Below are 57,671 nucleotides of genomic sequence, written 5' to 3' on the forward strand. Positions count from 1 at the left end.
AGTGGGCGCCCTGCATTCGCAGGTGGCCCCCGGCGACATCCGCAAGAGCGCACCAGAAGGGGCGCCCGCCAGCCTGGGCGCCGTGTTCGCGCGCGTGGCCGATGGCTACCGCATCGCGCACATTTACCAGAGCGAACCGGAGCTGCCATCGGAGCGCGGTCCCCTGTCGCACCCGGACATTGACATCAAGGAGGGCGACATCATCACCGCCGTCAACGGCAAGAGTGCCGCCGCTGCCCGCGACATGGCCGACCTGCTGCTCAATACCGCCGGCAAGCAGGTATTGCTGCAGGTGCGCACAGCGGGCGGCGCCGGGCGTTCGGTGATCGTCACGCCGGTGCCGATGGCGCAGCACGCCGCGCTGCGCTACGCCGACTGGGAGCAAAGCCGCGCACGGGCCGTGGAGCAGGCGTCGAAAGGACGGATCGGCTACTTGCACCTGCGCGCCATGGGCGGGCGCGACATCGCCGCCTTTGCCCGCGAATTCTATGCCAACGTGCAGCGCGAAGGCCTGATCATCGACGTGCGCCGCAACACTGGCGGCAATATCGACAGCTGGATCGTGGAAAAGCTGCTGCGCAAGTCGTGGGCCTTCTGGGCTTCCAACGGCAGCCTGCCGGCATCGAACATGCAGGGCACCTTCCGCGGCCACCTGGTGGTGCTCACCGACGAACTGACCTACTCCGATGGCGAGACATTTGCCGCCGCCGTGAAAGCACTGCGACTGGGACCGGTGGTGGGCAAGCGCACGGCCGGGGCCGGGGTCTGGCTGTCGGACCAGAACCAGCTGGCCGACAACGGCATGGCGCGCGTGGCCGAGTTCGGGCAGTTTGCCGAAGATGGCCAGTGGCTCATTGAAGGGATAGGCGTGACGCCCGATGTGGAGGTGGACAACCTGCCGCATGCCACGTTCAAGGGCCAGGACCGGCAGCTGGAAGTGGCCCTGGCACTGCTTGAAAAGAAAATGAAGGAACAGCCTTATAAGCCGTACAAGCCGAATCAGATCCCGGCCCTGAACAACTAGCCGGGACCAGCCGATAGCTTAATAGGTGATCTTGCCGTCCAGGCTCAGGGTGCCGGAGCCGGTAATCATGTTGGAGCCGCCATTGAGCGTACCGCCGCCGGTCGCCTTGAAGTAGCGGCCGCTGCCGCCGGTGATGCGGAAGGTGGCGCCGTTGAAGACATAATTGGCGCCTTCACCGGTGGGCACGAACTGGCCGCCGTAGCTGGCATAAATCTGCTCGCCGGTCATGGTGACGATGACGAAGCGGCCTTCGCTGAAGACGAACATGGAACCGGACGGGGTGATGCAGTCGCTGCCCACGTAGGCGATGCGGCCGAGCTGGGCGCTGTCGCCGAAGCCGCCGATGTTGCCGCCAAACTTGGATGCGCAGCGCAGTGAGGGGCCAACTTGTTCCTGGAAGACGCCGCTGACGGTCAGGGGACGCGTGCTGGCAGGCGTAGCCAGAGCGAAATTGGCAGCCAGCGACAAAGTGGCGGCGGTGGCAAAACGCAGATAATTATTGAGCATGACGAGTCCAGGTAATGGTTGTTGGTTTCACAATCATATACAAACCATCAATTGATTGCATGCATGCTAACGTGCGGCAATGAGCATGTTCAAAATGCATCAAAGACTGCGTGAATTGCTTGCCGCGCGGGGCACGGCGCCACCTGTCTTTACGATATTCGATCGGCGATTTCATCGTTTTCCCCTCGCCCGGTGCGCGCCCACGTGGCAATTTTTCCACATTATTTTTTGTGCACTGAGCCGCTTGCATTGCACGAAGCGTGGTGATAAGCAGACGGTGCATAGGCCAGGATGCCCGACGTCACAAGGCAGTTACGCTCCACAATTTTTGCTTGGCGCGGCCCATGTGCGCATATATCTGCGACGAAATATTATTTTTTGACGGCTTGGAGTCCTACACGCGTTCGATTACCCCTCCGACAGGTCGACCCTCCTCCCTCAGTACCATCGTGTTATTGCAACAATAACCTGACAAGGAGGATCCCATGCTCGCAATGGATTACCGCGGACCGTACCGCGTACGCGCCACCCAGAAACCCGATCCGGTCATTGAACATCCAGGTGACGCCATTGTCCGTGTGACGAGCGCCTGCATCTGCGGCTCCGATCTCCATCTCTACCATGGCCTGGTGCCCGACACCCGGGTAGGCACCACCTTCGGCCACGAGTTCGTCGGCGTGGTCGAGGAAGTCGGCTCGCAAGTGCACAAGCTGAAAGTGGGCGACCGCGTGCTGGTCCCCTTCAACGTCTTTTGCGGCTCCTGCTTCTACTGCGACCGCGAAATGTACGGCAACTGCGACAACACCAATGCCGAAGCCTCGGCCGTGGGCGGCATTTACGGCTACTCCCATACGGCGGGCGGCTACGAAGGTGGCCAGGCCGAGCTGGTGCGGGTACCCATGGCCGATGTCGGCCCCACCATCATCCCCGCTGACATCCACGAAGACGACGCCGTCCTCCTGACGGACGCGCTGCCAACCGGCTACCAGGCTGCGGAAATGGGCGACATCCAGGAAGGCGACACGGTCGTGGTCTTCGGCGCCGGCCCGGTGGGCATCTTTGCCGCCAAGTCCGCGTGGCTGCACGGCGCCGGCCGCGTGATCGTGGTCGACCATGTCGAATACCGGCTTGAATTCGTGAAAAATTATGCCAACTGCGAAATCGTCAACTTCAAGGAAGTCGATGACATGGCCCTGCACATCAAGAAGATGACGGACTGGATGGGCGCCGATGTCTGCATCGATGCGGTCGGCTGCGAAGCGGCCGGCAATGCCGTGCAAACCCTGACCGGGCGCTACATGAAGATGCAGGCCGGCTCCGCCACAGCCCTGCACTGGTGCATCAACTCTGTGCGCAAGGGCGGCAATGTGTCGATCGTGGGCGTGTATGGGCCGACCTTCAACGCCGTTCCAATCGGTAATGCCCTCAACAAGGGACTGACCCTGCGCATGAACCAGGCCAGCGTCAAGCGCCACGTACCGCGCCTGATCGAGCATATCCGCGCCGGCCACATCGATCCCAAGCAGATCATCACGCACCGGGTGCCGCTCGAAGAAGTCGCTGACGCCTACCACATCTTTTCCAGCAAGCTCGACGACTGCATCAAGACCATTCTGGTGCCGCCCAATGCGCACCAGGTGCGCGCCGTCGAAGCCAGCGTAACCAAACACTGAGGTGACCATGCAAACGCACATCCCAAAAACCGGCCAGGATGCCGCCAAATCCACCAGCCTCATCAACCGCCCCGACATCCCCGGCTGGGGCAGTGACATCGACCGGGGCAAGCGCCCGGCCTTTTCCATGGAAGTCGAGCCCCGTGACCACGATCATGACCATGGCGAACCCCAGCAGCAGCGGCGCGACATGGAAGTACTGGTGTCCAACGAGCGCCCCAAGATCACGCCCCTGTTCGGCACCGGGCCGGCCCCCTCGGGCCTGAGCGGAGCCATCCGCCGCTTCGCCTTCAAGTTCACGGAAAACGACGTGCGCCACTTCATGCTGCTGTTACTGGCCGACCGCGTCAACGTGGTCGAAGGCATTGGCCAAGACCTCAGCAAGGGCCATGTTCCCAATGTGCTGGCCGAAATGGGCATCAAGGCTGAATGGGAACACAACCGCGCCGGCCTGGTGCGCAAAGTGGCCATTGCGGGCGCGGTCACCGGCCTGGCCCTGTACCTGATGAACCGCCGCAGCCGCGACTAGCGTCAGTGCCGGTCCTGGCGTAGCAGGAAGCGCTGTTCCGGCAGGCCCCGAACGCCTGCCTGGACGGCGCGGAACACGCCGCCATTGGATGGTTCGCGCGCCAGCAGTGCCGCCTCCAGCCCTACCCGGGCCGAGGTGACATACACCGTGTCAAACCCGGCGCCGCCCAGTGCCACGCAGCTCGGCTGGGTGGCGGGCGTGGCCAGTTCGCGCTCCACCCTGCCGTCCGGCGCATAGCGCACCACCTTGTTTGCGCCCCACAGGGCATTCCACAGATAGCCATCGGCGTCGACCGTGGAGCCGTCCGGCTCACCCTCAGCGCCGCGCAGGTCGGCAAAGATGCGCCCCTCGCCAAGCGTGCCGCCGGGACCGCCATACTGGCAGCTGCGGATCAGTTTTTCCATCGAATCACAGTAGTACATGGTGCCCCCGTCCGGGCTGAAGCAGATGCTGTTGGCAATGGCCACTTTCTGCAGCGCCAGCCGTTCCAGCGTGAGGTCGGCATTAAGCCGGTAGAAGCTGCCGATGGCTGTTTTGGGCTGGGCCTGGTTAAAGGTGCCGAACACAAACCGTCCCTGGCGGTCGCAGCGGCCGTCGTTGATGCGGGTGTCCGCGAGATGTTCTTCCACCCGGCAGATCGTGGTAATGCCGCCGCTGGAGAAATCAAAAAAGGCGAGCCGCGTTGCCAGCCCCAGCAGCAGGCGGTCATCGCTGTCGGTCAGCGCAAAGCATGCCAGCCGTTCCGGCATGGGCCAGGTGCGGGTGTGTCCCGTGGCGGGATCATGTGCGTGCAAAACTGCACCTTCGATATCGGTCCACAGCACGCGCGCCGTGCGCTCGCACCACAGCACCCCTTCGCCAAGCGTGTTGCGGGCATCGACCATCAGTTCCATCATTATTTTCCTCGCCAAAATCAGACAGGCGCCACCTTGGCATACTCGGCGGTGACAAGCAAGACAGGGACCCGGGCTGCAAGCGGCAGGTGCAAGCCCGCATGCCCCTGGCGATACCATTGCCGGCATCGATTGCCTAAAAAATATGATCGCAACATTGTCATTTATATGATTAACTCGTGCGCTTCGTCCTGACAAAAGAGCCGCCATGTTCCTCCAGTTCGCTTTGCGCCCGTCGATCGGCCTGACCCTGCTTGCCACCCTCGCCGCCTGCGGTGGCGCGACGGACAGCAGCGCCCCTGCCGCCCAGCCCAGCCGGCAGCTGGCCATGACCACGGCCGCTACCGGCTTTGGCGTGACTGCTTCCAGCGGCTACCTGACCGTGGACAGTGGCGCGGGACTGGTCTTCAAGGTACGCCAGGCAGGCGGCGACATCACGTCCATCCGGTTTAAGGGCGGGCCCGAGCTGCAGGTGCCAAACAGGTTTTCGCATATCAGTTCCGGCATTGGCGCCACCACGGCGTACGCGGTGTCGGGCGGCGTGATCAAGATCACCCTGACCACGTCGAGCGTGAAGCACTACCTCCTGGTGCGCCAGAACGAGAACAACATCTACATGGCCACCCATATCACGGCTGAGCCGACCGTTGGCGAGCTGCGCTGGATCACGCGGCTCGATGCCAGTGTGCTCAACAACGTCCCGCTGGAATCGAATACCAGAGGCAATACCGGCGCGATTGAAAGCGCGGATGTGGTGGGCATGGCCAATGGCCACACCCGCTCCAAGTACTACGGCAACCAGCGCGCGATCGACCTGTCGGTGCGCGGCGTGACCGGCGCCGGCGTCGGCGTGTTCATGGCATACGGCAATCGTGAGAGCAGTTCAGGTGGCCCGTTCTTCCGCGATATCCAGAACCAGAGCGGCGCCAATACCGAACTGTACAACTACATGAACTCGGGCCACGCCCAGACCGAGGACAACCGCATGGGCCTGCACGGCCCGTATGCCCTGCTGTTCAATGATGGCAGCGCCACGCCCCCGGTGCCGGACATGGCCTGGATGGGCGCCCACGGCCTGACCGGCTGGGTGGGCAGCGCGGGCCGCGGCAAGGTGATCGTCAATGGTCTTGCCGGCCGCGACCCGGCCTACAGCTACACCGTCGGCTTTGCCAATGGCACTGCCCAATACTGGGTCCGCCCCACCCTGTCGAACGGCGCCTTCGGGTCGTACAACATGAAAGCCGGCCCCTACAAGATGACGGTGTATAAGGGCGAGCTGGAGGTCTACACTGAAACGGTGAACGTGCCGGCCGGCGGCTACACCACGCTCAACACGCGCACCATTGACGACGATCCGGCGGCGGACCCGGCACTGTGGCGCATCGGCCGCTGGGACGGCACGCCCAACGAATTCAGGAATGGCCAGACCTTCGTCCTGCGCCATCCGTCGGACAGCCGCAACCTGGGCTGGGGTCCCGTGAGCTGGGCCATGGGCAGCGCCACCAACGCATTCCCGGCGGCCCAGTGGAAGAGCGGCGTGAACAATCCAACGCGCGTGACCTTCAACCTCATGGCCGACCAGGTACGCAACCGCACCATCCGGATCGGCATCACGACGGCGTTTGCCGGCGGGCGCCCGGCCATCCAGGTCAACAACTGGTCGTCGCCGCTGCCACCGCCGTCGATCCAGCCGAATTCGCGTGGCCTGACCATTGGCACCTATCGCGGCAACAACGCGCGCTTTACGTTTGCCGTGCCGGCCAGCGCGTTACGGGCAGGCAGCAATACCATGACCATCAACGTGGTGTCGGGCTCCAGTGGCACCACCTTTCTGAGTCCGGGGTTCAGCTATGATGCGGTGGACATGCTCTGAGGGATAGGGCTTGCGTGAGATATCGAAGATAGTATCAATGACGCGAAAAAAGTGATCGCAGCCGGGCGATTTTTCGCTGCGCGGATTCCGTACACTTATGCCTTTTCATCAATATAGGCAAAAAAGACATGCGCATCCATCCCCTTCTGCTGGCCACCCTTGCCCTGGCGGCGCCCGGCGTCCACGCTGCCGACTGGCCGGCCGGTTACTCCAAATGTGCGGACGAGGGCGAAAGCTGCAAGGCGGGCGCTGTCGCGCGTAGCGTGTCGTTCGGCATCAAGGATCGCTGGGTGGTCAAGACGCTGAGCGGCACCATCGCCTGCACCAGGGCCACCTTCGGCAGCGATCCTTATCCCGGCGTGGTCAAGAAATGTGCTGTTGGCCCCCTGAGCGGGACCACGCCGACGCCCACGCCCACGCCCACGCCAACCCCAACCCCAACGCCAACGCCAACTCCGACACCGACACCGACGCCGACACCGACACCGACGCCGACGCCTGTCGATCCGCTCGTGCAGGCGGCGCCGAACACCGGCTGGGCCAGTTATGCGGGCGGCACCCGCGGTGGCGCGGCGGCGGCCACGCGCGCCGTGTACCTGGTCAGCTCACCGTCGCAGCTGCTCGCGGCCTTCAAGAGCCAGCCCGGGGTGCCTACCATCGTCAAGGTCAATGGCATGATCGACATGACGGCGCCTGACAATGGGGGACCGTTCACCAGCGTGTCTGACCAGGGCCGGCGCAGCCTGGTGTCGCTGCCATCGAATACCACCTTGATTGGCGTGGGCAGCAATGCAGGCCTGGTCAACGCCCAGGTCATGGTGAAACGGGTGGACAACGTCGTGATCCGCAACCTCAAGATCATTGCTCCGTGCGATATCGCGCCGGAGTGGGACCCGGACGACGGCAGCGGCAACTGGAACGCCCGCTACGATGGCGTCAGCATCGATGGTGCCACCCATGTCTGGGTGGACCACAACACCTTTACCGATGCGCCCCTCACCGACGACAAGCTGGCCATCGAGAACGGCAAGCGCAAGCAGTGCCACGACGGCACGCTCGACATCAAGAATGGCGCGAATTACGTGACGGTGTCGGACAACGTATTCCAGCTGCACGACAAGAACATTCTGGTGGGCGCCTCCGACACTGCCACCGGCGATGATGGCCGTCTGAAGGTCACCTTCCACGGCAACCACTACCAGAACGTGTCGTCACGCTCGCCGCGCGTACGCTTCGGCCAGGTGCACGTGTATAACAATTATTTTGAAGGACAGCGCGACAGCGGCGTGTACCGCCACCAGTTCAGCATCGGCGTGGGTTTCAAGGCAAAGATCATCTCGCAGAACAACGTGTTTGATATTGGCGGCGCGGGCGACTGCGGCGCCGTGGTGCGCAATCCCGGCAGCGCCAGCCGCATTGGCGCCATGCGCGACAGCGGCTCCCTGCTCAACGGGCGGGCGCTGGGCTTGAATGGCCCCAGCTGCAGGTTCAGCGAGAACGTCGGCTGGAGCGTACCCTACGCGCCGCAGGTGCTCACCAGCGACAAGGTGCGCGAAGCAGTACTGCGCAGTGCCGGCGCGGGCAAGCTGACCGTTCGCTGACAGAGCGCCTATTGACCCGGCGCGCCGAAGTCCGGCGTGCCGTCCGCCCGCCATGTCACCGCGCGGGCGCGCGTGTGGCGGTTGGGGTCAAGCAGCGCCTCACCCTTGATGTCGCGGTAGTTGCGTGCGTGGTACAGCATGATGTCCGTCTTGCCGTCCGGCGTAGTGGTAAAGGCATTGTGGCCCGGGCCAAACTTGCTGGCCGCTGGATTGGATTTGAATACCGGCAGCGGCGACTTTTTCCATACAGCGGCATCGAGCAAGTTGGCGCCGGCCGGTGCGCTCAGCAGCCCCAGACAGTAATTGGCATCGGTGGCACTTGCCGAATAGGTCATGAACACACGGCCATGACGGATGATGACTGCCGGCGCTTCGTTGACTTTGTGTCCCGTCGTTTCCCATTTGTATTCGGGGCGCGACAGCAAGGTCGCCTTGCCGTCCAGCTTTAGCGGGCCGGCCATTTTCGCGATGTAGATGTTGGTAGCGTGCTCCTTGCTGCCGGCGGCGCGCTGGGTCCAGGCCAGGTAACGTACACCCGCATGGGTGAAAGTGGTGGCGTCCAGCGCAAAAATTTCCCAGCCAGTCTTGAGCTGGCCGCGCTCGATCCACTTGCCGGTCAATGGATTGGCTGCGCTGTTTTCAAGCACGTAAAGCCGCACGTCGAAAGGGGCATCCGAACGGCCGGCGGTGAAGTAGATATACCATTTCCCATCAATATGATGAAGCTCGGGCGCCCAGATGTTGCGGCTCATCTCGCCGCGGGCATGCGCGCGCCAGATGACCTGTGCGTTCGCCTTCGACAGCGTATCGATGGTTTTCGCGCGCCGCAGTTCGATGCGGTCGTACTCCGGGACCGTGGCCACAAAGTAGTAGTAGCCGTCGCTGTGCAGCGTCGCGTGGGGATCGGCACGCTGGCTCAGCACGGCCGTGTCGGAAAAGGGTGGCGCCGCCTGGGCCATGGGAGTGAGCAGTGCCAGCAATGCAGGCAAGGCAAAACGCAGTGAAGGATTCATCGTGAAAGTCGTCACCGACCGGTAGCTTGACATGCTCCGAGTATAGGCAGTCCCATCACCTTGAACTAATCAATAAGAATGAGGAAGTGATATCGCTTTTGGCATCAGGCCAGCGCCCCGAGCTATCCGTGCGACAATTGATTTAAGTATTTGCTATCTTATATTTTGAACAGCAAGCCGCCCGGCCAGCGCCTCAATCGTCAAGGAACAGGACCAGCAATGCCCCTCAAGCGAAAAATGGAGATGCGTACCGATGCGATCACGGCCCGCCACATCGCCCAGGCCTTGAAAACGCAAGCCGAGTTCGGTTACGAACATGCCCGCGTGCAACTCGAAGCGCTCGGCGTCGATACCCAGCTGGCCATGGCCCTGCTGGCGCACCAGCGCGACCGCCGCGCGCCGGGGTCCGGGTCGTCGTCGGCCTCGTCGTCCGCCTCGTCGTCCGCTTCCTCGTCCGCTTCCTCGTCCGGATCCTGACCCCGTCCCGGGCACGGCGCAAGTGCCGTGCCTTTGCGTGTGCCCCTGCCTTTGCGCTTGCCCATGCCTTTGTGTTGCCTTAGTGCGGTCGCCACACGCAGCTCTGGCGCCCGAAAGTGCCGTAGCTGTGGCGGTACAAGCCGTCCGCATCCTTGTCGCGCGCCGCCTGGCATTCTTCGCTGAGGGCAAAGCCCTCTTCCGGCGGCAGGAATTCGACCAGCGTATCGTTGGGCCAGGACAGGTCGCCAAACGGTGGCTCCCAGCGCGTGCGCTGCGCCACGTAGCGGCTCTTTTCGCCTTCGCTGGCCAGCATTTCCCGGCGTTGGCCTGCCACCAGCCGCACCCGCATGCCCGGCTGCGGGAGCGCCAGCGTGATGAAGGCGCTGGCATCGCAATTGCCGCGCGCCATGGTCGTCAGCTTGGTCATGACCGAGGCTGCTGCCTTTTCCAGCGCCCACTGCATGCGGCAGAACAGGCGCAGGTCGCCCAGGCGCAAGGTGCCCTCCGGCAGGCCCGGACTGCGCACCACGGGCAGCCAGTAGATTTGTCCACGCCGCATGTCGCTGGTCACCAGGGCCTTGTCGCGCAGGGCTTCTTCGCTGTGGGGCAAGGAAAATCGCCCCTCTTCATCGTAGGGCACGGCAATGGTGGTGTTGTCGCCCTCGATGCGCACCCGCATCCCATCGAGCTTGCCCGAGCGCGTTTTGATCTGGAACAGCAGGGGCGCCTCGGGCGCCAGGTCGCGGTATTGCTCATGGACCTTGCGTGCTTCCACAAAGCTGGCATAGGGCATGGTTTCGGGATGCCGGAGATGGCGGATGACGACCGTGTTGGGCGCGTCGGCCGCTGCTGCCTGGAAAGGCTTGGCCGCCACCGGCGCGTGCATGCCGAGCGCGGCAAGGAGAGAGAAAAAAATGATCTTCATGAAAGTGAATTTTTCGCTGCAATTACATTAAAATCAATCGCTTTTACGCACCGCCGCCAACTACACCTGGCGGCGCCGCAATCATGGGCGCCAGCGCGGCCGCCATCCTGGAGTTGCGTCAATGAATGAAGTGTCACTGTTTCGCCTGTATGCGCTGCGCCTGGTTTACCTGCTCGTCGCCATTGGCCTTGCCTCCAAGCTCGTGCCCGAGCTGACCCAGCGTGACCAGCCCTGGGAACTGATGCAGGGCGTGGTGACCTGCATGCTGACCGCCTTCGGCCTGCTGTGCGTGGCCGGCGTACGCTATCCCCTGGCCATGCTGCCCGTGCTGCTGTGGGAAGTACTGTGGAAAACACTCTGGATGCTGCTGGTGCCGCTGCCGCAGTACCTGGCGGGGAAAGTCGATCCCACTGTCTACCCCACCCTGTTTGCCTGTTCCCTGGTCATCTTCATCTATGCTGCCATCCCCTGGCCTTACGTCTACCGCAAGTACCTCAGGGGCAGCGGCGAACGCTGGCGCTGAGGGCGTTCAGGCCGCGCGTTCCATCGGGTCCCGCGCCAGGGCCGATGCGCCGGCCAGGCGGCGCCCCGTCTCCAGTACCGCGCGCAGCACAATGTCGATATCCTGCTCGCTGGTGCGGTGATTGACAAAGGCGCAGCGGATCGCAATGTGGCCATTGACGCGCGTGGTGGAAGGCACGGCCACGCCCGACTCCTGCAGCGCCACCACGATATCGGTATTGAGCCGGTCCATGTGCTCGCGCGCCAGGAAGCGGAAGCAGACGATGTTGAGCGACACCGGGCTCAGAAGTTCCAGCTCCGCTTCCCCCACCACCCGCGCTGCCAGTTGCTGGGCCAGCGCGCAGCAATGGTCCACCACCCGGCCCAGGTGGTCGGCGCCATAGGTCTTGAGCGACATCCACACTTTCAGGGCGCGGAAGCCGCGCGACAGGTCGGGGCCGAAATCGGTCGGCCACGGGTGTCCGGCGGCCAGGCCGCGCGTTTCGCGCGCCAGGTAATTGGGATTGCTGGCAAAGGTGGCGCGGTGCAGCTCGGCGTCGCGCACCAGCACGCAGCCCACGTCGTAGGGCACCTGGGCCCATTTGTGGAAGTCGAAAGCCACCGAATCGGCTTCGCTGATACCGTGCAGTTTATGGCGCTGGCGCTGCGACAGCATGGCCGTCGCTCCCAGCGCCGCATCGACATGGAACCACAGTTTCTGGGCGCGGCACAGGGCGGCAATGCCTGCCAGGTCGTCAATGGCGCCCGTATCGACCGTGCCTGCGGTGCCAATGACCATGAAGGGCACGCCGCCGTCGGCGCGGTCGCGCTCGATGGTCTCGGCCAGCAGGGCCAGGTCCATGCCGTGCCGTTCGTCGGTGGGAATCAGGCGCAGTGCATCGGTGCCCAGCCCGGCCATGTCGATGGCGCGCGCAATGCAGTTGTGGGCGGCCGGCGAGGTGTAGGCCAGCAGGCGGCGCCCGCCAAGGCCTTCACGCCGCACTTCGGCGCCCAGCATGCCGGTGCGTGCCACCAGCACCCCGATCATATTGGCCATCGAGGCGCCCGTCACCAGCAAGCCGCCGCTGTCTTCGGGAAAGCCCATCATTTGCGTGGCCCAGCGGATCACCTGGCGCTCGACTTCGATCGGGGCCTGGTCGCGCCCGCCCAGGTTGCCGTTGAGCGTAGCCGCCAGCATTTCGGCCAGCATGCCCACCGGCGTGCCGCCGCCCTGCACCCAGCCCAGGAAGCGTGGGTGGATATTGCCTGCAATGTAGGGCTGCACCAGCTGCTGGAATTCTTCATACACGCTCGCCAGCGAATTCGGTTCCAGCGGCAGCGGCCCCTTGAGCCTGGCGCGGGCCTCATCCGGCATTTGCTGCCACACTGGGCGAGACCGGACCCCGGCCATGAAATCGATCATGTCGTCGAGCATGCCATGGGCGCTCTGGCGGAACTGGTCCCAGTCCTGCGGGTCCAGCGTGGAGGGAGTGAGGGGTTCGATGGCTTCGCTCATGACAGTTCCAGACGGGTGAAGGGTAAAAGGGGCGCATGCCGCGCCGTCAACAGACGGCCATGAGCCGGTCGAAATTGGCGGTGTCGCGCCCATATGGCGTGAGGATTGTATGACAAGTCGACGCCGAGCCCGGCGCCAGCAGATATTTCAGGAACACGGCCAGCGTGCCGGCCGGCCCCACGTCCAGGTAGCGGTAGTGGCCCGCGCGTTCCAGCGCGGCGATCGCGTCGGGAAAGCGGATAGGCTGGCGCGTCACGTCCCAGAAGTAGCCGGGAGGCAGTTCCGTCAGCAGACGTGCCTGCTCGCAGCACATGATCGGCAACCTGGCACGCCCGGCCCGGATGCCCTCGGTGCGCACCTCGAAGCTGGCGCGTGCGTTGTCGATCCCGTCGGAATGAAATGCAAACGATACCGGGATGCGCTGGTGGGCGATATCGCGCGCGCGCAATTCAGCCTCGATCTGCAGGCACTGGGCGGCCGGCGCGCTGACCACGAAATGCGATGCAAAATTGACACCGCCGCAGCTGGCATGCAGGCGCAGGAAGTCTTCCTGCATCAGCTGCGGATCGTCAAGGATGGCGATCATGCCGCCCGGCGCGCTGCACTGCTCGAGCGAGCGGGCATGGGCCACCGCCAGGGCCAGCGCTTCACTTACCGGCAGCGCGCCTGCCACCGCCGCTGCCGTGTACGAACCCAGGCTCGCGCCGAGCACCACGTCCGGCTCGATCCCCGCCTCGATCAGGGTCCGCGCCAGCGCATATTCCACCATGATGATGGCCGGGTGCGACAGCAGGGTGCGGTCAAAGGCGCTGCCCATCTGGTTGCCGGGCGCGTACAGCGTAGCCAGCACCGAATGCCCGCACAGGGCGTGCACGCAGGTGTCGAGCTGCTCCATGTGGCGCCGGAACACGGGCTGCTGATCAAACAGTGCCTTGCCCATCTGATAATATTGCGACCCCTGGCCGGAAAACATGAATACGGTCTTCATTGCGCTCACGATAGCACGACTCTCCGGACAGGTTCAGGCAGTTGGCGCCCGCTCATGGGGCCGCAGCCAGTTCGGCGCCTGCCGCCAGCGCCACCAGCAGCTCGCCCACACTGTCCGCGGGACGGGTCCACAGCGCATCCATGGCGTGCCACAGCGACTGGCCAAGACGCGACACCTGGGCGCCGTTGAACTGCGCCGTGTTGTAGGCCACCGTCAGCTGCGCCACGCCGTCCACCACCCGCACCGTCAGCTCCAGCGCGCACAGGTCCGCCTCGTGTTCGAGCTGCAGCGGAATCGGCAGCACTTGCGTGCCTTCAAACTGCCAGCAGCATTCGTTGGGCAGGTCAATATAGTTCAGCCCCACCATGGGCCGCATGGGCATGAGGCCGGGATCCTGCATCAGGGCCGTGAGGGCCGAGACGTCGCTGTGGCGGCGCGCCTGCGCCACCTTGGCGTCGACCTGCTGCAGAAATGCGTCCAGGCGCTGTCCGGACCCGGCCTGGGCCAGGATCGCGGTCAGGTTGGTGTACATGCCCACCGACTCTTCCAGCTCGGGCCGGGTGCGGCTGGCCACCGGCGTCCATACCAGCTGCTGTTCCAGGCCCGAATAGGCGGCCAGCGCCAGCTGCATCGCGGCCAGGTAGATGACGTAGGGCGTGCAGCCGTGGCGCGCACCCAGCCCTGCCAGCGCCGCCTGCGCTTGCGGCGGCGGCGTCCACTGGCGAAAGCGCATGGCGCAGCCCTCGTCTTCGGCGGCCGCCACCGGTGCCGGGTAGGCGCCGCCGGCGCTGCGCAGCTGGGCGAATTCGCCTGCCCAGTAAGCCAGGTGCTGGCCAAATTGCGCCGTCGTGTGCAGCTTGCCCTGCCAGCTGGCATAGTCGCCAAAGCGGATCGGCAGGAACGCCGGTTCCGGCAGCGACGGGTCGAGCGCGGCCCGGTACAGCGCCGCCAGGTCGCTCTTGATGATGTTGGCGGACCATTCGTCGGTCACCACGTGGTGCACCGACAGCACGAACACATGGCGCTCGGGCGCTACGCGCAGCAGCAGCGCGCGAATCGGCAAGCCTTGCTGCAGGTCGAAAGGCTGGTTCCATTCTGCTTCCACGGCAGCCCGCACGGCGCCGGCGCCGCCTTCAAGAACGCGCACGGCGAGGATGTCGGCAGCCTCAGGATCGATCAGCATGCGCGCGCCGCCCTCGCCCATCACGAAACGGCTGCGCAGCGCATCGTGGCGCGCCAGCAGCGCGCGCAGGCTGCCACGCAGGGCATTTTCATCGAGCGGGCCGTCAATATGCATTGCGTGGCACAGGTTGAAACTGGTCTTGTGCGCATCCATCAGCATGGCCAGCTGCGGATAGGTGGGGCTCACGCCCTGGGCCAGGTCCACCCGTTCCAGGGGCGGCAGCGCCGCGCCGGTGGCGGCGCGGGCGTGCGCCGCCAGGGCCGCCACGGTGCGGTGCTCAAACACGATCTGCGCCGGCAGCTCGCTGCCGAAGGCCCGGTTCAGACGCGCCACCATGCGCACGGCCAGCAGCGAATTGCCGCCCAGGTCAAAGAAATCATCGTCCCGGCCCACCCGTTCGCAGGCCAGGATCGGTTTCCAGATGGCCGCCAGCGTGCGTTCGTCGTCCGACATGAAAGCGGGCGGCGTGGCCACCGCCTGCGGGTCGAAATCGATGGCGGCCAGCGCGTGGCGGTCCACCTTGCCGTTGTCATTGAGCGGCAGCTTGTCGAACAGGACAAAGTAGGACGGCACCATGAAGGCCGGCAGGCGCTCGCGCGCTTCCTGCTCCACTTCGGCCTGCAGGGCTGCATCACTGCGGCTGCCGGGCGCCATGGCGCTGTGGCTGATGTAGGTCACCAGTACGTCGCCCGTCTTGTGACGCTTGACCAGCACGCGGGCATCGGTCACGCCGGGAATCTGGCCGATCGCATGCACCACGTCGCCCAGGTCAATGCGAAAGCCGCGCAGCTTGACCTGGTCATCGCGCCGGCCCACAAAGTGGAGCTGGCCGTCCGCGCGCAGGCGCACGAAGTCGCCCGTGCGGTATTGCATGGCCGGCCGGCCGGCGTAATCGGTGGCGGCGGTAAACCGCGCCGCCGTCGCTTCCGGCTTGAACAGGTAGCCCTTGGCCACACCAGCGCCGCCAATGAGCAGGTCGCCCACGGCGCCCACCGGCACCTGCATGCCGTGCCCGTCCACCACGCGCCCGTATTCGTGCACGATGGGCGCACCGATCGGTGGATCTTCCTCGCGCGGGCCGGTCATCTTGAAAAAGGTGGAGTACGCCGTGTCTTCGGTGGGGCCGTAGGTGTTATAAAACACCACGTCCGGATAGTGGTGGAACAGGTCATTGACCAGCTGCGCGTCCAGCGGCTCGCCGCACACATTGACGGCCTTGACGGTCCGCGGCAGCGCCAGCTCGTCGACGATCAGGCGCAGGGCCGTCGGCACCGTATTGACCAGCGTCAGGCCGGGCACGTCCTGCTGCACCAGCGAGGCAGGATTGTCGACCAGGACCACGGTGCCGCCCACCGTCAGTGGGCCCCACAGTTCAAACACGGTCAGGTCGAAGCACAGCGACGAGCAGCACAGCACCACGTCCAGCTCTTCCCGGCTGTAGGTGGCGTAGATCCACTCCAGGAAGGCCAGTACATTGCGGTGGCGCGCCATCACGCCCTTGGGCGTGCCGGTGGAGCCGGAGGTGAAGATCACGTGGCACAGCGTTTCCTCATCCACCGGCGCCGTGCCGAAGGTGGGCGCGGCGTCTGCAATCTCGGCCAGGACCACGGCGCGCACGCCGGCGCCGAACAGGCCGCGCCCGCGCTCGTCGCACACCACCAACTTGAGCCTGGCTTCGTCGGCAATGGCGGCCAAGCGCAGCGCCGGGTACTTGGTATCCATCGGCACGTAAGCCGCGCCGAGCTTGAGTACGCCAATCACGGCCGCCACCATGTCGGTGGTGCGGGCCGTGCAGATGCCCACCAGTTCGCCCGCTGCCACGCCCTGCAGGTGCAGGTACTGGGCAATGGCGTTGGCGCGTGCGTCGAGCTGCGCGTAGGTGAGCGATGCGCTCCCGCAGCGCAGGGCGATGGCCTCGGGCGTGGCCGCTGCCTGCTGCTCGAAGCCTGCATGCACGCTGGAAAAGCGCGGCACGAAGGCAGCCGTACTGCGGTCCAGGCTGGCGGCAATGAAGGCTTTTTCGTCCGCGTGCAGCAAATCGAGCTCGCCAACGGCGCCGCCAGGGGTGGCGCACGCCGCATCGAGCAGCGTGACGAGGTTGGCGGCCCAGCGCGCGGCGCTGTCGGGCGCGAACAGGGCGCTGCTGTAGCGCAGTTCGGCCGCCAGGGCGGTGCCGTCGTCGGTGACGGTGAACATGGTGTCGAACAGGCCGATGGCATCGGCGCCCTGCCCTGCTACCTGGGCAAACGAATACAGGTGCTGGAACACTGGCGCGTGGCTGGCCGCCGCATCGGGCGCCGTCAGCTCCGGCGGCGGCGCACCGTAGCTGTGCGCCTGTTCCAGCGCGCGCACATTGTGCGCGGCCAGTTCCAGGAATGGCAAGGTTGCGTCAAGCTGCTGGCGCAGCGGTACCGGCTCGCCGCTCCAGGCCTGGCGTAGGCCCACCACGATGTCCGTCTGGCCCGCGTAACGCTGCAGGAAGACCTGGTACAGGGCCAGGAACAGCTGCTCGGTGCTGATGCCATGCGCGGCGCACAGCCCACGCACGCGCGCCGCATGGGCCGGCTCCAGCGGCAGCAACACGCCGGCGCTGCGCCCGTCGATCCGGGCCGGACGCGCAAAATCGGTGGGAAACGCGAGCAGGGGCAGCGCGTCGGCCAGGGTGGCGCGCCAGTACTGGCGCCCCTCGGCCTGGCTCACCTCGCGGCCGCTGCCGCAATCAATGGTTGGGTTCATGCAGGGCCTCGTGTGAGTGGTGGCGATTGGCGTGGCGGGCGCTTAGAAGTGGCCGGCGCCGACTGCGGCCAGCAGCGGCCGCGTGTCTTCCACCACCTTGCCGTCGCGCAGGGTGACCTTGCGGCCAGCCTGCTCGGCCGAGCGCGGATCGTGCGTGACCATGACGATCGTGCTGCCCTGCTTGTGCAGGGTGGACAGCAGTTCCATCACCATCTCGGCATTTTGCGAGTCGAGGTTACCGGTCGGCTCGTCGGCCAGCAAGACCTTCGGATTGCACACCAGCGCGCGGGCGATGGCCACCCGCTGCTGCTGGCCGCCCGAGAGCTGGCTTGGCAGATGCTTGAGGCGGTGCGCCATGCCCACCTTTTCCAGCGCCGCCGTGGCCATCTGCTGGCGCTCTTTGCCGCTCAGGCCACCGCGGAAGGTCAGTGGCAGGGACACGTTGTCGATCACGCTCATGTCGCCGATCAGGTTGAACGACTGGAAAATGAAGCCGATCTCGGCATTGCGCACGCGGGCCTGCTCGGCCGCGCCCAGGCCCGCCACTTCGGCCCCGTCGATCAGGTAGCGTCCCTCGTTGGCCGAGGTCAGCAGCCCCATCACCGACAGCAGGGTCGACTTGCCGCAGCCGGAAGGACCGCTGATGGCAACGAACTCGCCCTCATCGATGGTCAGGTTGATGTTGTCCAGTGCCCATGTCTCGACCTCTTCGGTCTGAAAGACTTTTTTGACCGACTGCAGTTCCAGCAAATGTTTCTTAGTCATGATGGTATTCCCAAGGTGAGACAAAGGTTAGTCGTGGCGCAGGGCGTCGGCCGGATCCATGGCCAGGGCGCGCCGCGTGGGCAGGTAGGTGGCCGTGAAGATCACGGTCGCCAGCAGCATGAACACGGCTGGCGTGACCCAGGCCGCGTTGGACAGGATATTGGGCAGCGAGCCGCTCAGGACATTGGCAATGAGCAGGCCCAGGCCGCCGCCGACCACGCCCACCGCCAGGTACACGGCGCCCTGGCGCAGGAACAGCCACACAATGCGTGCCGGCGAACTGCCGAGCGCCCGGCGCACCCCGATTTCCTGGGTGCGGCGCGCCACGAAGCGGCTGATCAGGCCAAACAGGCCGCTGGCTGCGAGGATCACGGTGATGGCCGAAATGATGCCAAAGGCCGGCACCAGTGCCGTGTAGGTCATGTCGAGTGCGCTCAGGTAGTCGTCCAGGTACTGCAGATTGTGCAGCGACACGTCCTGGTCATTGGCATAGGCCGCTTCCAGCAGCGCCGCGCGGTTGCCGGGGGCGGCGTCGCGCAGCTTGGCCAGCAGCAGGAAGCTGCCGGGATCGGCCTGGCGCAGCGGACGGTAGATGCTGCCCGGATCATCGTTGTACGGCTCGTGCTTGACGCCCGAGACCACGCCCACCACCGTCAGCCATGGCCCTTTTTCATTGGGATCGACCTGGATGCGCTTGCCCACCGCATCCTGGTTGGGCCAGTAGCGCTTGGCCGTGACTTCATCGACGATGGCGGTGTTGAGCGAGGTGGCGGTGTCGCTGGTATCGAACAGGCGCCCGCTGCGCAGGGCAATGCCGAGCATGCCGAAGTAATTGTCCGACACGGCCGTCAGCGGCAGCTTGAGTACGCCCTGGTCGGCAGCGCGCGTCTGTCCTTCGATGGCCACCGGCGACAGCGGCGCGCGGGTCGGCACGGCGGCGGCATACGCCACTTCGGTGCCGGGCAGCTTGTCCTTGACCCGCGCGGCCAGGCTGTCCATGAACTGCAGGCGCGCGGCCGCGTCCGGGTAGCGATCGCCCAGCACGGTCGGATAGGTCGACAGCATCAGGTTGGCCGTCTCGATGCCGGTCGGCTTGCCGGTTTCATCGCGCACCGCCACCATCAGATTCATGCACACCACCAGCACCAGCGACGACACCAGCACCTGCAGGCCGACGATGGCGCCGGCCGACTTGGCGCCGCCCGCCTTGGCCGTGCCCTTGCCGCTGCCGCCCAGAGCCAGCGACGGGTCTTGCCGCGACAGGCGCCAGGACGGTATCAGTGTGCTCAGCAGCCAGAGGACGGCGGCAATGATCACGGCCGTCAGCAGGTCGCCCGGGCGCACCATCAGCGGGTTGCCGTCGCGGCCATTGGCCAGGTACTGGGTCATGTAGTCGCTGATGAAGCGGGTGCCGCGCACGCCCAGGATGGTCAGCATCACGCCCAGGATCAGGCCGGGGATCATGACCAGTGCCGATTCGAGCAGGCACTGGCGCAGCATGCGCCAGCGGGTCGAGCCGAGCGCCATGCGCAGCGCCAGTTCGCGGCTGCGTTCGAGCAGGCGGGCAAAGAACACGAGGCTGATATTGACGCAGCCCAGCAGCAGCACGGCCACCGCGATCAGGCTGATCATGGTCGCAACGGGAATGAAGCCGCTGGTGAACATGCGGTGCGCCGGCACCAGTTCCACATGGCGGCCGGCGTCGAACTTGGCCGGGTAGTTCTTGTTGACTTCGGCAATGGCAGGCGCCATCTCGGCCAGCAGGGCTTCCGGCTGCTGGCCATCCTTGAGCAGGATGAAGGAGACGATATTGCCGTCGGCAGCCTCGGGCGCCGTCACCGGCGCCAGGCGCAGCGGGGTCCAGATCTCGAAGTCGTCAAAGGCAAAGAAGCTCTCGGGCATGACACCCACGATCTGCACCGAGCGCCCATCGATGCGGGCCGGTTTGCCGACAATGGCGGGGTCGCCCGCGAAATGGGTCTTCCAGGTCAGGTAGCTGATGATGGCGGTGGGCGCGGCGTCCACGGCGCTGTCGCGCTCGTCGAACAGGCGCCCGGCCATCGGCACCACGCCTGTCGTGGCCAACAGGCGCGGGCTCATGGCAGCGGCGCGCAGGCGGGTGCTGGCATTGCCGTTGCTGAGCATGAGGGCGCCCACGGTGTAGCTGCCCAGGTGGTCGGCGGCGGTGCTGCGGCGCGCGATCTCCTGGTAGGTGAAACGGTCGATGTCGGGGACCGAGCCGGCGGTGGCGGTGCGCGCCACCTGGATGTTCATCCAGCGCTCGCTGCCGGGGAAGGGCAGCGGCTTCATGGTCAGGGTATAGGCCAGCACGCTGGCCCACAGCGCCAGGCCGACGCTGAGCGCGACCACCGTCACGCACACCAGGAAGTAGCCGGGCGCCTTGGTCCACAGGCGAGCGGCATACTTCAAGTCAAACAAGAAATTCGTCAACATCGGTCAAGCTCCTATTACTTGATACGGATACGGTCTTTGTTTTGCCAGTCGCCTGACTCGGAAGTGATGATGCTCTCGCCGGCCTTGAGGCCATCGAGTACCTGCATCAGCGTCAGGGACAGCTTGCCCGACCTGATGACGACCTTGTCGGCGTAGTCGCCGGAAGAGTCGAGCTTGAACACGGACACGGGCGAGCCGGCCTGCGCATAAGAAGGCTTCCTGACGAACAGCGCGTTGGGCAGGCGCGCCAGGTAGATGTCGCCGTCAATGGCCAGTTGCGGACGGGCCCCGCTCGGCAGCGGTCCCTTGAGGGCGGCATCGACCACCACGGTGCCGTTGGCAATGGCCGGATCAACCCGGGTGACCTGGGCGCGCACGGTGCCGTTGTGGGTATCGACCAGCACTTCCTGGCCCACCTGCACTTCGGCCGCGTCGCGCGCCGGCACGCGCAGTTCGGCATACAGCGAGTTGGGCTGGGCGATCTGGCCGATCGGCTGGCCGGCCGTCAGTTCCTGGCCAATGTCGGCGCGCAGGACCTGCACAATGCCGTCAATGCCGGCCACGATCTTGAGGTTGTTGACATCATTGCGGGCCCGCTCCAGGGCGCGCGCCAGTTCGGTCACGCGCGCCTGGCTCACCGCCACTTTCATCTTGATGTTGGCGCGGATGGCGTTGACCCGGTCCTGGCCAATTTCCAGCGCACGCTTGAGCTGCGCCACATTGAGCTGGGTGCGCTTGTAGTCCACGCCCGAGACCAGGTTGGCCGCCTTCAGTTCGGTTTCCGCTTCCAGCTGCAGCTGCGCGCTTTGCAGGTTGAAGCGCGCCTGGGTGAGCGCGATTTCCTGGTTCAGCAAATCGGTCTTGAGTTCGGACTCGGTCGCGCCCAGATCGGTCAGCGCGCCCTGCCAGGCCGACTGCGCCTCGTCGGCGCGCGCCACCGCCTGCGGATTGGACAATTCCAGCACCAGCTGGCCGGCCTTGACCACGTCGCCCGGCTGCACATGCTTTTTCAGCACGCGCCCGTTGACCTGGGCGCCGATGGACTCGATGGTGCGCGGCAGCAGCTGGCCGCTGCCCCTGACCTTGATCTCCAGCGTGCCCCGCTCCACCGCCGAAATGGCGAGCTTGCTGCGCTCCACGCGGACCGTATTGAAGTCAACGAAAAACAGGGAAATGGCGATGCCGGCAACGGCGACACCTGGGATCACATAGCGCAGAACGCGCGATCTGGAACGACGTATCGATTCGGGCCTGGCGCGATCCATGGAACTCCGTTCGTTGTTATTCATATAGGTTTTCAATCTAATTAAGTGTAACACTATCGCAATTTATTGCGAGAAAAAATGGTGGACTTTTAGCAGCTGTCGCGTGGCTGCATCATTGCCATGTATCGCTTCTTTTCATCGCTTATTTCTGGTACTTGTCGACCAGCTCCAGGAACTTTTTGTAGCGTGGGTTATCCCACTCAAAACCATTCAATCGCTCGTCGATGGCAATGGAATTCATGATCGATTCGGGCGGAAAGTCGAGCCAGTTCTTCCTGCCCCCGCCCTCCCCTGCGCCGGTCATGCGCAGCCCGATGCCATACGGTTCGAGCCGACCGAAATGATGGGTCGAATGCTGGGCCACGTCGTGAAACTGGCGCGGCAGCTGCGGGTAAATCCCGGGAATGTACTGGTGCATGCGGATGTCCTGCAGCACTTCCACCGTGTGCAGCAGGAAGGCAATCGGCGGGCTGTACAGCGAGGTCGGATTGCCGCCCAGGCTGCGCAAAAAGCCTTCCAGCAAGCCGTTGCCGGACACGCCGATCAGGCCGCACGGAATGGCGTCGTGATGGGTGCCGTGCAGGTAGACAAAATCAAGCGGGGCGTTATGGGCCAGCCAGTGGTCGCGGTAGTACCAGTCACTATAGGTTCGCAGGTGAAAAGCGTGAATGAGCACGCACACAACGCTCGTCACGGCCACGCTGATAACCGAAAAACGGGCGTGCGTAATTACCAGGAACCAGGGCGCGAGCAGGATCAGGTGCGTCAGCAGTCCCGTGACATAGGCATGCACGATATGCAGCACCACATTGGGCTGACGTTCGAGCGCGCTTTTCCACACGGTCTGCTGCAGGATTTCGCGCACCAGCGCGCGGCGCTGCAGGTGCGCCGCCAGGATCACGGTGCGGTACAGCGACAGCAGTGCCAGGTGAACCAGGAACAGGCCAAGCGCGATGTTCCCCATCAGCGCGCTGTGATGAGGCCAGCCGGGCGTGGCGCGGATGAACAGCTGGTCGGCCGCCAGCAGCAGCGCCGCGACCCAGAACATGGGCTTGATGTTCTGCACCTTGTACAGCAGCGAGTACAGGGCCGCCACCGGCTGGCGAAACAGTTCCGGCATGGCCAGCGTGGCGCCATGACGCAGCGGGAAACTCACCGCCATCAAGGCGCACAGCACCAGGCCGGCGCCCATCAGCCATGGCGAAGCCTGGTACGACACGCCCAGCACCAGGGCGCTGATGGCCAGCATCAGCAGGTAGTCCGCGTAATCGGACTTGCGGTAGGCAATGCGCCGCCCCGCCGCGCCGTACAGGCGATGCAGGCCGTGATCGTTGACGTCATCCATGGTCAGATCTTGATCTGCTTCCAGCGGCCGTCGCGCCAGATGGCGACGATCAGCGTGGTGGCCAGCGCGCCATAGGCAAGCTGCACATACATGATGGCGTTCAGGCCGCCCTGCATCATCACCCCCACGATCCACACGCCCGGCAGGAACAGCACCCACTGGGTGGCGAACGACACGATCATGACGCGCTTGCCTTCACCCAGGCTGATGAGCACCGTGGCAAAGATGTAGATCAGGCTGGCAATGCCGAGGAAGGCGCCCGTCAAACGCGCCGGCAGGATCGCCATCGACAGCGTGGCCGGGTCGGTCAGGAAGATCGACAGGCACCATTCCGGCACCAGCACCAGCGGCGCGCCCAGCAGGGTGATCCAGACCACGCCGATCTTGGCCACGTCCCAGCCCCAGCGCTCGGCTTCTTCGGCGTCGCCCTCGCCCAGCGTGCGCGACACCAGGGTGATGGCAGCCATGCCCAAGGCGCTGGCAAACAGGTCCATGAGAATGGAGATGCGGGTCAGGACATTCATCGCCGCCAGTTCGGCCGTGCCCATGCGACCGACGATCCAGTAGAACACCAGGAAGCCCATGGCAAAGAAACCTGCTTCAAAGACGGCCGGAATCCCGATCTGCAGCATGCGCTGGATCAGTTCCTTGCTCGGTTTATAGGTCAGCAAGCCCTCGCCGCGATAGCTGACATAGGTCATGATGGCGTAGATCAGCGCGCTGACCACAAGCGAAATGCTGGTGGCCATGCCGGCGCCGGCCGCGCCCATCGGCTCGAAACCGAGGTGGCCGAAGATCAGCACGAAGCCCAGGCCCGCATTGAGCAGGTTGACGAACAGGATATTGAGCATGTAGACCCGGGTCCTGGCCACCCCGGCCCAGAAGCCATGGAAGGCATTGGCCAGGCCCGCGAACGGCATGCCCAGCACCAGCGCCTGCAGGTAGGGCGTGCCCACGCGCGCCACTTCCGGATCGGAGGAAATGGACGAGAAATACCAGTCGATCAGCCCGTAGCAGATGAAGGCCAGCGGAATGCCTGCCAGCAGCGCCATCATGAGGCCGGCGTTCAGCGGAGCGCACTTGGGCTCCGTCGATTTTTCGCCCATGCGGCGCGACACGATACTTTGCACGGCCGGCGTGACGCCGGTGAGCAGGGCCGAGATCAGGGCGTGGCTGAAGCCGGCGACACCGACTGCCGCCACTGCCGCCGTGCCCAGCCGGCCCACCATCGCCAGGTCGACAATGGCCATGATGAAGGAGGAACTCAGTCCCACCGTCACCGGCAATGCCAGGTCCATGATGGCCTTGACACGTTGTTTGCTTATCATCCAAAAATCTCCTTAGGTCCTGCTATCGAAAAAAGTGAGCCGGCGCAGGCACGCGCCGGCATTGGCCTAGGCCGCCAGATCATCATTGACAACGGTGCCGCCCTGGGGCAGCGCCAGGCACGCCTGCAACTGCGCGGCCAGCTGGAGTGCATGGTCCGGTCCGAGCATCGACATATGGTCGCCCTCGGCCAGGAACACGCGCGGCGGCTGGCCCAGTACCTCGCCCCAGCCGTAATCGTCGGGCACGGGGACAGCCCTGCCAGCCAACGCCCGCGCCAGGACGACCGGCAGCACTGCGGCCGGTGGCGCCGGGCGATAAGCGCGGTAGCTGGCCGCATGGGTGTCAAACAGCGCCAGGAAACGGGCCAGCTGTTCGCTGTCCACCGCCATGCCCTGGTCCGCCATGGCCGCCCCCACCAGGACTGCGCGCCCGGCGCTGTCGGCGCCGCGCAGGGCAGCGTTGTCCAGCACCAGCTCCCGGTCCGGATACTGGCGGCGCACCAGGGCGGCCAGTTCGCCAATCAGTTCCAGCGTGTCATCGGCCTGCTCGATCTGTGCCAGGGAAGCCGGCGCCAGCGCGTCAAGCAGCACCAGCGAGGCTACCTGCTGCCCCTGTTCGAGCAGCAGGCGCGCCGTTTCATAGGCGACGGCGCCGCCATAGGAGTGCCCCAGCAGGTAGTAAGGGCCCTGCGGCTGGCGCGCCCGCACCGCCTGCAGCGCCAGCGCGGCAGCCTGCTCCACGCTGCGCGCTGGCGCGCCGCCATCGAGGCCGGGGTCATGCAGTGCATAGATGGGCTGGGGAGCCTGGCCCGCCTCGCGCGCAAGCTGCTCCAGGCCGCGCGCCAGGGCCGCGAACGACAGGACATTGCCGCCCGCGCCGGGCAGCGCGAACAGCGGTGTGCCCTGCCCTGCCGGCTGGAGCGACACCAGCACCTCGCTTTTCGCGGCCGGCCCTGCCAGCGCGGCAGCCATGGCGCCCAAAGTCGGATACTGGAACAGCGCAGCCAGCGGCAGCGGGCGGCCGAAATCATCCTTGATGCGGGCGATCAGCTGCACCGCCAGCAGCGAGTGGCCGCCCAGGTCAAAGAAACTGTCGTCCACGCCGGCCGTGGCGGGGGCCAGTTCCAGCAGTGCTTCCCACAGGGCGGCCAGGCGCATCTCGGCCGCGCTGGCCGGGGCCACGTAGCGGCGCGCCGACTGCAGCTGCACCTGGCGCTGCGCCAGCGCGCGGCGGTCCACCTTGCCGTTGGGTGTGAGGGGAATCTGCTCCAGGGCGATAAAGGCGACTGGCACCATAAAGGCCGGCAGCAGCGCCTGCAGGTAGTCGCGCAGTGCGTCCGGCCCGACACCGGGTTGGCGCGGCACAAAGTAGGCCACCAGGCGCTGGGCCCCAGCCTCGCCGCTGGCCACCACCACGCTGGATGCCACCGCGGGATGGCCGTCGAGCTGGGCCTCGATCTCGCCCGGCTCGATGCGGTAGCCGCGAATCTTGACCTGGGCGTCTATCCGGCCCAGGTACTCGATGCTGCCATCGTCCAGCCAGCGCGCCAGGTCGCCGGTGCGGTACATGCGTTCGCCAGGCCGGAACGGATCGGCCACGAACTGCTCGGCGCTGCGCTGCGGCAGGTTCAGGTAGCCGCGCGCCAGGCCAGCGCCGGCGATCACCAGTTCACCGGGCACGCCCACCGGCTGCGGCGCGCCATGCGCGTCGAGAATGTAGATGCGGGTGTTGTCAAGCGGCTGGCCGATCGGCACTGCGGCGTGGCTGGCCAGCAGCTGCGGCGTCACCTCGGTCATGGTGCAGATGATGGTCGCTTCGGTCGGGCCGTAGGTGTTGATCAGCTTGATGTGCGGATGGCGCGCGCAGAATGCGGCAGCCCTGGCATGCTCCAGCTTTTCGCCGCCCACCACCACGGTACGCACGGTGGCGGGATCGACCCCGCTGGCGGCGAGTTGATGAAACAGCGCGGTCGGCACATTCAGGATCGTGACGCCATGGGCCGCAATGGCCCGTCCCAGTTCGTCGGCAGCGAGCAGCTTGTCCTTGTGCTCGAGCACCAGGCAGGCGCCGGAGAGCAGGATGGCGAAGACTTCCTCGGCAAACAGGTCAAAGCTGGGGCTGGCCACCTGGATCTGCACGTCGTCCTGGCCAACCCCGTAACGGCGGCGCACGCACTGGTTATGGTTGACCAGGCCGCGGTGCTCCACCATCACGCCCTTGGGTTTGCCGGTCGAGCCGGAGGTGTAGATGACATACGCCAGGCTGTCGGGCCGCGCCAGCGTGCGCAGCACGGCCCCGGATGTGCGTGCCTGCTGCGCCATCTCCGCGCGTTCGCCGTCAATGGCAATCAGGCGCGTGCCAGCCGGCGCCATGCTGCGCAGCCGTGCCAGCAGGTGCGACTGGGTCAGCACGATGGCCGCCCCCGTATCCTGCAGCATGTAGGCCAGGCGCTCGTGCGGATAATCCGGGTCGAGCGGCACATAGGCGCCGCCCGCGATCAAAATGCCCATCGCGCCAATGATCAGCTCATGGGAGCGCTCGGCATACAGGCCCACCAGGCTGTCCGCGCCCACGCCCAGCGTCTGCAGGTGCAGGGCCAGGTCGGCGCACTGCGCGTGCAGCTGGCCGTAAGTCAGGGCACTGTCCTGGTACACGGTGGCGCGGCGGCCGGGCGCGGCCAGGGCCTGGCGGGTGAACAGCGCGCCGATGGTGGCATCGCGCTCGAACGGTACGGCACTGGCGTTGAAGGTCTCCAGCACGCGGGTGCGCTCGTCTGGGCCCAGGTAGCACAGGCGGTCCACGGCGCAATCGGGCGCGGCCACGATGGCGCGGCACAGCGCGCTGAACTGCCGGCACAGGCGGGCGATGGTCTCCGGCTTGTACAGCAAGGTGCTGTATTCGGCCGTGCACTCCAGGCCCGCCGCGCTCTCGGCACACTCCAGGCTGAGATCAAACTTGCTGGTGGCGCTGTCAAGCCGGTACTGGCTCACCTGCTCGGCGCCGGCTGCCGGCGCGGTATTTTGCAGCACCAGCATGGCCTGGAACAAGGCGCTGGCACCCGTGCTGCGCTGCGGGCGCAGCGCGTCCACCACTTTTTCAAATGGCGTGTCCTGATGCTCGTACGCCTCCAGGCAGGTCTGACGCACGGCAGCGAGCAAGGCGGAAAACGGGGCGCCAGGATCGATCTGGGTACGCAGGGCCAGGGTATTGACGAACATGCCGATCAAGCCTTCGGTCTCGGCGTGGCGGCGGTTGGCAATTGGGGTGCCGATGCACAGGTCGTCCTGGCCGCTGGCGCGGTACAAGAGGGTCTTGAAGGCGGCCAGCAGCACCATGAACAGGGTGCCGTCCTGCTGCTCGGCGAGCGTCTTGAGCTGGCCGGCAAGCGCGGCGTCAAGCGTGAAGCGGTGCGTGCTGCCGGCATTGTTCCATAGCGCCGGGCGCGGATAATCGGTGGCCAGTTCCAGCTGCGAGGGCGACCCGGCCAGCTTGCCGCGCCAGTAATCGAGCTGCGCGTCGAGCACCGGGCCGGCGCTCTGGCTGCGCTGCCACACCGCGTAGTCGGCATACTGGATTGGCAGCGGCGCCAGCGCCACCTGCTCACCGCGCGCGATGGCGTCGATGCACCGGCCCAGTTCATCGATCAGCACACTGATCGACCAGCCGTCGCTGATGATGTGATGCATATTGAGCATCAGGATGCGTTCATCGTCGGCCAGCGTGATCACCCGGGCGCGCAGCAGCGGGCCGCGGGCCAGGTCAAACGGGGTGGCCGCTTCCTGCATGCACAGGCGGTGTGCCTCGGCGCGCCGGTCGGCGCGTTCGCGCAGGTCAATCCGTTCCAGCGTGATGCACAGCTGATCCAGGATCAGCTGGCGTGCCCTTCCATCCTGGCTCGGGAACACGGTGCGCAGTGTTTCGTGGCGCGCGATGATGGCATTGAAGGCCTGCTCCAGCACATCGCTGTCGAACTGGCCGTGCAAGGTCACGGCGCCGGGGCAGTTGTAGCCGGCCGTGCCGGGTTCGAGCTGGTCGAGGAACCATAGCCGCTCCTGGGCAAAGCTCAGTGGCAGCGGTGCCGTGGCGCTGCGCTCCACCGGCACGATACCTGCGTCCGGCAGTGCCGGCCGCGCGGCCGCGTCCACCCGGCGCGCCATCTGGGCCAGGGTGGAACGGTCGAACAGCGACTTGAGGGTGAACTCCACGCTGAACGCCTTGCGCATGCGCGAGAGCAGCTGGGTCGCCAGCAGCGAGTGGCCGCCCAGCTCAAAGAAATTGTCTGCCGCCCCTACCTGCCCCGGCTGCAGGCCAAGCAGTGTTTCCCAGATGGCCGCCAGGGCACGCTCGGTGCCTTCCCGGGGCGCCACGCGTGCCTTGGTGGGCTGCACGCCCAGGTCGCGCTGCTCGAGCTGGCGCCGGTCCACCTTGCCGTTGGGAGTGAGCGGAATCTGGTCCACTTCGATAAACAGCGACGGCACCATATGCACCGCCAGCGTGGCGCCCAGGTGATCACGCAATGCCTGCGCCTGCGGCGCCTGGCCGCGCGCCACAAAGTAGGCCACCAGCCGCTGCTCGCCGGCCTGTCCCGCCGCCACCACCACGCTGTCCTCGATCTGTGGATGGGTGTTCAACTGGTACTCGATTTCGCCCAGTTCAATGCGAAAGCCACGGATCTTGACCTGGGTGTCGATGCGCCCCAGGTACTGGATGGTGCCGTCTTCCAGCCAGCGCGCCAGGTCGCCGGTGCGGTACATGCGTTCGCCCGGCCGGTAAGGATTGGCGACAAAACGCTCGGAAGTGAGCTGCGGCAGATTCAGGTAGCCGCGTGCCAGGCCCACGCCGGCAATGAGCAATTCACCTTCAGCGCCCAGCGCGACCGGCTGCAGGTTCTGGTCCGTGACATACAGCGCGATATTGTCGATCGGCGCGCCAATGGGCACAAAGGCGTCCGGCAGCACGGCGCAGTCGTGGTAGGTGACGTCGATGGCCGCCTCGGTGGGACCATACAGGTTGTGCAGGGCCGCGTTGGGAAAGCGCGCGCGGTACTGCCCGGCCGAGCGGCGGTCGAGCGCTTCGCCGCTGCAGAAAATCTGGCGCACGCCCGGGCACTGGCCATCGGCGTTTTCCAGGAAGGCGCGCAGCATGGAAGGCACGTAATGCAGCGTGGTGACGCCCGCGCTGTCGATCAGGCGGCGCAGGTACAGCACGTCCATGTGCCCACCCGGCTCGGCAAACACCACGCTGGCGCCGGCCATCAGCGGCCACACGAACTCCCACACCGACACGTCAAAACTGTACGGCGTCTTTTGCAGCACAACGTCGCACTGGTCGAGCAGGTACTTGTTCTGCATCCAGTGGATGCGGTTCATCAGGGCGCGGTGTTCGAGCATCACGCCTTTTGGGCGGCCGGTGGACCCGGAAGTGTAGATCACGTAGGCCAGGCTGTCGGGCCGGGCCAGCCGGCGCAGGCTGCCGCCGGCAGCGCGCGTGGCCTGGGCCGAGGCGGCTACTTCGGCCCAGCCGCTGTCAAGCGCGATCAGGACCGTGCCGGGCGCGGCCAGCGTGCGCAGCCTGTCGAGCAGGCGCGCCTGGGTCAGCACGATCCCGGCACTGGTATCGGCCAGCATGTAGCCTAAGCGGTCGGCCGGGTAATCCGGGTCCAGCGGCACGTAGGCGCCACCGGCCACGAGGGTCCCCATCAGGCCCACCATCAGTTCCAGCGAGCGCTCCATGTACAGGCCTACCAGGCTGTCGGCGCCCACGCCCAGGCCCTGCAGGTGCAGCGCCAGGTCGGCGCAGCGCGCATGCAGCTGGCCGTAGGTGAGACTGGTGCCGGCAAAGGCCGCTGCCCGCAGATCGGGCGAACCGGCGGCCAGCTCCTGGAAAAACTCGTGCACGCAGCGCTCTTCCGGGAACGGCACGGCCGTGTCGTTGAACAGTTCCTGCAGCTCGCGTTCCCCCGTTGCCGGGCATGGCAGGCCATCGAGCGGACTGTCGGGTGCTGCCACAATGGCTGCGCACAGGTCGCGCAGCTGGCGGGCCAGTCGTGCAATGGTCAGCGGCTTGAAAAGGGCCGTGCGGTATTCGATCACGCAGGCCATGCCGTGCGCTGCTTCCGTAAATTCCAGGCTCAGGTCAAATTTGCTGATGCCGGCGTCCAGCGGATAAGGCTCGGCGTGGCCGTTACCTGCAGCGGCAGCGGCGGCTGTATTCTGCAAGATCAGCATGGCCTGGAACAGGGGGCTGCGGCCCATGTCGGGACGGATCTTGAGCGCCTGGACGATTTTCTCGAAAGGAGTGTCCTGGTGCTCGTAAGCTTCCAGGCAGGTCTGCCGCACCTGACCGAGCAGCGTGGCAAAGGATGCGGCGCCGTCGACCCGGCTGCGCAGCGCCAGGGTGTTGACAAACATGCCGATCAGGCCCTCGGTTTCAGCCTGCTGGCGGTTGGCCACCGGGCTGCCGATGCACAGGTCGGCCTGGCCACTGACGCGGTACAGCAGTGCCTTGAAGGCGCCCAGCAGCGCCATGAACAGGGTTGCCCCCTGCCGCTCTGCCAGCGCCTTCAGGGCCGTGGTCAGGGATGGATCAAAATGCAGGCGGTGGGTGGCGCCGGCCAGGTCGGTCTGGGCCGGCCGCGCAAAGTCGGTGGCCAGTGCCAGGCGGTCCGGCACCCCATCGAGCTTGCCGCGCCAGTAGTCGAGCTGGCGTTGGAGCACGCCCTGCTGCTCGAAGCGCTCGCGCTGCCAGATACTGTAGTCCGCATACTGGACCGGCAAGGCGGGCAGCTGCACCGGGATACCTTGCGCGGCGCCTTCAAGCAGCGCGCCCAGCTCGGCGATCAGGACACCGAGCGACCAGCCGTCACTGATGATGTGGTGCATATTGAGCATGAGGATGCGTTCCTCTGGCCCGAGCTCGATCAGCTTGCCACGGATCAGGGGACCGGTGCCCAGGTCAAACCGGGTGGCCGCTTCCTGCAGGCACAGGCGGCGCGCGGTGTGGTGGCGGCCGGCGGTGGCGCTCAGGTCAATGCGTTCCAGCCGCAGGCGCAGCTCGTCGAGGATCACCTGGCATGCCTGCCCGTCTTCACTGGGGAAGATGGTGCGCAGCGTTTCATGGCGCGCGATGATGGTGTTAAAGGCGCGTTCAAGTGCATCGCCATCAAAGGCGCCGCGCAGCGTGACCGCGCCGGGGCAGTTGTAGCCGGCGGCGCCAGGTTCAAGCTGATCGAGGAACCACAGGCGCTCCTGCGCGTAGCTAAGGGGCAGTGTCGCAAACCGGCTGCGGTCGGCCCGCGCGATCGCAGCCTGCGCGGCGCCGGCCGCAGGCGCCATGGCATCGACCACGGCGGCCAGGGCGCGCAGCGTGGTGTGGTCGAACATGGCGCGCAGCGGCACGTCCACACCCAGCTCGCGCCGCACGCGCGAGCGCAGCTGGGTCGCGAGCAGCGAGTGCCCGCCCAGCTCGAAAAAGTCGTCGTCGGCGCCAGCCTGACCGGCTTCCAGTCCCAGCAGCTGTTCCCACAGCGCTGCCAGGGCCCGCTCGCTGGCACTGTGCGGCGCCACATGGCTGCGCGCCGTCTGGGCGCTTACTTCCCGCTGTTCCAGCCGGCGGCGGTCCACCTTGCCGTTGGGCGTGAGGGGAATGGCGTCAATGCCCACAAAGGCCGACGGCACCATGTGCGCCGCCAGCGATGCCTGCAGGTGCAGGCGCAGTTCATGCTGCCCTGGCGCCTCGCCATGGTCATCCCCGCGCGCCACGTAGTAAGCCACCAGCCGCTGTTCGCCTGCGAACCCGGCGGCCACCACCACGCTGTCTTCCACCAGCGGGTGTTGGTTGAGCTGATGTTCGATCTCGCCCAGTTCAATGCGAAAGCCACGGATCTTGACCTGGGTGTCGATGCGCCCCAGGTACTGGATGGTACCGTCTTCCAGCCAGCGCGCCAGGTCGCCGGTGCGGTACATGCGTTCACCCGGCCGGTAGGGATTGGCGACAAAACGTTCGGACGTGAGCTGCGGCAGGTTCAGGTAGCCACGCGCCAGGCCCACCCCGGCAATCTGCAATTCGCCGGCCACGCCCAGCGGCTGCAGGCGCAGGTTCTGGTCCGTGACATACAGCGCGATATTGTCGATCGGCGCGCCAATGGGCACAAAGGCGTCCGGCAGCACGGCGCAGTCGTGGTAGGTGACGTCGATGGCCGCCTCGGTGGGACCATACAGGTTGTGCAGGGCCGCGTTGGGAAAGCGCGCGCGGTACTGCCCGGCCGAGCGGCGGTCAAGCGCTTCGCCGCTGCAGAAAATCTGGCGCACGCCCGGGCACTGGCCATCGGCGTTTTCCAGGAAGGCGCGCAGCATGGAAGGCACGTAATGCAGCGTGGTGACGCCCGCGCTGTCGATCAGGCGGCGCAGGTACAGCACGTCCATGTGCCCACCCGGCTCGGCAAACACCACGCTGGCGCCGGCCATGAGCGGCCACACGAACTCCCACACCGACACGTCAAAACTGTACGGCGTCTTTTGCAGCACCACGTCGCACTGGTCGAGCCGGTACTTGTTCTGCATCCAGTGGATGCGGTTCATCAGGGCGCGGTGTTCGAGCATCACGCCTTTTGGGCGGCCGGTGGACCCGGAAGTGTAGATCACGTAGGCCAGGCTGTCGGGCCGGGCCAGCTGGCGCAGGCTGCCGCCGGCAGCGCGCGTGGCCTGGGCCGAGGCGGCTACTTCGGCCCAGCCGCTGTCAAGCGCGATCAGGACCGTGCCCGGTGCGGCCAGCGTGCGCAGCCTGTCGAGCAGGCGCGCCTGGGTCAGCACGATCCCGGCATTGGTATCGGCCAGCATGTAGCCTAAGCGGTCGGCCGGGTAATCCGGGTCCAGCGGCACGTAGGCGCCACCGGCCACGAGGGTCCCCATCAGGCCCACCATCAGTTCCAGCGAGCGCTCCATGTACAGGCCTACCAAGCTGTCGGCGCCCACGCCCAGGCCCTGCAGGTGCAGCGCCAGGTCGGCGCAGCGCGCATGCAGCTGGCCGTAGGTGAGACTGGTGCCGGCAAAGGCGGCTGCCCGCAGATCGGGCGAACCGGCGGCCAGCTCCTGGAAGAACTCGTGCACGCAGCGCTCCTCCGGGAACGGCACGGCCGTGTCGTTAAAGGTTTCCAGCAGCAGGTGGCGCTCCCCGGCATCGACCAGATCAAGCTGGTCCAGGCTGCAGCTGGTGTCGCCCACTGCCGCCTCGAGCAGCGTGCGCAGCTGGCCGAGCATGCCGATGGCCATGCGTGCACTCAGTACGCGCTGCGCGTATTTCAGGTGCAGGGCATAGACGCCCTTGTCTTCGTAGATTTCCAGCCCCAGGTCGCCGTCGAGCGGCTGGCTGATGTCGCCTACCAGCTCCACGTCGAATGCGCCGCCGTCTGGCAGCTTGATATCCTGCAGCTTGAAGACGTTTTGAAACGCATACGAGATGCGGAAGTCGGCGTGCCCGCCTGCCTGCTTCTGGTCGTTGGCAATGCGCGGGAATGGATACGGCGAGTGGTACAGCGCATCGATCATGCCGCGCCCCGCGTCCTGCAGCCAGGACTGCAGGTCAGTGGCGCCGCAATAGCGGCTGCGCAGCGCAATCATGTTGACGAAATAACCCACATCGGCACCGAAACGCCCACCTGCCCGTCCCATCACCGGCATGGTGACCACCAGGTCTTCCTGGCCCGTGTAACGGTGCAGCAGCAGCTGGAAGGCGGCCAGGAAAATGGCCGATGGCTGCACGGCGCAGCGGCGCGACAGCGCCATGACTGCATTCGATAATGCTGCCGTCAGGGGCTCCATCACCATGGCATCGGCGCCGGGTGCGCCGCCGCTGGCTGATACTGGCGCGAACTCGGCCGGGGGCGGGGCGCCGTCCAGCACCGTGCGCCAGTAGTCGGCGTGGGCCTGGCCTTCCGGCGATGCCAGCATGGCCTGCTCCCAATCCACGAACTGGCGGTAGCCGTCCGATACCGGCCCGGCGGGGGCGCTGCGCCCCGCTGCCAGGGCCAGGTAATGCATGAACATGCGCGAGAGCAGGATGACCGAGGAGACGCCGTCCACCACGATATGATGGATGGTGATCAGCAGCGTGGTGCCGCCCTGGGCGTTGACGAACATTTCGGCCCGCGTGAGGGGCCCTTGTTCAAGGTCGAACGGCCGCTGGACGCGCTCGCGCAGGAAGGCGAGCATGGCCTGTTCGCCGGCGATGTCAATCTGTTCGGTCGACAGAGCCGTGCGGCAGGCGTCGTCGATGACGTGCGACAGGCGCCCGTCTTCGTCCACGATGCGCGACTGCAGGATGGGAAACTGGTCCTGCACCAGCTCCCAGGCCCGCGCCACGTGGGCGGCGTCGATACCGCGCCGGCTGCGCAGGCACAGCGGGACGTTGTAGGCGCAGGAAGCCGGGTCCACCTGCTGGCGCACGAACAGCCCGGCCGCACCGGCGGCCAGCGGAAAGCGGCGCGGCAGCGCGCTGCCGGGACGCTGCCGCGCCCTTTCTTCCAGCATGGCGATGATATGGGACCGCATCTGCACGATGCTGGCGCGGGTGGCCTCGTCCAGTGCGCCAGGCGGCGCGTAGCAGTCCAGGGTGCCATTCGAGAGCGACAGCTTGATCCCCTTGGCCCCGAGCGAGGCCAGAAACTCCATAACAGCTTGCACGTGTTTGCCCCTATCCGTTAATCAGAACGACAGCTTTTCGTAGCCGGCCAGGTCGCCGTCATTGGCGTTGAGCGCCAGCTGCTCAAAAATGGCACTGTCCGCGCCGTTGACGTGCGCCGCCGCAGGTGCCGCCAAGGGCGCCGGCACGGCTACCGCTTCCATGCCCGCGATTTCCGCGCCATGGGTCTGGGCCAGGCGTGCGGCCAGGATGCGGATGGTCGGATATTCGAACACCATGCTAGGCGGAAGGTCGGCCGCCAGCGCCCCGTTGACCTGGCGGATCAGGCTTGCCACGCCGAGCGAGGTGAAGCCCAGTTCAAAGAAACTGAGCTCGGGATCGACCGCCGCCGCTGCCACGCGCAGCTCCTGTGAGGCGGCAGCGCGCAGGAAGTGCTCGATCTTCTCCTCCGGCGAGGCAGGGGCCGATCCGCGGTGCACAGTCGGCGCCGCGGCAGCAGGCGCACCGGCCTGCGCGGGCGAGGCCGGTGCCAGGGTCAGGCCGCGCATGGCGGCGCACACGGTACCGTCAGCATCGATCAGGTCCAGGTCCAGCCGCGCGCCACCGGCATGGCGAATCCACGCGAACATCTCGCTGCTGCAGGGCTTTTCATGCCGCAGCCCGTCCAGCGCGGCCGGCGCCTGCAGGCCTTGTGCGGCGGCGCCCGGCAGCAGGCCCAGCGCCACGCCAAAGACAGCTTCCGACAGCGCCGGATGCAGGCCGTACTGGTGCGCGTCAGCGGCAAACACGGCCGGGATGCGCAGGTGGGCCAGCAGTTCGCCTTCACCGCGCAGCACCGAGATGACGGCGCGTTCCTGTTCTTTCTTAGGCAGGCCACGGGCGGCCAGCGCCATGTAGACACTGTCGCCGTCCGCCAGTCCCCCATGCATCTGGTTTTGCAGGCGCGCGATGTCGTGCGCGGCGGCAGCCTGGATAGACCTGGCATGCAGCGCCCGGCCCTGGCAGTAGACAAGGTCCGGCGCGTCGGCGTCGGCCACGGTGAACCCGAGCGCACCGTCAGCCAGTGCCACCAGTTCCACCGCGACCGCTGCGCCGCCGGCCAGCACGGCCGGGGCGCGCCACTGCACCTGCTGCAGTTCCAGCGCATCCGGCGCCGTCCCGCCCATGGCCCGCGCCACGGCAGCCTGCACCATGTCGAGCTGGACCCCGGCCGGCAGCAGCCATGTGGAGGCACCTTCCTGGCCGGCCAGGAAGAATTCGCTGCCGTCAAAACTGGAGCGGAAGGAGACCTTGCCCAAGGTTGACGTATTCTCGTGCAGCAGCGGGTGCAGCAATGCGGCGCGCTGCTGGCGTGCCTCGAACCAGTGGCGCTCGCGGGCAAACGGGTAGGTCGGCAAAGCGATCCGGCAGGCGGTGCCCGGCGCGATCAGCGCGGCGTAATCGAGCGCATAGCCCTGGGCGAAGAGGTCTGCCAGCGTGGCCAGGTAATCCAAAGCTTCCTCGGCGTGCGCAGTGGCGAACTGGCTGATGCAGAAGGCGCCGTACTTTTTCAGCGCATGGCGTTCGCGCGCAGCTTCCTCGCCCGGCGCCGTCACAAATACACCTTCAGCGGCGCCCTGCGCCAGCCACGTGGCCAACATTTGTGCCAGCTGCGCCGCGTTCGCTGCCACACAGGCCAGGCGCACCGGGTGATGGGTGCGGCCCACCAGCAGCGTGTAGCTCAGGTCCTGCATGGCCACGTCCGGTGCGCACTGCAGGTAGGCGTGCAGCTGGCGCACCTGTTCCTGCACCTGCTCGGGGGCGCGGGCCGACAGCACCACCAGGTAGCCCGGGGCGGCAGCGGCGGCAGCGCGCGGTGCTGCGGGCGCCTCCTCGATGATGAGGTGGGCATTGGTGCCACTGAAGCCGAACGAACTGATGGCCGCGCGGCGCACACTCCCTGGCCCCGGCTCCCAGGCCTGCAGGTCGCGGTTGACGTAGAACGGACTGCCCGCCATGTCGATGGCCGGGCTCGGGGTATCGAAGTGCTTGCTCGGCGGGAGCTGGCGGTGCTTGAGCGACACCAGCAGCTTGAGTACGCCCGCAACGCCGGCAGCGGTGGCCGCATGGCCGATATTGGCCTTGACCGTGCCGATCGCGCAGAACTGCGTCTTGGGCGTGAACTTGCGGAAGGCCCGGGTGAGCGCCCCGAATTCGATCGAGTCGCCCATCAGGGTGCCGGTGCCGTGCGCTTCGACAAACTGGATCGATTCCGGGTCAATCCCAAAGCGCTCGTAGACTTCGCACTCCAGCCTTTCCTGCGCCGCCGCATTGGGGGCGATGATGCCGTTGGAGCTGCCATCCTGATTGACGCCGCTGGCGCGGATCACGCCGTGGATATGGTCACCGTCGCGCAGCGCGTCGGACAGGCGCTTGAGCACCACGGCGCCCACGCCCTCGCCCGGCACAAAGCCGTTGGCGCGCGCTTCAAAGGCAGCCAGGCGGCCGGTGGGCGACAGCATGCCGGCCCGGTTGGCCACCTGGTGAAAGCCCGCGGTAGGCTCCAGGAAGACGCCGCCGGCCAGCGCCATCTCGGTCTCGCCCGAGCGCAGGCTCTGGCAGGCCAGATGGATCGTCACGAGCGAGCTGGAACATGCGGTATTGACGGCAATGGCGGGGCCTTGCAGGTCAAGGTAGTAGGCGATGCGGGCCGGGATCACCGATTCCGCATTGCCCCAGAAGGCGTGGGCCGGGGTATCGCTGCCGATCAGGGCATCGTACTTGGAGCTGCCGCAGCCCACATACACGCCGCACCGCTTTTCACGGCCGCTCTTGCTGCCATAGCCGGCGTCTTCCAGCGCCTTCCATGCCTCTTCCAGGAACAGGCGCTGCTGCGGATCCATGTGCGCCGCTTCCAGCGCGGGAATGCGGAAGAAGCCGGCGTCAAAGCGGTCGATCGAGTCGATGAAGCTGCCGTGGCGGCAGTATGTGCCCTCGGCGGCCGGTCCCACGATGCTGTCCTCGGGCTTCCAGCGCGTCACCTCCTGGATCAGTTCTGCGCCGTCGCGCAGGTTGCACCAGAATTGGTCGAGCGTGTCGGACTGCGCAAAGCGCCCGCTCATGCCGATGATCGCAATCGGCTCGTTTTCGATCCCGCGCGCCGCCGCCACCGGGGCTGCGCTGTCGGCCACTGGCGCGGCGCCAAAGCGGCTGGCCAGCGCCGGAGGGGCGGCAAGGACAGGCGCAACCGGTGGAACAGGTGAAACAGGTAAAACAGATGCAACGGGCGCCGCGGCCACGGCAGGCGTGTCGGCCTGGTTCAGCTGCTCGCCCCAGGTAGCGTGAATATAGTCACCAAGGTCGTTGACGGTGCTGTACTCGAACAGGCTGGTGGTCTCCAGGCTGATGTGCAGCGACTCGCTGATGGTGCGCACCAGGTTCACGCCCACGATCGAATCGACACCATACTCGGCAAACGGTTCATCGCGCCCGATTCGCGACAGGTCGAGCTGCAGCGCTTCCGACAGCTTCTGGGCAACCAGGGTCCTGATGTGATCACGTCCCATATGCGGTTTTACCTCCCTTGGTGCGGCACGCTGCGGTGCCTGCGGTGGTGTGATGGCCTGTGCCTGGGCATGCTCTGGCGGTGCTGCCTGAACTGCGGCGCGCGGCGCTTCCTGGGCAGGCTTCGGTGCGGCCTTGCCTGCGGACGCCTGCAAAGGACGGCCCTGGCGGACCACGCCGTCACTGCCGGCCGCGATGATCTGCTGACCGAACGCATGCGCATGGAGCGCCGGGAAGGACACGCTGTCAAAGCCCTCCTCGCCCAGCAGGCGGGCCCACGTCGCAGGTGCCAGGCCTGGACTGTCCGGCAGGCGCAGGGCGTTGTCCTGCACCGCCCACCAGCCTTCGAGCAGGCCAAAAGTCAGGTGGCTGAACATCGACCAGGTACTGATTTCATTGAGTAGCAATACGCCGTGATGCGTGAGCGCCGCCTTGGCGTTGCGCAGCGTGGCGCGCATGCTGGGCGTGGCGTGCAGCACATTGGCCGCGACCACGATGTCATAAACGCCGGGCGTGATGGCCTGTCCTGCCAGCGGCTTGCAGACGTCAAAGATGGCCGTGGTCATGGCCGCGCAATGGGGCTGGTGATGCTTGGCCGCGTGCATCAGGAAGGCTTTGGAGACGTCGGTGTAGCAGTACTCGGCCAGGGCGTCGCCAAACCGTGCCAGGACCGGCAGCAGCGTGGCGGTGGTGCCGCCGGTACCGGCGCCGATCTCCAGGATGCGGAATTTGCGCGCCGGGTCCTGGCGCAGGCCCTGCTCGATGCAGGCCGCCAGCGTGCTGCCGAGCACACTGTTGAAATGGTCGGCCAGCGGGTTGCCCTTGTAGACGCCTTCCACCAGGTGCATGGAAGCGCGCGGGAACAGGACCTCGGTCGCCAGGCGCTGACCGGCCAGGATCTCCGGCAGCGCGCGCAGGCAGCTTTCAATGAGCACCGTCTGCGCTTCGTGGTGCGGGCGCGCGCTGATCCAGCCGGTGCGCAGCGCCGACCATTGCTGCCACAGCGCGTCCAGCTGGCCAATCGGCCTGACCGGCGCAGCGGCGGCGTCGAGCCAGCCGCCCTTTTGCAGATAGCGCACGCTGCCTTCGCGCCAGAGCGCGTGGTGGCGCGACAATGCCGGGGCGCCGCCTGCCAGGTGGCCGCCATCGCGCAGGGTCGCTGCCAGGATCTCATCCACCAGCGTCACCTGCTCGGCCGACGGCAGCTCGCCTTCGAGCTGGGCCAGCAGGGCCGGGTCGGCCGGTGCGACAGCGATTTCGGCTACCGGCGCCGCGCGGGGCGTCTGCCAGCGGACCCTGTCGAGCGTGGCCACGGTGGCCAGGGCCCGGGTGCCGACGGTCTTGAGCAGTGCCATCTGCTCCAGCGGCGACGCCACCAGCATGGCCAGTTCCTGCATCGCTTCGTCCGGTTCGATGGAACCGATGCCCATCTGGGCCATCGTTTCCAGGTACGACTTGTCGGCCACCACGCCCACGTTGCCCCAGTAACCCCAGTGCATGGTCTTTACCGGATAGGGACGCTGGCGGCTCAGGTAGCGGCCGAATGCATCCTGGAAGGCGCAGCCGGCGGCGTAATTGGACTGGCCGGGCGAGCTGTTGAAGGTGAGGATGGACGAGAAATACAGCATGAAGTCCAGGTCCATGGCGCCGAATACGGCGTCGGCATGGACACTGGTATCGACCTTGGCCGCCAGGCTCGCGCGCAGGGACTGCACATCCATCAGCGCCACGCTCTGGTCGCGCAGCACCAGGGCCGAATGCACCACGCCATGGATGGCGGAGTAGCGCTGCAAAATCGTGTCGCGCGCGCGGGCCAGGGCCTGGGCGTCGGTGGCGTCGGCAGACACATACAGCGGCGCGTTGCCGATTGCTGCCAGTGCGTCGATCCTGGCCTGGATCTGCGCATCGCAGGCACGGCGCCCGATCCAGACGATGTTGGCCTGGTAGGTCTCGATCATGTGGCGGCTCCATGCTTCGCCAATGCCGCCGGCGCCGCCAATGACCACGTAGGTGCCGCCCTGGCGATAGGCCGGGGTGGCCACCGGCAGATTCTCGGCCAGTGCCAGCTCCTGCACAAACCATTCGCCACGGCGCCAGGCCAGCGCCTTGCCGTTGCTGCCGGCCAGCTGCTCCAGGCAGGCAGCTGCGTCAAGCGCGTCCAGCGTGTCCACGTCCAGCAGTCGCAGCTGCCAGTGCGGGTACTCGCGCGCCAGGCAGCCAAAGTAGCCAAATACCGAAGCGTTGGCCGGCGCCGTGTCATCGTCCGGATGCACGGTGCGGGTGCGCGCCGTGATCATGGTCCATTGCAGGTCGCGGGCGGCGAAGCCGGCGCCCAGCAGGGCCTTGGTCAGGTTGAACACCGCGATCACGCCCTGTTCCTGGGCGGCGATCAGATCGTGCGGCATGTCGCCACCAGCGTCGGGCGCCATCCACACCAATTGGTCAAAAGCGGCGTCACGCAGCTGCGCAGCCAGGGCTTCCGGTGCGGCGCCGAGATCGAGCGCCTGCGACTGCGGGAAGCTGGCCCGCAGCCACATGAGCTGGACGTCACTGGCGCCGGCCACCAGCAGCCGGGTAGCGGGCGGCAGCGCGCTGCGCTCGCCCTTGTCGGCGGCCATGCTCTGCCACACCGGCAGCAGACGGTGCAATTCTGCCTGCTGCCCGTTACCGGCCACCACGGCCTGGCCGCGCTGCAGGGGACGCGAAGCAAACTGGGTGATCCGTACCAATACCTTGCCATCCTGGTCGAGGAACAGGAAATTGACCTTCCAGTGGCTTGGGTCAGCCTGGCGGTCTTGCGCTGACCACGTGGCGTGGCTGTAGCACACGTCGCGCATGTTGCCGAATATTTCCACCTCCGCCACCGCAAACGGCAGCGACAGGGGCGGCTCGATATCGCCTTTCTTCATCAGGCCAATGGCGGTATGCAGCGCGCCATCCATCAGCGCAGGATTGAGCATGAATGCACCGGCGGCGGGCCCCTGCTCCGGCAGCACCAGCTGGGCCAGCGATTCCTCGGCATTGGACCAGATGCGCTCGACGATCTGGAACGTCTTGCCCAGCTTCAGGCCATTATTCTCGAAATAGCGGTACAGCGCCGCGCGGTCCATGACCTGCTCCGGGCAGCGCGCCCGCAGCGCAGCCAGGTCTACCTGCTCGGCAGTGCCGGCGCCAAACGCCAGCTGGCCGGTGCAGTGGGTCACCGTGCGTCCGTCCACGGTACTGCGCACCGAGAATTCCAGTTCAGCGCCCTTGGGCACCAGCGCAATCTCGGCCTGGCCACCCTCCTCGCCCACGATCAGGGGGCTGAGCCAGACCAGGCTGCGGATGCTGCGCACCGGCTGGCCGGCCGCCAGTTCGCCGGCGGCGCGCGCCATTTCCATGTAGGCCACGCCCGGCAGCACGCGCTGCGACTGCACCACGTGGTCTGACAGGAAGAACTCGCGGCCCGAGAAGCGGCTGATGAATTTCTGTTCCTGCAGGTTGGAGGTATTGACCTGCACCAGCGGATGCAGCATGGATGCTACCGCGCCTGCCTCGACGGCCACGGGAGCGGCGCCCGCTTCCGGCAGCGGCAGCCAGTGGCGCTCGCGGGCGAAAGGATAGGTTGGAATCGGCGTGCGGCGCGGCAGGCCATTCGGATACAGCAGCGTCCAGTCCACGTCCGCACCGCCTGCCCACAGTTCGGCCAGCGCCTCGAGGTCGCCGCGCGCTGCCAGGTCACGAGCAGCGTCGTCCGCGCCGCTGGCCGCTTCTCCCCCCTTGGCGGGACGCACGTGGTGAATGAACACGCCCGCCTCGGCCTTGCCGGCAGCAGCTGCAGCCAGCTTTGTGCGCAGGGTCGGCAGGTCTGACGCCACAAAGGCCAGGCGTACGGCAAACACGTCACGTCCCACCTGCAGCGTATAGGCCAGGCGTTCCAGATCGGCCGCGCCGCTGTCCACAAAGGCCAGCAGACGGGCGGCATAGGCCTGCAGCCGGTCCATATTACGGGCCGAGACCACGAACACGCGCGGCTGCAGCGCCTGGGCGGCACTGGCCGCCGGGGTCACATACTCTTCCAGCACCACGTGCGCATTGGCGCCGCCAAACCCGAACGAGCTTACGCCGGCGCGGCGTGGCAGCGGGTTGCCGGCACTGTCGCGCGGCGCTTCCCAGTCGCGCGTCTGCTGCGGAATGTAGAACGGCGTGCCTTTCAGGCTGATGTAGGGATTGAGTTCCTCGAAGTGGACGTTGGCGGGAATCTGCTTGTGTTTGATGGCCAGCAGCGCCTTGACGATGCCGGCGATGCCGGCGGCCGTCTCGAGGTGGCCGATGTTGGTCTTGACCGAACTTAAGGCGCAGTGCGGCTCGGTGGCGGCATCCTTGCCATTCTTTTTGTACAACTCGGCAAACGCGCGGCCCAGGGCCTGCACTTCGATCGGGTCGCCCAGGCTGGTGCCGGTGCCGTGGCACTCAATGTAGCCAACCGTGGTCGGGTCCATGGCCGCCTTGGTGTAGGCTTCCACCAGCAGCGCCGTCTGAGCGGTCGCGTTGGGGGCAGTCAGGGTGGTGACGCGGCCACCGTGGTTCTCGGCCGTGGCGCGCACCACGGCGTAAATATGGTCGCCGTCCGCTTCCGCCTTGTCCAGCGGTTTGATCAGGATGGCGCCGGTGCCTTCGCCGCGCACGTAGCCGTTGGCACGCTTGTCAAAGGTCTTGCACTTGCCGTCATCACTGAGCATGCCGGCCATGCTGAAGGACACGTGTGCCGCCGGCGTGAGCATGATCTGCACGCCGCCCACAATGGCCATGTCGCTGCTGCCCGTGTGGATCGATTCGATCGCGCGGTGCAGCGCGATGAGCGAGCTCGAACAGGCGGTGTCGATCGGCGCGCTCGGGCCGCGCAGGTTGAGCAGGAACGAGACGCGGTTGGCCAGCACCGAGTGCGAATTGCCCGACGCCGTGTAGGCATTGATGGGCACATTCAGGCGGTTGACCAGGTTGACGTAGTCGTTGGTGGCCACGCCCACGAACAGGCCGGTCTTGGTGCCGGCGAGGTCGGAGACCTTGTGGCCGGCGTCTTCGATGGCCTCCCACACGCTTTGCAGGAAGATGCGCTGCTGGGGGTCCATCATTTGCGCTTCACGCGGCGAAATGCCGAAGAACAGCGGGTCGAACTTGTCGACATCGCTCATGAAGCCGCCCCACTTGGAGTTGGTCTTGCCCTGCTCCTTGAGCGGGTCGCCGAAATGCTCTTCCCAGCTCCAGCGATCGCCCGGAATGAGCGACACCATGTTTTTACCCTGGCGCAGGTTGTTCCAGAACGCCTCCGTGTTCTCGGATTCCGGCATCACCGCGCTCATGCCCACGATGGCAATCGGCTGGTGGGCAAAGCGCTGCTCGCTGTAGACCGGTGCCGCCGGACCGCTGGACGCGGGCGCGGCGTCCGGCTGCCAGTTCTTGGCGGCGAACATGGGCGCAGCCGGCGCCTCCGCGGTGGCGCTGGCAACCGGGGCGGCCGCAGTGGCCGCAGCAGGCGCCGCACCACCTTGCACAAAGCTGCGCAGGTCGTCGGCCCGCTCGCTGGCCAGGTTCCTGGCGATTTCGTCAATCGAGGGATAATCAAAGAACAGGATCGGCGTGATATCGAGGGCGAACTTTTCGTTGACCAGGTTGGCAAACGTGGCCAGGCCCACCGAATCGAAGCCCAGGTCGAGCAGGATCTTGTCGCCCTGGATGTCTTCTGCCTCCAGCTTGAGAAAGTCCATGGCGATCTGGGTGAGCTCGCGCCGCAACATGGCCGCAATGGCGTCGCTGCCCGCTGCGCCAGCCGGGGCGGCGGCAGCTGCGGCAGGCACCGCTGGCGCGGCCGGCTTGCGCAGCCCCCATGCCGTTTCCAGCATGTCGCGCTCGCCGTCCACCACCACCATTTGCGGCTCGGCTGCCGCCAGGCCATCGACAAAGGCGGCGATGCCCATCGCGCTTGCCAGCGGACGGATCCCGGTGGCTTTGCGGAACAGGCGCTCGGACTGCTCATCGAGCTTCATGCCGCCATCCTGCCACAGGGCCCAGTTGATGCTCAGCGTCTTGCCCTGGCGTTCGCCGGCAGCGCGTTGCGCCTCGCGCCGGATGGCCAGGGTATCCATGTAGTGGTTGGCGTAGCAGTAGTCGCACTGGCCGATGTTGCCGCCAATGGCGGACATGGACGAAAACATGGCGAAGAAGTCGAGCGCATCGCCGCGTGTGAGTTCATCGAGATGTTCGCTGCCCATGACCTTGGGGGCCAGCACGGCCTGCATCTCGGCGCGCGTCTTGTTGCGGATGTAGGAGTCGCGCACCACGCCGGCGCTGTGAATCACGCCATGGATGGCGCCAAAGCGCTCGCGCCCCTCGGCCAGCGCTGCCGCCAGCTGTTCGCGGTCGGCCACGTCGGCGCGCACATGGCACACCTGCGCGCCCAGCTTTTCCATGGCGTCCAGCCTCGCCTGCTGCGCCGTGCCGAGCGCCGAACGGCCGGTAAGCACCAGGCGCGCCTTGTACTGGCGCGCAAGGTATTCGGCAAACAGCAGGCCAAGGCCGCCGGCACCACCTGTTATGACGTACACACCACCTTCGCGCAGCACGGTTTGCTCTGCGGCCGCTGGCGCCAATGCCTGCAGACGGCGCACCGAACGCTGTGCGCCGTCGTAGCGCACAGCGTGGGTGGTGTCGGCAGCCGGTGTACTCTCGGCCAGGGCTATGGCCGCTGTCGCGGCGGCATCCGCATCCCGCAGCTCGACGCACTTGAACAGCACCTTCGGATGCTCCAGGCGCAGCGCCCCGGCAAAGCCGTTCATGGCTTCGTGTGCGGGCGACGCTTCGCCGCTCGTGGCGAACAGGTAAGTAAGGCGCACCTTGTCCTGCAGCTTGCGCCCTGCCAGTGCCTGGCACAGGGCCAGCGCGCGGTAAGGTCCGTGCTCGAGCGCCTGATCCAGCGACTGCTCCGGGCCCGTTTCCTGAACGGTGGCCGCAGGGGCAAACAGGATATGCGCGACGCGCTGGCCGTGGCCCTCGACCGCGTCCAGCAAGCGGGTAAAGGCCGCGGCATCGGCGCCATCGACTTCGTAGCTGCCGTTGCCGCACTGGGCAAACTGGGGCCCGGCCTGCACGTCGATGACGCGCTCGGGCGCACCGGACGCGGCGCGCAGCTGCTCCAGCAAAGGTGCCTGCGCACCCAGTACCAGCATGATGCCGTCGGGTGACTGCGCCGGCGTGTCCAGTGGTGACCGATTCCATTGCCAGCTGTAGCGCAGTGCAGGCGCGGCCTGTTCGGCGGCGGCATCCTTGTGGACCTCGGTCAGCGGTACGCCCACGGTGTCGCGCAGGCGCACCAGCACCTTGCCCTGCTCGTCGACAATCAGCACGTTGGCGCGCGACACGCGCGAACCGGCATGCTTGGCGTCATTGGCGACCTGCACATAGCTCCAGCATTCAGCCTGCAGCGGATGCAGGATTTCGACTTCGCCAATCGAGTACGGCACGGCCATCTGGGCGGTCGCGTCGTCAAGCTTGGAGGCGGCGCCCACTTGCAGCGAGCCGTCCACCAGCGCGGGATGCAGCAGCAGCTGCTGCAGATCCGGCTGGCGCTCTGCCGACAGGCGCAGGCGGCCCAGCGTCTCGCCACTGTTCTTGTGAATCTCGCGCAGCACCTGGAAGCTCGGCCCCAGGCCCAGGCCAAGTGACTGGAACTGCGGATACGCATCCCGGCCGTCAATGACCTTGTCGCAGCGTGCCTGGATGGCCGCCAGGTCGATCTGGTCGGCTTGAGCGGCATCGGGCGAACCGGTGTAGAGCAGCTGGCCCTGGGCGTGCAGCATGCGCTTGTCGCCCTCTCCCAGGCTGTAGACCTCGAAGTGGACAACATCGCCCTTGGGTTTGAGTTCAATCATCACTTCCTGGGCGTCGGCGCCGTGCACCACGATGGGGCTAAGCCACAGGATGTTCTTGATGCGCCGCACGGGACGGCCGGCCGCCATCTCGCCGGCCTTGCGTGCCAGCTCCAGGTAGGCCACGCCCGGCAGGGTCGGGATCTGCGACACCAGGTGGTCGTAGATAAAGAAGTCGCGGTTGTGGAACTGCTTCTTGAAAACCTGGCGCTCGAACGTCGATTCGTTCGCGTCCAGCATCGGGTGCAGGGCCGCCTGCGGACCCGCCAGCGCCGGGGCCAGCTTGACGCCACGGCCAGCCCAGTGGCGGCGGTCGGCAAATGGATAGGTGGGCAAATGGGCGCGCATGCCCGGTTCATAAGCCGCGGTAGAACGCCAGTCGGTGAACATGCCATCGACCCACAGCTGCGCCAGGCGGCGCAGGTCGCCGCCCGTGGTCAGCATGGTCGAAAATGCATCCTGCTCGCGGCGTGTGAGCAGCTTGTTGATGGTGGCGGCATTGGCCGCGCTGCCCACCAGCAGCTGCTCGCTGCGCGAACCGGCAATGAATTGCCCCAGCCGTTCGATGAGCTCTTCGCGCGTGCTGGCCAGCACGGCGCTGCGGAATTCAAAATGGCGGCGTCCGGCCTGCAGGGTGCGCGCCACGCTGTCCAGCGCCGGCAGGCTGGCGCCGCCCTGCTCCAGCCAGTCTTTCAGGCGCAGCGCCACGTCGCGCAGCTGCGCTTCGGTGCGCGCCGACAGCGGGAATACACGCTCCACGGCGCGCTCGTCCACCCTGGCCACCGGTGCCGGATAGCTTTCCAGGATCACGTGGGTGTTGGAGCCGCCGGCGCCAAACGAACTGACACCGGCGCGCAGGACCGCCGGGCTGCCGGCCACCTGCTTGGGCAGCCACGGCTCCAGCTTCTGCACCACGTAGAACGGGGAACTGGCGAAATCAATGTGTTCATTGAGTTCTTGCGAATGCAGCGACGGAGCCAGTTGGCCGTGGCGCATCTGCAGCAGCACCTTGGAAATGCCGACGATACCGGCGGCCGCTTCCAGGTGGCCGATATTCGTCTTGACCGAGCCGACCGCGCAGCTCTGCGTGTCCACCCCATACTTTTCAAACGCCTTGGACAAGCCCCGGATCTCGATCGGGTCACCCAGTTCGGTACCGGTGCCGTGCGCCTCGATGTAGCCCACGGTGCGGGCATCAACGCCCGAGCGCTCCAGCGCCGCCATGATGACTTCCGCCTGCGAAGTGGGACTTGGCACAGCATAGCCGCTTGAACGCCCGCCATGGTTGACGGCCACGCCCTTGATCACGCCGTAGATGGCGTCGCCATCGCGTTCGGCATCAGCCAGGGGCTTGACCATGATCGCGCCCACGCCTTCTCCGGCGACGTAGCCGTTGGCGCCTTTGCCGAAGGTGCGGCACACCCCGTCGTCGGACAGCGCGCCGCCGAACAGGTTGATATCGAGCTTGCCTTGATGGAGGTCGAGGTTGACGCCACCCACGATGGCAGCGGCGCATTCACCTTTGTAGATCGATTCACAGGCCAGGTACAGCGCCGTCAGGCTCGATGAACAAGCCGTGTCGACCGTCATGCTCGGCCCGGTCAGATTGAGGCTGTACGACACGTGATTGGCGATACTCCACAGGAAGGAATTGGGGCTGGTCGGGTTGCCGGCATGGCGCTGCTCCAGGCCCACCATCTGGTACATGGCCCACACGGCGCCGACGAAGACGCCGATATTGCGCGGCGCATCCTCGCGCACCAGCGTCTCCGGGCTGTAGCCCGCGTCTTCCATCGCTTCCCACGCCACTTCCAGGAAGTGGCGTTCCTGCGGGTCAATCAGCTCGGCGTCGCGCGGGGAGATGTTGAAGAACAGTGAATCGAAACGGTCGATGTCGGCAATGAAGCCACCGCGGTAACGTTCGGCCTTGCCGAACAGACCGCGCATGGCCAGGCGCTCGGCGGGAATGTCTTCCACCGCGTCGGCGCCGGCGGCCAGGTTACGCCACAACTGGTCCAGGTTGGCCGCGTGCGGATAGCGCCCGGCCATGCCGACAATGGCGATATCGCGCACGGCAGGCGGCGCCACGGGTACGGTGTGGCTCACTGTTTCGGCGGCGGCCGGTGCCTCGGCGCGGGCCGGTGCCTGCACTTCCTTGTCGGGTTCGGGCGGCACGACCGGCACGGGTGCAGCCAAGGTGGCCGGGGCCTGCGCGCACTGGCGCATGGCAGCGAGCTCGAAGCGCGCATGCACATTGCCCAGGGCAGCGGCGGCGCCACCGGCGTGCAGCAGTTCAGGAATATCCTGGACACACTCGAACATGGCCACCACGCTGCGCACCACCTGCTCGACCTGCACGGCCGTCATGCCGACCGGGATTGCCATGCGCACCATGCCGTCCAGCGCCCCACCGTGCTGCATGCCCACGCTGTGGGCGCCCACCCGGATGCCGGTATGGAGGAAGAACCAGGCGACGAACGACGCCACCGGGTGCGGCAGCGTCGCAAACAGCGGCAGGGCCTTGACATCGAACAGCACGCAATGGGTACCAGCCGGCTGGGCCACGGCAATGCCGCGCTCGTGGAACGCGGTCCACATCAGCCTTACCGATTCCATGCGCCGCAGTACCTGGCGCTCGATGCGGCGCTGGTCCTGCAGGGCCAGGGCTACCAGCTTGCGGCCGATGGCATCGAGGCCCGCGCCGCTGGCGGCGGCCTGCTGTTCCAGGCGCTTGAACAGCACCGGGTCATTGGTGGCAATCATGCCGCCGGTATTGACGCCAAAATCCTTGGCCAGGCTGCAGGTGATCACATCGGCCAGCGATACAATCTCGCGCGCCACGGTCATCATCGCCGCGCCGGCGTACCGGGAATCGTGTTCGATGATGTACTGGGCGTTCTCCAGCACGCGGGTGGCGTCAATGACAAGCGCAATGCGGTGCTGCGCGAGCAGCGCCTTGAGCGCCTTGAGCGGCGCCATGGCCACCGGTGCGCCGCCGGCCGCATTGTTGGACAGTTCCACGCACACCATGGCAACCGATGCCGGATCGGCCTGCACCCGGGCCGCTACCCCATCCCAGTCCAGGTCACCCTTGTACAGTGCAGGGGTGTGCGGGTCGAGGGCGGCGGCGCACGGCATTTCTATCGCATCGAAACCGTTGTCGATCTGGTGAAACAGGCCGCTAGGGAACAGCACATTGCCGAGAATGGCACCGCGCCCGGCCTTAGTCTTGTAGAACACTTCCTCGGCGCTGCGTCCCGAGGTGGTGAGCACGTAGTGGGCAAAGCCGAACATGCTGCGCAGGCAGGCGTCGACCGGCGCGGCCGTTTGCAGCTGCGAGCGCAGGTGGCTCATCTGCCCGTCGATCACGGGATTGGACAATTGTGCCCAGGAGTCGGTTTTCAGGTCGATCTGGACCTGCGCCGGCGCCAGGTTGGCAGGGTTGAAGCCCGCCTGCTCCAGCTGCGTCAGGCGCTGGCTGCAGGCGCGCGAGCGCTCGGCCGGCGGCGCTGCCGGAGCCGCCGCCGGTGCAGCTGCAGGCTTGGTGTGATGCTCGGTGTCCGGCGTCTGCATGGCATCGGGATCGGCAATCATCATGATGATGTCGATGATGTTGCCAGGCTCTCCTGCTCCGGCAGCGCGGCACAGGTAGATGGTCTGGTTCTCGGTGCGAAACTTGTTCTTGAATTGCAGGTTGCCGTCATCATTGAAGATGCCCTGGCGGTGCAGTTCATCGAGCACCGCGTCAATACCAGGATCGGCGTCGGCGCAGGTTTCAAGACGGCAGCCGTAGGTGCCGCCCATGCTCAGCATGGCGCGGCCTTCGGCCACCAGCTGTTCGATGATCTGCACCGCCGTAAATTCCAGCCCGCCCAGCGGCATGTCCGCGTCGTAGAACTCCAGGTCCATCAGGTAGCCGTTATACTGCGGTCCAAGGGGCGAGATGAGGATGACGTTTTGCAGCACATCGTCGAGATAGGTGAGGAACAGGCGATGACGCGGGTGCAGGGTGCGGCCCAGGATTTCGTCGCGCACGGTACGGATCAGGGGGTTGACCATGGGCTTGGCCGCACACCAGGCGTCGATCACACTGGCGATGGCCTGCTCGACGGCCGCGTCCTGGCCCAGGACATACTCCACCGTGCGCGCCACGCCGGCTTTCTGGAACTTCGATACCTGATAGCGCAGGCGGCGCATTGGCCCGCCTTCCAGCGAAAACTGGTCCAGCTTGACCACGCGCTGCAAGGCGCCGAACGGTGTTGATGAAAAGCGCGTGGCACCAACAGCGCCCAGCACACGGTCAGAAAAGATATTGAGCTGCAGGCCGTGGGCGTTGCAATGGGCGAGCAGTTCCTCCGCCAGTTCGGCAAAGTACTCGTCTGGACCGGTAAAGGCGTAGGCTGCGATGATGTTCTTGCAGCGCGCATAATTGAAAAATCCGCGGCGTGCGCTGCCAAAAAAGACGTTGGGTGCAATGCTGCGCGCGCCGCGCGAAGCGCCGGCTTCATTCTTGTACTGGTCGAAAATGGTCTCAAACAGGGGACCGAGTTCCAGGTGGGCATGGACATCGCGCTCCAGCATCAGGACCGGCGCGGCGGCTGGCTTGACCTCCGCCTGTGCCGCCGCCTGCGCCGGCACCTGCGCTGGCGCAGGCGTTCTGGGCGCCGCAGCCTTTACCGCCTTTGGCTTTGCGGGCGCCGCGGCAACCGGCTGCACCGGCTTGACCGGTGCCGCTGCCTGCGTAGCGGAAAACGGCATTGCTTCGGCACTTTGCGCCAACGGCGCAGCGGCGCCAAGCCTGGCGGCGATGCGCTCGCCATGGTTGCTGGCGAAATAGCCGGCCAGGTCGGCGATGTTGATGTTTTCAAACAGCAGCGTCTTGGGCAGGCGGCCAAAGTCTTCTTCCAGCCGCTTGATGAGCTTGAGCACGCGGAACGAGTCGATCCCTGTTTCGGCAAACGGCGTATGGCGGTCGAAGCTGGCAGGCATGCCGTCGATCGTTTCCCCCACCAGCGCGGTGAGGTAGGTCTCCGCCCATTCGAGCAAACGTTCTTCGTGATTCGCGTGTCCCATATTTACTCTTTTCATCGCAAAAGATTTACAGCGGAAGGCTTGCCTTGATGGTGCGGAGGTGGTGCGCGCTAGCGCAGTTCGGTCAGATCGAAGTAGCCGTTGTAGCCCTTCATATAGACCGCTGCCCGGTGCCCGAACAGCACCATGGCCTCGGTCCGGGTTTCAAGCGCGTCGTAACCCTGCATGGTCGAGCGCACCTGCGAGCCGACCGGGTACTTGCTGTTCCATTCGCGCACCACCTGCTCGGCGTCCACACGCGGACGCGCCGCTGCAGGCGCGATGGGCGCAGCCGCTGCGGGCGCCGCCGCCACAGGCGCAGGCGCATGCTTGCGCACGTGCTGCGTGATCGAGCGCACCAGCTTGGCCAGCACTTCGCCATGGCCGACTTCCTCGAACGTCATGGCCGGATCAAGCTGCAGCAGGTATTCCACGCTCTCGCACCAGCGCACCATGCCGGCGATCTGGCGCGCCAGCGTGTCAGCCACGGCGCCGTCCTCGTAAGGACGCGCCGTGACGTTGGCGATCACGGGAATCTGCGGCGCGCCCAGCGAGAACTGGGCCAGGAAGGCGGTGAACTCCTTTTGCGAGTGGGCCATGAAGCGCGAGTGGAAAGCGCCGCTCGTATTGAGCGGGTAAAACATCATGTTGCCCTTGAAGCAGTGCTGCGCCTTTTCAATCTCGTCCACGGCGCCGGAGATGACCACCTGGCTGTGCGAGTTGTAGTTGGCCAGGTCAATCTGGTCCAGGCCCGCGTCCTTGAGGATCGCTTCGACCTGGTCCTTGCTGGCGTTGAGAATGGCCGCCATGGCGCCGCTGTCGGCCTGGCTCATCAGCTCGCCGCGCTTTTTCACGATCTGCAGGCCAGTCTCGAAGTCGAAGCAGCCGGCGGCGAGCAGCGCATTGAATTCACCGAGGCTGTGACCGGCCACGAAATCGGGACGCTTGCCGCTCTCTTCGAGCCGGCGGCGGTACGACAGGGCATTGACGACAAACAGGGCCGGCTGGGTGAACTGGGTCTTGCCCAGTTCATTGCGCGGGTCGGTCAGGCATAATTCCTTGATCGAGTAGCCCAGCAGCGCGTCGGCCTTGGCCGTCATGTCCGGGTAGGCGTCAAACAGATCGGCGCCCATGCCGCGCGCCTGGGAACCCTGGCCTGGAAAAATATAAGTGAGCATCCTGTGTCCTCGTGTTGTGTGCTGCCGTTTTTAGGTTGCCGCTCGCCCGTCTACATCGCCTCGAGGCAAAGCGCGGTATTCATGCCGCCAAATCCAAAACTCAATGTCAATGCACGTGCCATGCGGTGCGCGACCGCTTCGCTGCCCACGATGCGGCAGGACGATGCCAGCGGCTGCTCCAGGTTGCGCGAAGGGTGCAGGCGCCCGGCCCGCATCTGCAGCAGCGTCGCCACGATCTCCACCGCCCCGGCCGCGCTCAAGCCATGGCCGGTGATCGACTTGGTGGTATTGACCCAGGCACCATCGATGCCGGCCTGGCGCAGCGCCTCCAGTTCAGTCTCGTCCCCCACGCCGGAACCGGAAGCGTGCGGATTGACGTAGTCAAGCTGCCCGGCCGTCCAGCCGGCCCTGGCCAGTGCCGTGTTGATCACCTCAAGCTCGCCGCCCAGCGACGGATTGGGGTTGCGGTTGCCTTCCACATGGCTGCTCCAGCCGGCCAGGCGCGCCCAGGGCGTGGCACCGCGGCGGCGCGCCGTGGCAGTGCGTTCAACGACCACTGCGCCGCAGGATTCGCCAAAGATGAAGCCATCGCGCGCCTGATCGAAAGGCCGGCACGCCAATTCCGGCTGCTCTGCGTAGCGGTCCGAACCCATGGCGCCCAGCGAGCGCAGGGCCTGGGCTTCAAAGCACGACAAATCCATCATGGCCCCCAGCGCGATGGCAATGTCCACCTGGCCCGCACGCACTGCCTCGGCCGCCTGCAGTACGGCCAGCTGGCCGCTGGCCGAGGCACCGCCAATGGTGTAGGCCACGCCGCGAATGCCAAATACTTCCGTGCAGATGCCGCACAGGTCACTGTCGAGGAAGGTCATGCCGTAGGTCGGCCGCAGGAACTGGAATTTGCGCGCGCCCTGGGCCTGGGCCAGGACCATCTCGCGCTGCTGAAAATTCGATCCGCCCACGAACAGGCCAATGCGGCCCGGGTCGGCGGCGGCCAGCGCGGCTTCCTGCCAGGCTTCGTGCAGGGTAGCCAGCGCGACCTGGCTTGACAGCGACGCCGTGCGCAGCATGCTGTGCGCCAGGTCCGGCGGGAGAGACAGGTCGGCGATCTCGGCGCCCAGGTAGCGCGTGGCCTGCGGTGCAGCGTCGCCGCTTGCGGCCAGCGGCCACTGGCGGCCGGGCCGGCGCATCACGTCAAAGCGATGCTCGCCTGCCAGCAGCGCTGACGAAAACGCCTGGCGTCCCTGGCCAATGGCCGAGGTGACGCCCAGGCCCGAGATCACCAGGTCAGGCACTTGCCATCCTCCGGCCCATGATTTCCGACAGTTCCCCCATGTTCTCGGCACGGGCCAGTTCGACCAGCGACATTTCCAGCCCCAGTGACTCGAGCGTCATCATGATGATCTCGGAGCGGTCAATCGAATTGGCGCCCAGCGCCTTGAGCGAATCGGTGGGGTTGAGCTGGCGCGTGGCCAGCGCGGGCATCACGTCGCGGGCGTGGGTGGCGATTGTCTCGAAAATCTTGTTCTGGTCCATGCTCGGCTTCCCTGTTGGTGGTGTTAAAAAAAAGTCGCAGCGGCGTCAGGCGCCGGCTTCCCAAGGGAAGCGCCCGGTCGCGACATAGCGCTCGATATGGGCCAGATTCTGTGGATCGGAAAACGCCTCGACGTTGGTCCGCAGCGCCGCCGGCTTGGCCCGCGCGAAGCTCTCGTCAAGGCCATTGGTGTACTGCTTGTGGCGCACGATGGCGGCCTTGGACAGGCGCTTCAGGCGCAGCAACTGCTTGCGCAGCAGGTTGTCGCTGTGCTCTTCCACCGCGTCGACCAGCCCCCATTGCTCGGCCACGCGGGCGCCGATGGCCTGGGTACCGAGCGTGAGGTAATTGGCGCGCGCAAGGCCAATGCGGCGCATCAGAAACGGCATCACGCAAGCGGGCGTGAGGCCAAACAGCATCTCGGACAGGCTGAACATGGCCTTTTCCTCGGCCAGCACGATGTCGCATGCCGCCACAAAGCCGATGCCGCCGGCAGTGGCCTTGCCGCGCACATGGGCCACGGAGATGAATGGCCCGCACGCCAGGCGCCGCCACACTTCGTACATGGCGTCGGGCACGTGGTCGGCCAGCGCTCCGCCAAGAGCGCGGTTGCGGGCAATGCCCTGGAAGTCGGCGCCGCTGCAGAACACCTCGGGCGTGCCTTCCAGGACCACGATCCTGGCCGATGTTTCGCAGGCCTGCAGGGCATGCCCGATTTCGTCGATCAGCACGCGCGTGATGGTGTTGCCGCTCGCGCCCTGGTTCATGGTGATGGTGCAGACTTCCGCCTCCAGCCGCACGGCGATGGACTGGTAGAGCGATCCCGGCATGCTCAGATCCATTCGTATTCCCGATGAAATTCCTTGATCTCTTTAAGGAACAAGGTCTTCTTGCCGTGGGTGCTGCGGGCAGCGGCGATGAAGCCGGCATCCGGCACCACGTTGCGGGTACCGAAGCGCATCTCGTTACTCACTTCGAGGATCGATTCGTATTCGGGCATGCTGAGCTCATAGCGGCTGTCGAGGTGCTGGCCAATGCCCATGTCGCGCACGCGCTGCTGGCCCTGGCGGCTGGCCACGCCGCTGAAAAATTCCGAGCAGCAGCCGGAGCCGTACGAGAAGATGCCCACGCGCTGCGGAGTGTCAAACTGGCCGTGCTGGATCACGCTCACCAGCGACAGCATGGCAGTGGCACCCATGATGTTGCCAACCCGCTGGCAGTAGCGGATGCCGGGCATGACGCGGTTCTCGAAATCGGCCTCGATTTCCGGCGGCGCCGCCTTGGCCAGTTTGCGCATGATGTTGCGGTGCGCGCCCTTGACCATGCCGCCGAATGGTGTGTGCATGGCCAGGTAGCGAAAGCTGGTACGGAAATCGGCGCCGGTGACGCGCTTTTCGTATTCGAGGTAGGACTTCTCGCAGCAGTCCAGGTACGACAGCAGCGAGACGTCGGCGTTGCCGGCCTCCACGTCGGCGGCGGGACGGCAGGTGTCCATCACTTCGTAACCGTAGTAGCCGTTGGCGCCCACGTCGAACTGGAACACGGTCGGCGTGTCGCTCACCAGCATGGCCACCGCGCCGGCGCCACTGCTCGGCTCCAGGAACGACCAGTCCGACGACAGCGCGCTGCCGCCCGGTGCGACCATGAAGCGCGAGATGTCCGTGGCAATCACCAGCACCTTGGCGCCTGGCGAAACCGAAGACAGGATGAAGTTGATCGCCATCTGCACACCGGCGGCGCCCGAGTAGCAGGCGCTCTTGATTTCAAAGGTGCGGCAATTCTTGTTAAGACCCAGCAGGCTGTGGAAATAGCTGCTCATCGACTTACCGAAATCGAAGGCCGATTCGGTGCAGGTGATGATCATTTCGATGCGGTCTTTTTCTTCGGGCGAGAGGGCCGCCACGATGGGCATGGCGGCGTTCATGCCGTAGGTGACGGGGTCTTCGTAAGGCAGGGCCACCGTCTTTTGCCGCATCAGGAGGTTCTCGAAGCGGCTGGTATCGAGCTCGCGGTGGATGGCCAGTTTTTCCACGTCCAGGAACGCGGCGCCCGCATAGGCATTGATTGCTTCAAACCCTACAACACTCATACTGCTGTTCCTTTAGCGTCAAAAAGGCGGCTGGCCGCGAACCGTATCGCCATCTGCGGGCAAAAGTAGCCCCCCGCAGCGCGATCGCTGTGATGTCTTTCAGGTCGATTGAGTGGCCGGAGCTACTGCCCGAACATGTTGACCCGGCTTTGCACTTTCCTCATGCGGAAAGCGGCAAAGGTGTCCCGGTCTGAAAATTGCAGGTAGATGTTGTCCTGCAAAATCTGGTCAAAGCGCGTGCCCGGCGCCTTGCCGTAGGAGTGGCCAGGATAGACCCGCGTATGCGGTTCCAGCAGGGCCTTGAGGTATTCGAGACTGGCGTACATGGCGTGCGCGCCTGGCGTATCCGGGCACATGCCGCAGCCCTCAGCAAACAGGACGTCGCCCGTGAACAGGTTGTCGCCAATCAGGTAGCAATAGCAGCCCGGCGTGTGGCCCGGCGTGTGCACGGGCTGGATCTGCAGCGCGCCCACGTACCATGGCGCGGTAGCGATGCCCTGCAAACGGGGATGGGAAAAACCGGAATAGGCGATTTCGTCGTGGGACATCCAGATCGGGCACTGGCGCCGCTCGGCCAGCGGTCCGGCCAGGTTGAGGTGATCAGGGTGGGAGTGTGTGACGAGGATGCCGGCCAGCGTGGCGTCACACTCGGCCAGTGCGGCGTCGACCTTTTCCATTTCCCAAGCCGGATCAACGATCACTGCCTGCCGACTGACTGGATCGACGATCAGGTAGTTGTAGTTGGTCATGAAATGGAACTGCATCTTCAACACATGAACCTGCGGCTGGGCTGCAAAACGAATTGCAGAACCGTACAGCTTTTCCATCATTTCTCCAGTCAGCTTTCAGCATTCCTGCACCCTCTTTTTGTTGTTTCTTGGGTGACTGTTTTACAAATTCTAGCACGCAACTTTGCAAAAAAAGTAAGCGTGTTACAAAGTTATTTTTGTGTCGTCGCAAAAATCCCACTTTGCCAAACTTGCGGTCCACGGCCGCGATTTTTGTGCCATGCTATTGGCCCCGGCGCGCACTGTTTTCAGGCCCGCCGCGGCAAGCCGGGGCGCGCCGCACCTGGCCATCGCCCTAATTGCGGCGCAGTGCCGCGTCCAGCAATT

General features: G+C 65.9%; 29 protein-coding genes (2 of these 29 cut by a window edge). 7 read left to right on the plus strand and 22 right to left on the minus strand.

Annotated elements, in window-relative coordinates; all coding sequences use genetic code 11:
• On the plus strand, positions 1-1,024 hold the 3' end of the coding sequence (locus KY495_RS22740; protein WP_219881541.1) for a S41 family peptidase. It extends 2,294 nt beyond the left edge of the window; the window shows 1,024 of its 3,318 coding nt (coding positions 2,295-3,318); its start codon lies beyond the left edge, outside the window; its stop codon occupies positions 1,022-1,024.
• Positions 1,025-1,042: 18 nt separating this feature from the next.
• Here the strand turns inward: KY495_RS22740 and KY495_RS22745 are convergent, their stop codons facing one another.
• Together KY495_RS22745 and KY495_RS22750 are read right to left on the minus strand one after the other, a co-directional pair.
• Positions 1,043-1,531, minus strand: a complete 489-nt coding sequence (locus tag KY495_RS22745; RefSeq protein ID WP_219881542.1) for a hypothetical protein — start codon at positions 1,529-1,531, stop codon at positions 1,043-1,045.
• A complete protein-coding gene (locus KY495_RS22750) occupies positions 1,521-1,814 on the minus strand; it encodes a hypothetical protein (protein WP_219881543.1) in 294 nt (97 codons plus the stop codon). Before KY495_RS22750 ends, KY495_RS22745 begins: the two co-directional genes overlap by 11 nt.
• Before the next feature lie 202 nt (positions 1,815-2,016).
• On the opposite strand from KY495_RS22750, the gene KY495_RS22755 reads away from it, so the two are divergent.
• Entirely contained in the window at positions 2,017-3,204 is a 1,188-nt protein-coding gene (locus KY495_RS22755; RefSeq protein ID WP_219881544.1) for a zinc-dependent alcohol dehydrogenase, read from the plus strand.
• A gap of 7 nt (positions 3,205-3,211) precedes the next feature.
• Positions 3,212-3,733: a hypothetical protein gene (locus tag KY495_RS22760; RefSeq protein ID WP_229518427.1), complete on the plus strand. Its 522-nt coding sequence runs from the start codon at positions 3,212-3,214 to the stop codon at positions 3,731-3,733.
• Between the two features lie 2 nt (positions 3,734-3,735).
• Here KY495_RS22760 and KY495_RS22765 read toward each other — a convergent pair whose 3' ends face one another.
• Positions 3,736-4,629 (minus strand): SMP-30/gluconolactonase/LRE family protein, encoded by an 894-nt coding sequence (locus tag KY495_RS22765; protein WP_219881545.1) that lies wholly within the window; start codon positions 4,627-4,629, stop codon positions 3,736-3,738.
• A gap of 205 nt (positions 4,630-4,834) precedes the next feature.
• Between KY495_RS22765 and KY495_RS22770 the strand changes: the two genes are divergently transcribed.
• Positions 4,835-6,499: a rhamnogalacturonan lyase B N-terminal domain-containing protein gene (locus KY495_RS22770; RefSeq protein WP_219881546.1), complete on the plus strand. Its 1,665-nt coding sequence runs from the start codon at positions 4,835-4,837 to the stop codon at positions 6,497-6,499.
• Positions 6,500-6,627: 128 nt separating this feature from the next.
• Positions 6,628-8,100 carry a polysaccharide lyase family 1 protein gene (locus KY495_RS22775; protein ID WP_219881547.1) on the plus strand — a complete coding sequence of 491 codons (1,473 nt, stop codon included), beginning with the start codon at positions 6,628-6,630 and terminating at the stop codon, positions 8,098-8,100.
• 8 nt (positions 8,101-8,108) lie between these two features.
• Here the strand turns inward: KY495_RS22775 and KY495_RS22780 are convergent, their stop codons facing one another.
• Positions 8,109-9,113 (minus strand): family 43 glycosylhydrolase, encoded by a 1,005-nt coding sequence (locus KY495_RS22780; RefSeq protein ID WP_219881548.1) that lies wholly within the window; start codon positions 9,111-9,113, stop codon positions 8,109-8,111.
• Positions 9,114-9,332: 219 nt separating this feature from the next.
• Here KY495_RS22780 and KY495_RS22785 point away from each other — a divergent pair, with 219 nt between their 5' ends.
• Positions 9,333-9,590 (plus strand): hypothetical protein, encoded by a 258-nt coding sequence (locus tag KY495_RS22785; protein WP_219881549.1) that lies wholly within the window; start codon positions 9,333-9,335, stop codon positions 9,588-9,590.
• Positions 9,591-9,669: 79 nt separating this feature from the next.
• Here KY495_RS22785 and KY495_RS22790 read toward each other — a convergent pair whose 3' ends face one another.
• The gene (locus KY495_RS22790) at positions 9,670-10,515 is read right to left on the minus strand and encodes a hypothetical protein (protein ID WP_219881550.1); all 846 of its coding nucleotides are present in this window, start codon (positions 10,513-10,515) and stop codon (positions 9,670-9,672) included.
• 121 nt (positions 10,516-10,636) lie between these two features.
• On the opposite strand from KY495_RS22790, the gene KY495_RS22795 reads away from it, so the two are divergent.
• A complete protein-coding gene (locus KY495_RS22795) occupies positions 10,637-11,038 on the plus strand; it encodes a hypothetical protein (RefSeq protein ID WP_219881551.1) in 402 nt (133 codons plus the stop codon).
• 6 nt (positions 11,039-11,044) lie between these two features.
• Here the strand turns inward: KY495_RS22795 and KY495_RS22800 are convergent, their stop codons facing one another.
• The 17 genes from KY495_RS22800 to KY495_RS22880 form a co-directional block, all read right to left on the minus strand.
• Positions 11,045-12,532 carry a pyridoxal-dependent decarboxylase gene (locus KY495_RS22800; RefSeq protein ID WP_229518428.1) on the minus strand — a complete coding sequence of 496 codons (1,488 nt, stop codon included), beginning with the start codon at positions 12,530-12,532 and terminating at the stop codon, positions 11,045-11,047.
• Positions 12,533-12,578: 46 nt separating this feature from the next.
• Positions 12,579-13,520, minus strand: a complete 942-nt coding sequence (locus tag KY495_RS22805; RefSeq protein WP_229518655.1) for an acyltransferase domain-containing protein — start codon at positions 13,518-13,520, stop codon at positions 12,579-12,581.
• A gap of 52 nt (positions 13,521-13,572) precedes the next feature.
• Complete coding sequence (locus tag KY495_RS22810) at positions 13,573-17,439, minus strand: non-ribosomal peptide synthetase (RefSeq protein WP_219881553.1); 3,867 nt, start codon at positions 17,437-17,439, stop codon at positions 13,573-13,575.
• A 42-nt stretch (positions 17,440-17,481) separates the two neighbouring features.
• Positions 17,482-18,189 (minus strand): ABC transporter ATP-binding protein, encoded by a 708-nt coding sequence (locus tag KY495_RS22815; RefSeq protein WP_219884393.1) that lies wholly within the window; start codon positions 18,187-18,189, stop codon positions 17,482-17,484.
• A 42-nt stretch (positions 18,190-18,231) separates the two neighbouring features.
• The gene (locus KY495_RS22820) at positions 18,232-20,658 is read right to left on the minus strand and encodes an ABC transporter permease (protein ID WP_219881554.1); all 2,427 of its coding nucleotides are present in this window, start codon (positions 20,656-20,658) and stop codon (positions 18,232-18,234) included.
• Positions 20,659-20,672: 14 nt separating this feature from the next.
• A complete protein-coding gene (locus KY495_RS22825) occupies positions 20,673-21,947 on the minus strand; it encodes an efflux RND transporter periplasmic adaptor subunit (protein WP_219881555.1) in 1,275 nt (424 codons plus the stop codon).
• A 118-nt stretch (positions 21,948-22,065) separates the two neighbouring features.
• The gene (locus KY495_RS22830) at positions 22,066-23,268 is read right to left on the minus strand and encodes a hypothetical protein (RefSeq protein ID WP_219881556.1); all 1,203 of its coding nucleotides are present in this window, start codon (positions 23,266-23,268) and stop codon (positions 22,066-22,068) included.
• Between the two features lie 2 nt (positions 23,269-23,270).
• The gene (locus KY495_RS22835; protein ID WP_219881557.1) at positions 23,271-24,596 is read right to left on the minus strand and encodes an MATE family efflux transporter; all 1,326 of its coding nucleotides are present in this window, start codon (positions 24,594-24,596) and stop codon (positions 23,271-23,273) included.
• 66 nt (positions 24,597-24,662) lie between these two features.
• On the minus strand, positions 24,663-35,276 hold the full coding sequence (locus KY495_RS22840; protein ID WP_219881558.1) for a non-ribosomal peptide synthetase: 10,614 nt from the start codon (positions 35,274-35,276) through the stop codon (positions 24,663-24,665).
• A gap of 21 nt (positions 35,277-35,297) precedes the next feature.
• Complete coding sequence (locus KY495_RS22845; protein ID WP_219881559.1) at positions 35,298-51,758, minus strand: SDR family NAD(P)-dependent oxidoreductase; 16,461 nt, start codon at positions 51,756-51,758, stop codon at positions 35,298-35,300.
• 68 nt (positions 51,759-51,826) lie between these two features.
• Entirely contained in the window at positions 51,827-52,933 is a 1,107-nt protein-coding gene (gene fabD / locus KY495_RS22850; RefSeq protein ID WP_219881560.1) for an ACP S-malonyltransferase, read from the minus strand.
• A gap of 50 nt (positions 52,934-52,983) precedes the next feature.
• On the minus strand, positions 52,984-54,228 hold the full coding sequence (locus KY495_RS22855) for a beta-ketoacyl synthase N-terminal-like domain-containing protein (RefSeq protein WP_219881561.1): 1,245 nt from the start codon (positions 54,226-54,228) through the stop codon (positions 52,984-52,986).
• Positions 54,221-54,469, minus strand: a complete 249-nt coding sequence (locus tag KY495_RS22860; RefSeq protein ID WP_219881562.1) for an acyl carrier protein — start codon at positions 54,467-54,469, stop codon at positions 54,221-54,223. Before KY495_RS22860 ends, KY495_RS22855 begins: the two co-directional genes overlap by 8 nt.
• Positions 54,470-54,514: 45 nt before the next feature.
• On the minus strand, positions 54,515-55,309 hold the full coding sequence (locus tag KY495_RS22865) for an enoyl-CoA hydratase/isomerase (RefSeq protein WP_219881563.1): 795 nt from the start codon (positions 55,307-55,309) through the stop codon (positions 54,515-54,517).
• Positions 55,300-56,556: a hydroxymethylglutaryl-CoA synthase family protein gene (locus tag KY495_RS22870; RefSeq protein ID WP_219881564.1), complete on the minus strand. Its 1,257-nt coding sequence runs from the start codon at positions 56,554-56,556 to the stop codon at positions 55,300-55,302. Before KY495_RS22870 ends, KY495_RS22865 begins: the two co-directional genes overlap by 10 nt.
• A 122-nt stretch (positions 56,557-56,678) precedes the next feature.
• Entirely contained in the window at positions 56,679-57,386 is a 708-nt protein-coding gene (locus tag KY495_RS22875) for an MBL fold metallo-hydrolase (protein WP_219881565.1), read from the minus strand.
• Positions 57,387-57,639: 253 nt separating this feature from the next.
• A protein-coding gene (locus KY495_RS22880; RefSeq protein WP_219881566.1) for an SDR family NAD(P)-dependent oxidoreductase crosses the window boundary here: on the minus strand, positions 57,640-57,671 show its 3' end. The gene runs 12,817 nt beyond the window's last position; 32 of the gene's 12,849 nt are visible here — the last part of the coding sequence; its start codon lies off the right edge, out of view; its stop codon occupies positions 57,640-57,642.

Source organism: Massilia sp. PAMC28688 (assembly GCF_019443445.1).
Classification (GTDB): Bacteria; Pseudomonadota; Gammaproteobacteria; order Burkholderiales; family Burkholderiaceae_D; genus Telluria_A.

Bases quoted from the DNA above. Each gene is read 5' to 3' on its own strand.
- KY495_RS22745 (WP_219881542.1), bottom strand. From the start codon at position 1,531: ATGCTCAATAATTATCTGCGTTTTGCCACCGCCGCCACTTTGTCGCTG.
- KY495_RS22750 (WP_219881543.1), bottom strand. From the start codon at position 1,814: ATGCACCGTCTGCTTATCACCACGCTTCGTGCAATGCAAGCGGCTCAG.
- KY495_RS22755 (WP_219881544.1), top strand. From the start codon at position 2,017: ATGCTCGCAATGGATTACCGCGGACCGTACCGCGTACGCGCCACCCAG.
- KY495_RS22760 (WP_229518427.1), top strand. From the start codon at position 3,212: ATGCAAACGCACATCCCAAAAACCGGCCAGGATGCCGCCAAATCCACC.
- KY495_RS22765 (WP_219881545.1), bottom strand. From the start codon at position 4,629: ATGATGGAACTGATGGTCGATGCCCGCAACACGCTTGGCGAAGGGGTG.
- KY495_RS22770 (WP_219881546.1), top strand. From the start codon at position 4,835: ATGTTCCTCCAGTTCGCTTTGCGCCCGTCGATCGGCCTGACCCTGCTT.
- KY495_RS22775 (WP_219881547.1), top strand. From the start codon at position 6,628: ATGCGCATCCATCCCCTTCTGCTGGCCACCCTTGCCCTGGCGGCGCCC.
- KY495_RS22780 (WP_219881548.1), bottom strand. From the start codon at position 9,113: ATGAATCCTTCACTGCGTTTTGCCTTGCCTGCATTGCTGGCACTGCTC.
- KY495_RS22785 (WP_219881549.1), top strand. From the start codon at position 9,333: ATGCCCCTCAAGCGAAAAATGGAGATGCGTACCGATGCGATCACGGCC.
- KY495_RS22790 (WP_219881550.1), bottom strand. From the start codon at position 10,515: ATGAAGATCATTTTTTTCTCTCTCCTTGCCGCGCTCGGCATGCACGCG.
- KY495_RS22795 (WP_219881551.1), top strand. From the start codon at position 10,637: ATGAATGAAGTGTCACTGTTTCGCCTGTATGCGCTGCGCCTGGTTTAC.
- KY495_RS22800 (WP_229518428.1), bottom strand. From the start codon at position 12,532: ATGAGCGAAGCCATCGAACCCCTCACTCCCTCCACGCTGGACCCGCAG.
- KY495_RS22805 (WP_229518655.1), bottom strand. From the start codon at position 13,520: ATGAAGACCGTATTCATGTTTTCCGGCCAGGGGTCGCAATATTATCAG.
- KY495_RS22810 (WP_219881553.1), bottom strand. From the start codon at position 17,439: ATGAACCCAACCATTGATTGCGGCAGCGGCCGCGAGGTGAGCCAGGCC.
- KY495_RS22820 (WP_219881554.1), bottom strand. From the start codon at position 20,658: ATGTTGACGAATTTCTTGTTTGACTTGAAGTATGCCGCTCGCCTGTGG.
- KY495_RS22825 (WP_219881555.1), bottom strand. From the start codon at position 21,947: ATGAATAACAACGAACGGAGTTCCATGGATCGCGCCAGGCCCGAATCG.
- KY495_RS22830 (WP_219881556.1), bottom strand. From the start codon at position 23,268: ATGGATGACGTCAACGATCACGGCCTGCATCGCCTGTACGGCGCGGCG.
- KY495_RS22835 (WP_219881557.1), bottom strand. From the start codon at position 24,596: ATGATAAGCAAACAACGTGTCAAGGCCATCATGGACCTGGCATTGCCG.
- KY495_RS22845 (WP_219881559.1), bottom strand. From the start codon at position 51,758: ATGGGACACGCGAATCACGAAGAACGTTTGCTCGAATGGGCGGAGACC.
- fabD (WP_219881560.1), bottom strand. From the start codon at position 52,933: ATGCTCACTTATATTTTTCCAGGCCAGGGTTCCCAGGCGCGCGGCATG.
- KY495_RS22860 (WP_219881562.1), bottom strand. From the start codon at position 54,469: ATGGACCAGAACAAGATTTTCGAGACAATCGCCACCCACGCCCGCGAC.
- KY495_RS22865 (WP_219881563.1), bottom strand. From the start codon at position 55,309: ATGGATCTGAGCATGCCGGGATCGCTCTACCAGTCCATCGCCGTGCGG.
- KY495_RS22870 (WP_219881564.1), bottom strand. From the start codon at position 56,556: ATGAGTGTTGTAGGGTTTGAAGCAATCAATGCCTATGCGGGCGCCGCG.
- KY495_RS22875 (WP_219881565.1), bottom strand. From the start codon at position 57,386: ATGATGGAAAAGCTGTACGGTTCTGCAATTCGTTTTGCAGCCCAGCCG.